The following is a 56,452-nucleotide window of genomic DNA, read 5'->3' on the forward strand; positions in this document are numbered from 1 at the left end:
AACGTCTACCCCGTGGCGGACTCCGACACCGGCTCCAACATGCTCTTCACGATGACCGGCGCGGTCGCCGAGCTCAAGACCGCCGCGCCGGAAACCGCCGCCGGCGCGCTGAAGGTCCTCGCGCGCGGAGCCGTCGCCTCGGCGCGCGGCAACTCCGGCGTGATCCTCTCCCAGGTCGTGCGCGGCCTGGCCGACCAGGCCGAGGGCGAGCTGGACGGGCCCTGGCTGGCCAAGGCGCTGGGGCACGCCGACGAGGTCGCCACCGGGGCCGTGAGCCGCCCGGTCGCCGGGACCATCCTGACCGTCCTGCACTCGGTCGCCCTCGCCGTCCGCGGGGAGACGAGCCCGCTCGGCGAAGTCGCGCGAACCGCCGCGAAGGAGGCCGCGCACGCGCTCGAGAAGACACCTCTGCAGCTGCCCGCGCTGGCCAAGGCCGGGGTCGTCGACGCCGGGGCCCGCGGGCTCGTAGCCGTGCTGGACGCCCTGGTCGAGGTGCTGACCGGCACCACCGTCGAGCACGACCACGCGCTCCAAGCGCCCCTCGAGGAAGAACAGCCCTACGCCTGGGAGGTCATGTACCTGCTCGACGGCGTCCCCGAAGACAGCCTGCCGACCCTGCGCAAGGAGCTGAGCGGCCTCGGCGACAGCGTCACGGTGGCCGGCGACGGCGCGGGCAGCCACGCCGTGCACGTCCACTGCGCCGACATCGGCGCCGCCATCGAGGCCGGGCTCACCCTCGGGCGCCCGCGCCGGATCCGCGTCGAGCCGCTGCTCACGCCGACGCCGATCGAGCCGGGCGGCGGGATCGACCGGACCGTCGTCGCCGTCGTGCACGGTCGCGGGCTGGCGGAGGTGCTGCGCGCCGAGAGCATCCCGGTCCTCGAGGTGCCCGAGGGCGCCGCGCCGAGCGTCGAGGACATGATCGGCCTGCTCAACGAGGCCGCCGGCCGGCACGTGACGGTGCTGCCCGGCGGCGTCGCGCTGACCACGGCGGCCGACACCGCGGCGGGCCACGCGATGGCCGCCGACCGGGACGTCGTGGTCATCCCGTGCACGTCCCCGGTGCAGGTGCTCGCGGCGCTGGCCGTGCACGACGCCGGGCGCCGCACCAACGACGACGTCGTCGCGATGGCCGAGGCGGCCGCCGCGACCAGGCGTGGCGAACTGCGGATCGCGCAGGAGGAGTCGCTAACCTGGGTGGGCCGGGCCCAGTCCGGGGACGTGGTCGGCCTGGTCGACGACGAGGTGGTGCTCATCGAGCCCGCCCCGGCGTCGGAGACCAACCTCGTCGCGGCGGCGATGAAGGTGCTGAACCGGATGCTGGCGCTGGGCGGGGAACTGGTGACGGTGCTGAGCGGGGCCGCGGCGCCGCCCGGGGTCGCCGAAGAGCTCGCGGAGCAGCTGCGGCTCGAGCACCCCGAGGTGGAGCTGGCCGGGTACGCGGGCGGGCAGGCGGACGCCGTGCTGCTGATGGGAGTCGAATAGCGATGGCCGGACTGCGCGACAAGCTGCCGTTGCTGCTGGGCGCCAAGACGGCGAAGGCGCTCGCCACGGCCCTGGACATCGAGACCGTCAGCGACCTGCTTCGCCACTACCCGCGCCGTTACGCCGAGCGCGGTGAGCTCACCGACATCGCCGGGCTCGAGCTCGGCGAGCACGCGACCGTGCTGGCGCGTGTCGAAAAGGTGAGCAAGCGCCGGATGAAGTCCCGCAACGGGACCATCCTGGACATGGTGATCACCGACGGGAAGCGCCGGCTCACGTGTGCGTTCTTCAACCAGGCCTGGCGCGAGAAGGACCTGGTGCCCGGCAAGTCCGGCCTGTTCGCCGGCAAGGTTTCGGCGTTCCGCGACACGCTGCAGCTGACCAACCCCGAGTACGAGCTGTTCGAGGCCGACCGCGAAGCCGAGGCCATGGACGACTTCCTGGCCGCCATCATCCCGGTGTACCCGGCGGCGCAGGGCATGCCGACGTGGTCGATCGCCAAGTGCGTGCGCCAGGTGCTCGACGTCCTCGAGGTCGACGAGGACCCGATGCCGGCGGAGCTGCGGCGGCTGCACCGCCTGGGGGACCTCGAAAACGCGCTGCGCGGCATCCACCGCCCCGAGAACTGGGCGCACCTGGAGGCGTCGAAGAAGCGGCTCAAGTGGGATGAAGCCATGGCCGTGCAGCTGATCTTCGCGCAGCGCCGCCATTCCGCGATCTCCCGGCCGGCGAAACCGAACTCGCACGTGGACGGCGGGATCATGGACGCCTTCGACAAGCGGCTGCCGTTCGACCTCACCGCGGGCCAGCGCGGCATCGGCGACGAGATCGCCGCCGACCTGTCCACGGAGCACCCGATGAACCGGCTGCTGCAGGGTGAGGTCGGGTCGGGCAAGACGATCGTCGCGCTGCGGGCGATGCTGCAGGTGGTCGACAACGGGCGGCAGGCCGCGATGCTGGCGCCGACCGAGGTGCTCGCCGCGCAGCACGCGCGTTCGCTGCGCGAAATGCTCGGCGACCTGGCGCAGGCCGGCGAACTGGGCGCGGCCGAGAAGGCCACGCGCGTCACGCTGCTCACCGGGTCGATGGGCGCCAAGGAACGCAAGAAAGCCTTGCTGGAGGCCATGAGCGGCGAAGCGGGCATCATCGTCGGCACGCACGCGCTGATCCAGGAGACCGTGCAGTTCGCCGACCTCGGCCTGGCCGTCGTCGACGAGCAGCACCGCTTCGGCGTCGAACAGCGCGACGCGCTGCGCACCCGGGGCAGCGAGGGCACCAGCCCGCACGTGCTGGTGATGACCGCGACGCCGATCCCGCGCACGGTCGCCATGACCGTCTACGGCGACCTGGAGATCTCCGCGCTGCGCGAGATGCCGGTCGGCCGCTCGCCGATCAGCACGACGGTCGTCCCGGTGGCGGAGAAACCGGCGTGGATGGAGCGCGTCTGGCAGCGCGTGACCGAAGAGGTGTCCAAGGGGCACCAGGCCTACATCGTGTGCCCGCGGATCGGCGACGAGCCGCCGTCGGACAAGAGCGACAAGCGGCCGCCGGTCGCCGTCCTCGAGATCGCGCCGCAACTGGTGGAGGGGCCGCTCAAGGGGTTGCGCATCGCCGCGCTGCACGGCCGGATGCCCGCGGACGACAAGGACGCCGTGATGCGGGCCTTCGCCGCGGGGGAGCTGGACGTGCTCGTGGCCACCACCGTGATCGAGGTCGGCGTCAACGTGCCGAACTCGACGGCGATGGTGATCATGGACGCCGACCGGTTCGGCATCAGCCAGCTGCACCAGCTGCGCGGCCGGGTCGGCCGGGGCAGCGTGCCGGGGCTGTGCCTGCTGGTCACGGAGGCCCTCGACGGCACGACGACCCGCGAGCGCCTGGCGGCGGTCGAGTCGACCACGGACGGCTTCGAGCTGTCCCGCCTCGACCTGGAGCTGCGCCGCGAAGGTGACATCCTCGGCGCCGCCCAGTCGGGCAAGCGGTCCGGGCTGAAGCTGCTTTCGCTGCTGCAGGACGAAGACGTGATCGCCGAGTCGCGCAAGCGCGCGCAGGAGATCGTGACGGAGGACCCGGAGCTGACGAAGTTCCCGGGGCTGGCGCGCATGGTCGCCGACGTGGTCGACGTCGAACGCGCGGAGTACCTGGAGAAGAGCTGACCGCCGTCCGCTCTGCCACCGTCGCCGACGCGCCCGCGATCGCCGAGGTCGACGTGGCGTCGTGGCGGGTGGCGTCGTGGTCCCGCCGCATCGGCGGGAACGTCGGCCGGGTGCTGGTCGCCGAGGACGACGGCACCGTCGCCGGATTCGCCAACGAGCGGGCGAAGGCCTTCAGGGCTGACCGCCATCCGTTCCGCCACGGTCGCCGACGCTCCCGCGATAGGCGAGGTCCACGTGGCGTCCTGGCGGGCGGCGTCGTGGTCCCGCCGCATCGGCGGGAACGTCGGCCGAGTGCTGGTCACCGAGGACGAAGGCGCCACCCAGGCCGAGACGGTCGACGAAGGCCGCGTCACGCTGGAGGAGCTGCGGTTCAGGCGTCCGCTGCCGTGAAGACCCCGGCTTTCGCGGCGGCCGCGGCCGCCGCGGCGGCGACACTCGCGTCCCTCGGCGACACGCCTTCGCGGGAGACGAACAGGCGGTAGAAGACCGGTCCGCACGCCACGCGCACCACCTCGACGGCGTCCGTGTCCGCCGGGACCTCGCCGCGTGCGACGGCTCGCTCGACGATCGCCGCCGAGCGGGCGTGGCGGTCGACGTAGAACTCCTGCAGGGCGTCGGCGGCCCGGGGCGAGAGGAACGCGGCCGAAATCGACGCGATCGGGAGCTCGCGCAGGCCCGGCTCGGTGAAGAAGTGCACCAGCTCCAGGTTGACCTCGCGCAGGTCGCCTTCGAGGGAGCCGGTGTCCGGCGCCGTCCACTCCTGCTCGGTGCCCATCAGCAGCGCCGCCGCGACGAGGCCTTCGGCGGATTCCCAGCGGCGGTACAGCGTCGTCTTGTGCACGCCGGAGCGTTCGGCCACGGCCTCGACGGTCAGCTCCGCGTACCCGCGCTCGCCGAGCAGCTCGAGCGTCGCGTCCAGGGCGGCGCGGCGGGTCCGCTCGGTGCGGCCACCCGGGCGCTGTGTGCCGACGGTCTCCAAGTGCCACTCCCGTTGCGTTAGTACCGCCCAGTATGCCCGCCCGAAAGGGCAGGAACCATTCACGGGACGGCCGTGCGGTACGTGTGCCCGTTCGGTCGCTTGCCGTAACGCCGTCCGGGAGCGTTTCCTGCCTGGTATGGCGGGGCGGAGGCGGGCGCTGATCGTCGCGAACGGCGAGTACGACAACGCGGGGCTGCAGCGGCTGGGCTCGCCCGCGGCGGACGCGGACGCCCTCGCCGGCGTGCTGTCCGACCGTGCGATCAGTGACTTCGACGTCCGGGTGGTGCGCAACGAAACCGCGCACGTGGTGCAGGCGGAGGTCGAGGACCTCTGCGCCGAGGGCCGCCCCGACGACGTCCTCCTGCTGCACTTTTCCTGCCACGGCTTGAAGGACGACTCGGGCCAGCTGTTCTTCGCCGCCCGCAACACCCGCCCGGACCGCCTCCGGTCGACGGCCGTGCCCGCGCACTTCGTCCAGCAGTGCCTGCGGCAGAGCCGTTCGCGCAGTGTCGTGCTGCTGCTGGACTGCTGTTACGGCGGGGCGTTCGGGCAGGGCGTGGCGGTGCGCGCGTCGGGGGACGCGAACGTCCTGGACAGCTTCCGCGGCGGCCGCGGCCGCGCGGTGATCACGGCGTCGAACTCGATCGAGTACGCCTTCGAGGGCGCCCGCCTGGCCGAAGGCGGCGTGGCCCAGCCGTCGGTGTTCACGTCGGCGCTGGTGGAGGGCCTGCGCACGGGCGAAGCCGACCGTGACGAGGACGGCTGGATCGCACTGGGCGAGCTGTACGAGTACCTGTTCGACCGCGTCCGCGAGCGCAACCCGAAGCAGACGCCGAGCCGCGACATCGAGATGCAGGGCGAGCTGTACCTGGCCCGCAGCCGGCGCCGCCGCATCAAGCCGTCCCCGATCCCGGCGGACCTGGCGGCCGCGATCGAGGCGGAGAACCCGTTCACGCGCCTGGGCGCGGTGGCGGAGCTGCGGCGCCGCTTGACCAGCTCGAACCTCGAGGTCGCGGTGGGGGCGTTCGAGGCGCTGAAGGTGATGTCGTCGACGGACGTCCAGCACGTCGCGGAGGCGGCGGAGGACGCCCGTGCGGACGCGGCGATCCGTGCGGACGTCGAGGCGCTGCGCTTCGAAGACGACGTGCCGGTGCGGCGGATCCGCCTGCTGGGCCCGCCCGTGGCGCGGGCGTGTCAGTTCGAGCCGTCCCACGACTGGATGGAGATCCGCGAGACCCCGGAGGGCGCCGAGGTCACGGTGACCCGGACGGCGGAGGCCCGGCAGGGCAAGGTGGTGGTGAGCGGCCCGACCGGCGAGTCGGTGATCGTGGTGGAAGCAGCGGCTGTGGCGGAGGAGCCGGCGGCTGTGCGAAGTCCCGAGGTCGACGAGCCGCTTGCGGTGCCCGAGGTCTGGCCGCCGTGGGGCCGGTTCGATGCGGCGCCCGCGATCGGCTCGCCGGCCGAGCCGGTGACCGGGTCCGGGGTCGCGGCGGGGGCTCCGCCGTCGGCCGAAGGCACCGAGGTCGACGAGCCGGCTGGGACGCCGGAAGGCCGGCCTGATGCGGCGCCCGCGAGCGGCTCGCGGGCCGAGCCGGTGACCGGGTCCGGGGTCGCGGCGGGGGCTCCGCCGTCGGCCGAAGGCACCGAGGTCGACGAGCCGGTGGGGACGCCGGAAGTCCGGCCTGATGCGGCGCCCGCGACCGAGCCGGAGAGCGTGGCCGTTGCCGAGTCACCAGCCGCGTGGAGCGACGGCGACCGGCCGGTCGAGATGCCGGATGCGGCGCCCGCGATCGTGCCGGCAGGGGAGCCGGTCGCCGAACTCGCCCTGCCGGATGCCGGAACCCCTGAGCGTGAGCCCCCGGTTCCTGGAGCGGCGCGCGCCCCGTCCGGCGCCGGTTTCGGGTTGCTCTGCCTGGCCGGCGGGGTGCTTGCCCTGGTGGCCATGGCCTTCGAGTTCCACTACTCGCTCGGCGGTAGCAGCCGGACTCTCGCGGGCGCCCAGCCCGGGTTCGAGTGGTACGTGTGGGTTCTCGGGGTCTCGGCGATCGTCGCCGGTGCGCTGCCGGTGCTGCGGGCCGGCGCGGGGTGGGTCGCGGGAGTCGGGGCCGCCGCGGTCGGGGGCCTGGGCACCGTCGTCGTGATCGAGAACGGCTATCTCACCGACGGCGGCCGGCACCTGGGCGCCGGCTTCGGGTTTCTCTTCGCCGGGCTGCTCGCCGTGGCCGCCGCCGGGGTGGGCGTGGTGTGGCTCGTCCGGGGCGAGCTGCACCACCGGCGTCCCGGCCGGACCGCGTGGACGGCGCTGGCCCTCGGCCTGTTCGGCGGGTCGCCGGTGATCGTGCATTTCGCGATCCTGGCCGGGGACGAGGGCTCGTCCGCCGCCGCGGTCTTGGGCTTCCTGACCTTCGCCGTCCCGGTCGGCGCCACCCTGTTCGTCCCACCGCGCTTCGGGGGCCAGGCGCTGGTGGGGTGGGCCCTCGGTGACGCGGCGGTGGCGGCCGCGGTCGTGCTGGCCGCGAGCGACGGCAACTACGCGAACATCGTCCCGCTGGGCCTGGAACTGCTGGTGATCGTCGTGGCGGGGGTACTCCTGATCCGCCGGAATCAGCCGAACGGGCGACACTCCTGAGTTGTCGCCGCTCCCGCCCGCGGGTACCACGCTGATCATGAGGTTACGCAGTGCTCTCGCAGCAGCGGTCGTGGTCGTGCTCGCCGGACAAGCGACGGCGAGCGCCGCCGGTGGGGTGCAGCAGGCAGCCCCCAGCTGGGGGCTGGACCGGATCGACCAGCGGGCCGGGCTCGACCACGCCTACCGCTACCCCGACGACGCTTCCGGCGTCACGGTCTACGTGATCGACAGCGGGGTCGACGCGAACCACCCCGACTTCCAGGGCCGGGTCGCGCCCGGGCGGGACTTCCTGAGCGGGGGCACCGACACCGCCGACACCAACGGCCACGGCACCCGGCTCGCCGGGATCGCCGCCGGCAAGGACTACGGCGTCGCGAAGGGCGCGCAGATCGTGCCCGTGCGGGTGCTCGACAAGGACGGCGGTGGCGCGACCGACCAGATCGTCGCCGGGATCGACTGGGTCGCGCAGAACGCCCGGCAGCCCGCGGTCGCCGTGCTCGGCATCGGCGGGGTGCCGAACGACCAGCTCGACGCGGCCGTGAAGCGGCTGGCCGTGGTGCTGCCGATCGCCGTCCCGGCCGGGAGCGAGACGGCGGACGCGAGCGGCTTCTCCCCGGGCCGGGTGCCCGAGGCGCTGACCGTCGGGGCGAGCGACAACCAGGACCACCCGGACAAGGCGTCGAACTTCGGCCAGGACGTCGACCTGTACGCGCCGGGCGTGGACGTTCCGGGCCCGATCGCCGGCGGCGCGACCGCGGGACCGGAGTCCGGCACGTCGATGGCCGCGGCGTTCGCGGCCGGAGCGGCGGCGGTCTACCTGGCCCAGCACCCCGGCTCGACGCCCGCGCAGGTGGACCAGGCCCTCGTCCAGGCGGCGACGCCGGACGCGCTCAAGGGGGTTCCGGAGGGGACGGCCAACCGCCTGCTCTACGTGCCGTCCGGATCCTGACCAGGTGCCCACCAGGGCCGACCGGTCAATCGTCTGGTCCGCATGACGTCCATCACCTGGTACTCAACTCCCGCCCAGCGGGAAAAACCGGGTAACGTGCGCTGACTACCGATCCATACGGGAAGGACCGGGCATGTTCCGCAAGGTGCTGGTGGCCAACCGCGGCGAGATCGCCATCCGCGCGTTCCGCGCCGGCTTCGAACTGGGCGCGGGCACGGTCGCCGTGTTCCCCCACGAAGACCGCAACTCGCTGCACCGGCTGAAGGCCGACGAGGCGTACGAGATCGGCGAACCCGGTCACCCCGTGCGCGCCTACCTCTCGGTCGACGAGATCGTCGCCGCGGCCAAGAAGGCCGGGGCCGACGCCGTCTACCCGGGTTACGGCTTCCTGTCGGAGAACCCCGACCTCGCGCGTGCGTGCGAGGAGGAGGGGATCACCTTCGTCGGGCCGAGCGCCGACATCCTCGAGCTCACCGGCAACAAGGCCCGCGCGGTCAAGGCCGCGCGCGAGGCCGGCGTACCGGTGCTCGGCTCGTCCGAGCCCTCCAGCGACATCGACGCGCTGGTCGCGGCGGCCGACGAGCTGGGCTTCCCGGTGTTCGTCAAGGCCGTCGCCGGTGGTGGCGGGCGCGGCATGCGCCGCGTCCTGGAGCCGGCCCAGCTGCGCGAGTCCATCGAGGCCGCCGCGCGCGAGGCCGAGTCCGCCTTCGGCGACCCGACGGTGTTCCTCGAGAAGGCCGTCGTCGAGCCGCGGCACATCGAGGTGCAGATCCTCGCCGACGGCGCGGGCAACATCATCCACCTCTACGAGCGCGACTGCTCCGTGCAGCGGCGCCACCAGAAGGTCGTCGAGCTGGCCCCGGCGCCGAACCTCGACCCCGAGCTGCGCGACCGGATCTGCGCGGACGCCGTGAAGTTCGCGAAGCAGATCGGCTACCGCAACGCCGGCACCGTCGAGTTCCTGCTCGACAAGCAGGGCAACCACGTCTTCATCGAGATGAACCCGCGCATCCAGGTCGAGCACACGGTCACCGAAGAGGTCACCGACGTCGACCTCGTGCAGTCGCAGCTGCGGATCGCCGCCGGCGAGACCCTCGATGACCTGGGCCTCTCCCAGGACAAGATCTACCTGCGCGGCGCCGCGCTGCAGTGCCGCATCACCACCGAAGACCCGGCCAACGGCTTCCGCCCGGACACCGGGATGATCTCCGCCTACCGCTCGCCGGGCGGCTCCGGCATCCGGCTCGACGGCGGCACCGCCTTCTCCGGCACCGAGATCAGCGCGCACTTCGACTCGCTGCTGGTGAAGCTCACCTGCCGCGGCCGCGACTTCAAGACCGCCGTCGGCCGCGCGCGCCGCGCCGTGGCCGAGTTCCGGATCCGCGGTGTGGCCACGAACATCCCGTTCCTGCAGGCCGTGCTCGACGACCCGGACTTCCGCGCCGGGCGCGTCACGACGTCGTTCATCGAGGAGCGCCCGCACCTGCTCACCGCGCGGCACTCCGCCGACCGCGGCACGCGGCTGCTGACCTATCTCGCCGACCAGACGGTCAACAAGCCGCACGGCGAGCGGCCGAAGACGCCGGACGCCACGCTCAAGCTGCCGAAGCTCGCGAAGGACGCCCAGCCGCCCGCCGGTTCGAAGCAGAAGCTCGTCGAGCTGGGCCCGGGCGGGTTCGCGGACTGGCTGCGGAAGTCGCCGCACGTCGGCGTCACCGACACGACGTTCCGCGACGCGCACCAGTCGCTGCTCGCCACCCGCGTCCGCACGAAGGACCTGCTGGCCGTGGCGCCGGTCGTCGCGAACACCGTGCCGCAGCTGCTGTCCCTGGAGTGCTGGGGCGGCGCGACCTACGACGTCGCGCTGCGGTTCCTCGCCGAGGACCCGTGGGAGCGGCTCGCCGCGCTGCGCGAGGCCGTGCCCAACATCTGCCTGCAGATGCTGCTGCGCGGGCGCAACACCGTCGGCTACACGCCGTACCCGACCGAGGTCACCAACGCCTTCGTCGAAGAGGCCACGAAGACCGGCATCGACATCTTCCGGATCTTCGACGCGCTCAACGACGTCGAGCAGATGCGCCCGGCCATCGAAGCCGTGCGCGAGACCGGCTCCGCCGTCGCCGAGGTGGCGCTCTGCTACACCTCGGACCTGTCGGACCCGGGGGAGAAGCTCTACACGCTCGACTACTACCTCAAGCTGGCCGAGCAGATCGTCGGTGCCGGGGCGCACGTCCTGGCGATCAAGGACATGGCCGGGCTGCTGCGCGCGCCCGCGGCGACCCGGCTGGTCACCGCGCTGCGCAAGGAGTTCGACCTGCCGGTCCACATCCACACCCACGACACCGCGGGCGGCCAGCTGGCCACCTACCTCGCGGCGATCAACGCGGGCGCGGACGCCGTCGACGGCGCGGTGTCGTCGATGGCGGGCACGACGTCGCAGCCGTCGCTGTCGTCGATCGTGGCGGCCACCGACCACTCCGACCGCACCACCGGGCTGAGCCTGGACGCGATCGGCGAGCTGGAGCCGTACTGGGAGAGCGTGCGCAAGATCTACGCGCCGTTCGAGGCCGGGCTGGCCTCGCCCACCGGGCGCGTCTACCACCACGAGATCCCGGGCGGGCAGCTGTCGAACCTGCGCACGCAGGCCATCGCGCTGGGGCTGGGCGACCGGTTCGAGGACATCGAGGCGATGTACGCCGCGGCCGACAAGATCCTCGGCCACCTCGTGAAGGTGACGCCGTCGTCGAAGGTCGTCGGCGACCTCGCGCTGCACCTGGTCGGCGCGGGCGTCTCCCCGGCGGACTTCGAGGCGGAGCCGAACAAGTTCGACATCCCCGACTCGGTGATCGGCTTCCTGCGCGGCGAGCTCGGCGACCCGCCGGGCGGCTGGCCGGAGCCGTTCCGCACCAAGGCCCTCGAGGGCCGCGCGGCGGCGAAGCCGGTAGCCGAACTGTCCGAAGAGGACCGTTCGGCGCTGGCTTCGGAGCCGCGGCGGGCGCTCAACCGGCTGCTGTTCCCCGGGCCCACCAAGGAGTTCGAGGCGCACCGCGAGGCCTACGGCGACACGTCGGTGCTGCCCACCAAGGACTTCTTCTACGGGCTGCGCCCGGGGGAGGAGTACCAGGTCGACCTCGAGCAGGGCGTGCGGCTGATCATCGAGCTGGAGGCGATCGGCGAGGCCGACGAACGCGGCCTGCGCACGGTGATGTCGACGCTCAACGGCCAGCTGCGCCCGATCCAGATCCGCGACCACTCGATCGCCTCGGACATCCCGGCGACCGAGAAGGCGGAGAAGGGCAACCCGAAGCAGGTCGCGGCGCCGTTCGCCGGCGTGGTGACGCTGCAGGTCAACGAGGGTGACACGGTCGAGTCCGGCGCCACGGTCGCGACGATCGAGGCGATGAAGATGGAGGCGTCGATCACGGCGTCCGCGGGCGGCAAGGTGTCGCGTCGCGCGATCAACGCCGTCCAGCAGGTCGAAGGCGGCGATCTCCTGCTCGTCCTGGAGTGATCCCGCTAACATCGCCGGATGCTGATCAACGCCGTACCGCAGAGGCAGGGCGCGGCAGGTCCCCGTGCGGGAGAGCTGCCGGACGGGTGTGTGGCGCTCGCGGAGCTGGCCGGGCACGTGCTCGGCCGGCCCGTGCACCACATTCCGCAGAGCCAGGAACTGTCCGAAGTGGACGGCGGGATCGCCAACCGCGCGGTGCTGACCGGCCCGAACCGCGCGGCCCAGCTGGCCGCACTGGAGGCACCGGGCGGCCCGGTACTGACGATCGGCGGTGACTGCGGCGTCGAGCTGGTCCCGATCGGCGTGGCCCGCTTCCGGTACGGGCCGGGCCTGGGGGTCGCGTGGTTCGACGCCCACGCGGACCTCAACACCGCGTCGACGTCCCCCTCGGGCGCGTTCCACGGGATGGTGCTGCGCTCGCTGTTCGGCGAGGGCGACCCGGAGTTCGCGGCGGCCCCGCCATTGGAGCCGGGGCGCGCGGTCCTGGTGGGCACGCGCGTGTTCGACCCGGCCGAGCGTGAGGTGATCGACCGAGGCCTGGCCGTCACGTCGCCCGATGCCTTGGCGGGCGCGGAAAAGCTGTACGTCCACGTGGACCTCGACGTCCTGGACCCGGCGGAGTTCGGCGGCCTCAATTACCCGGAACCGGACGGCTGGACGATCGCGCGGCTGGTGTCGTCCCTGGACGCGCTGGCGGCCTACGACGTCGTGGGCGCGGGCATCACGGAGTGCGTGGGCACCCCGCGCGAGGTGGAAGTCCTGGAACCGGTGCTGGCCGCGGTCGGGCGGCTGCTTCAGTCACCGTAGGCCTTGCGGACGGCGTCGAGGGCGATGTCGAGGTTCGCGCCGAGGTCGCGGGCCCGGGTGGCGTACTCGGTGGCCGCGGCCAGGAGCAGCACCGCGGGGTCCGGGCGGTCCGCGGGGATCGTGACGACCGTGCCGCGGGCGCGGGCCGTCAGCACCCAGCCCGCCGTCTCCAGCTCGCGGTAGGCCCGGGCGACCGTGCCCGAGGCCAGGCCGAGGTCGCGGGCCAGCTGGCGGATCGGCGGCAGGCGCGTCCCGTCCGGGAGCGCGCCCGCCGTGATCGCGAGGACGATCTGGTCGTGCACCTGCCGCCAGGGCGCCAGGCCGTTCTCGGTGTCGACGACGATCTTCACGCGAGAGCCGGGAGCCTCTTCAGCGGGGCGGTGACGGCCAGGAACGCGACGATGCCGGCCACGGCGACCAGGAACGACCCGAGGTTGCCCGCCGCCCAGCCGATCGCCGTGCAGGTGGCGATGCCCAGCCCGATCGCGACGCGCGCGCTGCGGCAGCGCAGGGCCAGGTCCGCGCGCGGCTCGCCGGTCGCCGGGCGCCGCACGGCCAGCAGGGTGATCGCCCAGCAGACGACCGTCGTGCCCGCGACCACCGCCAGCAGCTTCCACTGCGGGATCAGGGCCAGGTGCACGATCGCGGACACCGACGCCACGCCGCTGAGCACCAGGGCCCAGACGGGGACGACGTCCCGCAGCGTCCGCCGGGCGAGGACGGCTTCCCGCTGCGGCCCGCGCGCGGGCCGCTGGGCCAGCAGCTCGGCGATCAGGCCGCCGAGCAGCAGGGTGCCGAAGACCGTGGCGCCGTCGTTGTCGCCGCCGAACAGCAGCGGGAGCGCCAGGTAGAGCCACGGGTACCAGAACCGGCGCCGCTTGAGGTACCGGACGGCCAGCGCGACCTCGGCGGCGTCCGGGTCCGGCACGCCCCAGCGCACGAGCAGGCGGGCCCCGCGCTTGTCGTTCGGCCAGAGGAGCATCAGGATGACCAGGCCGAGCAGGCCCATGAAGATCCCGACCACGAGCACGTTGTCCCACGCCATGTCGTACCTCCCGCTTGTATCAACCACACGATACAAGCGGCCGCGGCCGGGTGCGCGCCGGGCCGGAGATTCGTCCGTTCGTACGTACATTCGTGCGCACCCGGCGGGGTACTTGTCAGCGTTTCGCATGCCGCCCTCGTGAACTTGTCACGAAGATGACAAGAAATCGGTTTCCCTCCGAAGGTGTGACACGTTCAGGGCTAGTTTTTCGATGTGTCCGGTGTCACCCCGCACCAGGCGCGGGGTGCTCGGCCGCGCGTCAGCGGGGCCTCTGGGGCGGAGCAAAGGAGCTGCGATGTCGGTGGAGCGCGGATTCGAACACCCTGCGCAGCCCGCCGCACTGCCCCGCAAGCTCGCCGACATCCTCCGTCCCGAGCTGGCCAGCCTCGCCGCCGAGATCGTCGACGAGATCCGCGCGACCATCCCGGCCTACGCCCGCCCGCTCGACGGGCCCTACGGCAAGTCGATCCGCGCCGGCGTCGAGTACGCGATCACGCTGTTCGTCGCGCAGATCGCCGACCCGACGGTGTCGAAGGAGCAGTCCCACGACGTCCACCACCGCCTCGGGCAGAACGAGATGCGCGAAGGCCGCAGCCTCGACACGCTCCAGTCGGCCTACCGGGTCGGCGCGCGGGTGTCGTGGCGGCGGATCATGCGCGTCGGACGGCGGAGCGGGCTCTCTTCGGCGGTGATGTCCCAGCTGGCCGACGCGATGCTGGCGTTCATGGACGAGCTGGCCTCCGTCGCCCTCGACGGCTACCTGGAGGCGAAGGCCCGGACGGCGGGAGCGCTCGACACCTGGCGCCGCAAGCTGCTGCACCTGATCCTCGAGACGCCCCCGGCCTCGCCCAAGGCGATCGCCGAGCTGGCCCAGCTGATCGGCTGGAGCGTGCCGACCGAAGCGACCCCGGTGGCCGTCTGCCCCGCCGACGGCGTCGCCCCGGCCCGCCGCCACGCGGGCCTGGACGCCGACGTCCTCGCCGAGCTCGACACCCCCGACCCGAAACTGGTGGTCCCCGGCCAGCTGGGCGGCGCCCGCCTGGCGACGCTGCAGGTGGCCCTCCCGGACTGCCGGCTCTCGATCGGCCCGTGCGTCCCGCTCGCCTCGGTCGCCGATTCCCTGCGCTGGGCCCGGAACGCGCTGCAGCTCGCCGAACGCGGCGTCCTGGTGCCCCGCCCGGTGCTGCGCGCCGAAGAGCACCTGGCGACGCTGCTGGTCAACTCCGACACGGGCCTGGTCGGCACGCTGCGGCACCGCCTGTTCGCCCCGCTGGCCGACATGACGGGCAAGCAGCAGGAGCGGCTGCTGGAGACGCTGCGCGCGTGGCTGGACAGCCAGGGCAACGTGGTCGAGATCGCGGAACGCCTGGGCGTCCACCCCCAGACGGTCCGCTACCGCATGCGCCAGCTGCAGGCGACCTTCGGCGAAAGCCTCCGCGACCCGGGCGCGCGCTTCGAAATGGAGTTGGCGTTGCGCGCAGGGGCAGCGCCGCTGCCGTTGCGGTACCCGGTGAGCGACCTGCTGCCGGTTCCACGGGCGGGGAGTGTTCGTCCACAGTGGACGTCGAGCTAGGGGTTCGTCCGCTGAAGCGGCGAACTCGGTTCAGCTGATCGTGATGCTGGGCTGGAACGACGGGTTCTGCGCCGGGCTGGTGACTTTCAGCGTGCAGTTCGACGCCCAGGGGACCCACGTTCCGGTGGACGCCTTGTGGAACTCGAGGCTTTCGGTGATGAGCGGGCCCATCGCGAACCCGACCGCGAACGCCGCGCCGGCCGTGAACACCTGCGGTGAGCCGGTCATCGCGACGGTCGTGAACGGCTGGGCGGGGAAGCTGCCCGCGATCGTGCCGGACGCCGGGGTCGCGCCCGACACGGTGAACGTCGCGGCGAGCGAGCCGCGCACCTGGTCGTAGCCGGCCGCGTTCAGCAGCGCGCGCACCGCGGCGGTGTAGGTCTGGGTGGCGGACGGCGTGACGGTGAACGGCTGCCCGGCGTGGGGCTCGGTCACGGCCAGGTGGGCCGTCACCGTCGTCGGTTGCGGCGACAGCCCGGGGAACGTGCAGCTGTAGGTCAGCGGGCTCGAACTCGTGGTGATCGTCGCCGCGTTCGCCGTGCCCGCCGCCAGTCCGGTGACGAGCAGTGCCGCCGCGACGGCCGTGCCGATCCTCATGCGTCCCCCTCAGTTCGTTTTCTTGACCGCCTTCTTCGCCGCCGCCGAGCCCTCCGGCGGCCCGTTGGAGCCGTCCGGGCACTGGGTGTCGTCGGGCTCGGTGCACACGATCAGGTTGTAGGTGTCGACGAAGGCCTGGTTGCCCGGGCCGGAGCTCATCCCGTTCAACAACGGGGCCAGATCCTGGCCACCGGCGGTGCAGCCGGTGAACTCCGGGAGCTCGAAACCCTTGTCCTCGTCCGTCCGGATGTGGCCGACCCCGAACGCTTCGTACGGGCCGTTCAGGCTGAGTTCCACCGCCTTCTTGGTCACGCAGTCCGGCCCGACGTCGAGCGGGACGCCGTTGACCTTCGCGTTGCTCAAGCGGGCCATCACCTGCAGCGTCGTGTCCAGGTACGTCTGGTCGTCCGCGTGGGTGGTGATGTTGCCGGCGATCTCGATGACCTTGCTGTCGCGGTAGTCGACCGGCAGGAACTCGACCGTCGCGGTCACCGGCACGAAACCGAAGCCGAGGAACGTCGTGGTCGCCGGGTTGAACGTGGTCGAGCCGGTGACCCGGGAGTCGCCGGTGACCAGGTTGAGGATGAACAGCCCGTTGAACAGGAACGCGGGGTCGCTGGTGACGGTCGCGCCGAGCTTCTTGACCGTCGACTTCGCCAGGATGGTGACCAGGCTCAGCGGCACGCCGAACTCGTCCTCGGTCGGCGGATCACCCGGGGCGGGACCGTCGGCGAGCGCCTCCTGCTGCTTGTCCTTCGTCCCCGGCGTCACCGGCGGGAGGACCAGCACCTTGCCCAGCGCCGTCTCCTGCTCGGGATCCACGGTGCAGGCGATCTTCGGGGCCGGCTCGGTGGTTATGACGCCGGGCGCCGGGACGGCCGCCAGCGAGAGCGTCGGCGCGGTGACGTCGAAGGTGACGGCGCCGACGGTGTTCAGCGCGATCTCCGGCACGGCGCCGGTGGCGGCCAGGGTGACGTCGCCGGTTTCCGGCAGCGGGGTGGCCGGCACGGTGAGGGGGACCGGGACCTTGTCCGCGCGGTCGCCCTGGTGCACGGCGAGGTCAACGTCCACGCCGCCCTGCAGCGACCCGGTGGTGGCGCCGGCCGGCAGGAGAGAGAGCGCGACGTCGCGGGGGAGCGTGAGCTTCGTGGTGAATTCGCGGATCGTCGCCGACGTCCCGGTCTTCGCCTGCGCCGGCAGCGTCGCCGACGTCTCGGCGGTGATCTTGCGCGCGCCGAGCGGATCGGCGAAGGGGCAGGTCACCGAGACCGACGCCTTGGCGTCCGTGTCCGGCGGGACCGCGGGCGCGGGGGCGGCCGAGCCGACCCCCGTCAATGCGCCGTTCACCGCGGACAGCAGGCCGACGGCCGCCAGCGCGGAAACGGTGAGGGTGCGGGGCCGGACTCGACGTGGCATCGGGTTCCTCGGGTGGTTCGGGAGCGGGCGGGAGGTCCCGGTGCGGGCCCGTCGAGGGGGCCCGCACCGGGACGTCCGGTCAGGAGACGGTGATGCTCGGGCTGAACGCGGTGTTCTGCGCCGGGCTCGTCACCTTGAGGGTGCAGCTCATCGCCCACGGCGTCCAGGCACCGGTGGACTTCTTGTGGAACTCCAGCGCCGCCGAGATCGAGCTCGTCAGCGACAGGGTCGAGCTGCCCGCGGCGGACGGCGCCGTCCAGTTCGGGATGCTCGACGTCGCGACCTGCCCGATGTTCACCGTGATCGCCCCGCCGGTCGGGTAGATCGTCTCCGGGATGTTCAGCCCGGTCGCCGCCGGCTGCGACAGCGTGCCCGAGGACGCCGAGACCGGCACGGACGCCGTTCCACGGAGGCCGTCGTAGCCGACCGCGGTGAGCAGCGCGTGGACGGTGGCCGTGATCGTGGCGGTGCCACCCACGTTGCTGGGGGTGACGGTGGTGCCGTGCGCGACGACGTCGGGGGCGTCGAGGTGCGCGACGACCGCGACCGGCTGCGGCGAGATGCCGGGGAAGGTGCAGTTGTACGTGACGGGCGTCGTGCCGCCGGCGGTGTAGGTGACCGTCGCGGCGGACGCGACACCGGCGGTCAGGACCGCGATGGCGCCGATCGCGGTCGCGGTGGTGGCGATACCGGCGGACAGCCTGCTGAGTCGGGACATACCTGTCATCTCCTTTGATTCAGTTCAGTCTCGGCTTTGGCTGATCGATTGCTCGCCGCCGTGCCCCCATCGCGTTCACCGACCCCATTGCCCCGGGTGGCGGGACGCGATTCACCGGCGTGCGAGGTGGAGGTCCATCTGCCGAAATCGAGGCTACTCGCCAGTTCAGTACGGAACAAGACTTCGTGCTTGCGCGGGTGAGGCACCGCGTGGGTGTATCGATTTCTTGTGCTCGCCGGCGCAGGAGCGACCGTGGATTTGGCGGATTTTGACAAAGAGCGGCCGCGACGGCGAACCGCTGTGCCGAACGGTCTACCATTTGTGATCTTGCCGAAGCAATCCCGGATAACGAAACCGGAGAAATGAGGCTACCGTGCCGGGTACTTCCCGTTGTGTACGGCTATCGCTCAGAGGGACCGCATTCGCGGCGTCGGCGGTTATGGCGGTGTCGCTGTGCGCGGTGCCCGCGCACGCGGACACGGCGGGCGGCGTGATCGCCTGGGGCAAGCCGGACTACGACGTCACCATCCCGCCGCCGGACGCGCTGGCCGGCGTCACCGCCGTGTCGGCGGGCAGCACGACCGCACTGGCCCTGAAGGGCGGCGCGGTCCTCGCGTGGGGCGCGAACAACTGGGGCGCCAACCAGATCCCCGCCGCGGCGACGTCCGGGGTGACCCAGATCGCGTCGGGCTGGGGCCACGAACTGGCCCTCAAGGGCGGCAAGGTCGTGGCCTGGGGGAACAACTGGTACGGCCAGACCACCCTGCCCGCCTCGGTGAGCAGCGGCGTCGTCGCGATCTCGACGTCCAACATGCACAGCCTGGCCCTCAAGCAGGGCGGGCAGGTGGTGAGCTGGGGGACGCGGACCGACGTGCCGGCCACCGCGCAGTCGGGCGTCACCGCGATTTCCGCCGGGGGTGACCACAACCTGGTCATCAAGAACGGCGGGGTCCTGGCCTGGGGGAGCAACACCTACGGCCAGGCGACGGTGCCCGCCGGGCTCACGTCCGGCGTCACGTCGGTGTCCGCCGGTTTCTACCACAGCCTGGCCCTCAAGGACGGCCGTGTTTACGCCTGGGGCCGCGACAACTTCCACCAGGCGGAGGTGCCGCCGGAGGCGCTGTCGGACGTGGTGGGCGTCGACGCCGGGTTCAACCACAACGTCGCCGTCAAGTCCGACGGCACGGTCGTGACCTGGGGTTCGAACCTCGTCGGTGAGACGTTCTTCCCGTGGTGCGGGCCGGTGTACGCGGTTTCCGCCGGCGACAACGACAGTTTCGCGCTGAAGGAAGACCCGAACGCGGCCTGCTGAGCCCGGCGGGGTGGCGGGCCGGACGGCCCGCCACCCGTGGTCGGCTCAGGTGGCGTCGCTGGCCAGGTCGAGCGAAATCGTGTTGCCCGGCCCGGAGATCAGGGCGCCGAGCGCGATGTCGGCGATGAAGCAGTTGTTGAACTCCGGGATCGTGTAGGTGCCGGTCACGGTGATCGCGGGCGCGGTGATGTCGATGTCCTGCGCGCCCAGCGTCAGGTCGAGCGGGGTCTTCGTCTTGCAGCTGCCCGGCACGGTCGGCAGCGGGATGACCGGCACGATCGGGCCGGCCCAGATGTCGTAGATCTCCATGTTGGCCTTGGCCTTGGTGACCAGGTTGCCGTCGGCGATCGTGCCGGTGGCCGGGCCGAGCGGCGTGACCTTCACCTTCGCCTTGATCCGGAAGATCCCCGACAGCAGGGAGATGTCGGCCTGCGCGGGCGGCAGCACTAGGTCGGCGCTGAGGCCGACGGACCCGGTCTGGTCGTCGATCAGCAGGTTGCCCTTGAGGGAGCCCGGGCCGAGCTTCATCGCGCTGCCGGTCTTCTTGACCGTGGTGGAGCCGGTGACCTTGTAGGACACCGGGATGGGAATGACGTCGGCCGACGCGGGTGTCACGGCGACCCCGGTCAGCACGACGGCCGCCGCCGACGTGAGCACAGCCAGTCTCTTCAGCTGCGTTGCCACGGACATAGTTGTTCTCCCTTGCGATTTTCCCGGCCGGTTCCGGACGCTTCCGGAACCGGTGAAGTGCGCTATTCGGTGGAACGGCGTCAGCGCGGTTCGAGTTCGGTGACGACCCAGCCGTCGCCGGTGTGTTCCGCGGTCACGGAAAGCTGAGCCGCGGCACTGTCGGTCGCATTGTTGTCAGCCCGGACGGCTGATTGATCGAGAAAGACGAGTAACCGCGCGTGACCATTTCGCAGATCCTGCACGGCGATCGCCGAAACGCGAGAGGTGAGCACCAGTTTCTGCTGCGGCGCTTTCTCGCGGACCTGGGCGAAGAGCTTGTCGTAGGAATCCTTCGCGGAGCCGCGCAGCACGGCCGCGGCGGCCTTCTCGGTGACGTCGGTCTTGTCGTAGGAATAGGAGAAGATCCGGTTCATGGCGAGGGTGACGGCCGAGGTGACGTCGGCGGTCGCCCCGACATCGGTGAGGGCGAGGTTGTCGGCAGCGGGGTTCGACGAGGCCGACCGCGCCTCGAGGGTGAACCAGACGCCGGCGCCGGCGAGCAGGACGGCGGCGGCGAGCAGGAGCGCCGGGAGCCGCAACCAGGCGGGACGCGGCTTCGAAGCGGCACTTTCACGTGAAAGTGCCGCTTCGGCGGAGTCCGCTTCGTCCGCATCAGCTGCCTCGGGGGAGCCATCGGCGTCGGTCTCGTCGGTCTCGGTCTTGACGGCGTCGGCCTCGGCCTCGGCTTCGGGCTCGGCGACGAGTTCGCGCTCGTCGGCTTCTTCCACCGTCGTGATCTCTTCCGTGCGGCTCATCACGCACCCACCGGCAGCTGGTCGAGGGCGCTGAGCTTCCAGCCCTCCGGAGTCCGCGTCAGCGCCGCCGCGAAGCGGTTGCGCTTCACCGCCGGGGCCGTTCCCTGCTTCGCCATCGTGATCTCCACCGAGGCCAGGAGCTTCGCCGTGCCCGCGTGCTCGTCCAGCTCGCTCAGCGCCGCGTCCAGGACGCGGCCGGTCGCCACCGTGGCGTTCGCCGCGAGGGTCTTCTTCGTCGTGTCGTCCGTGTGGGCGAGCTGGTCGTGCAGCGGGCCCGTCGACGCCGCGAGCCAGCGGCCCAGGCCGCCGTCGACGTCGTGGTAGTCCAGGCTGCTCAGCTCCGCCACCAGCGTCCGGCCGCTCGCCAGCGCGTCGTCGCGTGCGGCCCCGTACGTCAGGGCCGGCTCGTGCGAAGCCGAATACCACGCGTAGCCCGAGCCGCCCGCGAACACCGCGGCGGCCGCCGCCAGCACCACCGGCAGGTACTTCATCGCAGCCACAGCATCTCCTCGAGGCTCGTCGACGTCGCCTGCGTGCCCAGCCCGAGCGGGCCGGTCAGCCCGCCCGGCAGCGCCGCCGCCGGCACGGGCGGGTGCGGCGCGTTCTGCGTGCCGCGCACCGAGCTCTCGTTCCCGTACGGCAGCGTGCACGCCGCGTCGGTGTGGAACGGCAGCGGTGTGACGTCGGTGCTCGGCCGGTGCGGCGTGCCCTCGTACCCCTGCCGGCACGGCGGCGGGTCGTCGAAGTTCAGCACCAGCCCCATCCGCAGCTGGTCACCGGCGGGGTTCAGCGCCGAACCCACGGCCGCCACCGCCTTCGGCGTGTTGACCAGCAGCTGCTGCTCGGCGTCCGTGCGGGTGGCGAACACCCGGGACGTCGTCAGCAGGTTGGCCAGCAGGATCGGCAGTCCGGGGTCGTTTTCCTTCAGCAGCGAGGAAAGCTCCGTCGCCGCGGGCGGCGCGGTCGCGATCAGCCGCCGCAGGTCGCCGTCGGAGCTGGCCAGCTGGTGGGCGAACACCTTGGCGTTGCTGCTGAACGAGCGCCACTCGGCCGCGGAGTCGACCTGGGTGCGCAGCACCGTCGCGCCGTCGCCGATCAGCTTCGACGTCTGCGGCAGGTGGGTGCTCGCCTCCTGGGTGAACGTCGTCGCCGAGTCCATCAGCGTCTGCAGGTCCGGGCCCGCGCCGCGCAGGGCGTCGTCGAGCTCGTCCACCACCGTGCGCAGGTCCTGCGTCGGCACGGACGCGGTGAAGGAGTCCAGGTCCGTCAGCAGGTTGTTCACCGGCAGCGGCAGCGTCGTCGACTCGCGCTGGATGATCGAGCCACCGGCTAGGTAGGGCGCGTCCGACGTGCGCGGCTGCAGGTCGACGTACTGCTCGCCGACCGCGGACCGGTTCGCCACCACGGCCTGGGAGTTCTCCGGGATGGGCGGGGCGCCGTCGTCGATCAGCAGGTCGGCCTCGGTGCCGGTGGTGGTGAGCCGCAGCTCGCCGACCCGCCCGACGGCGACGCCGCGGTAGGTCACCTCGCCGTTGGTGAACAGGCCGCCGCCTTCGGCGAGCTCCAGCTTGACCGTGTAGCTGCCGGAGCCGAACAGCCGGCCGAGGCCCGCGTAGTTCGCACCCACAAAAGCCGTGGTGGCCAACGCGATGACGACGAACAGGACCACCTGGATCCGCACTCTGCGCGTCAGCATCAGCGGCCTCCGGAGACGCGGGCGTTGTCGCTGCCCAGCGGGAGCGGCGGGAGGCCGGGCGGGACACCCTCGCCGGGCGGGGGCAGCGGCACGCCGGGCGCGGGGATCATCGACGTGTAGACGTTGATGTAGTCACCCTTCACCGCGGGGAGCACCGAGTCCGGGAAGGGGAACGTCGGCAGCATCTGCAGCGACTTCGGCAGGTCGTCCCCGGCCTTCGCCAGCTGCCCCAGGATCGGCGCGAGCGCCCGCAGGTCGGCGACCAGGTCGTCGCGGCTGCGGTCGACGACGTCGGTGGCGACCGTCGAAAGCCGGTCGAGCGACTGCAGCATCGACACGAGCTGCGTGCGCTGGTCGGTCAGCGACTGCAGGCCCGGCGTCAGGTCGGTCAGCGCGCCGGACACCTGCTCGTGCCGGTTGGCCAGCGTCGCGGACAGGCGGTTGAGCCCGTCGAGCGCCTCGGTGATGTCCGAGCGGTGCGCGTCCAGGTCGGTCATCAGGGTGTTCACCCCGCCGAGGAACGAGCGGATCTGCTCCTCGTTGCCGTCCATCACCTTCGACAGCTCGCGGTTGATCGTCTGCAGCTGCCCGATCCCGCCGCCGTTGAGCAGCAGTGACAGCGCGCCGAAGATCTCCTCGAACTCGGGGTTGCGGTTGGTGCGGTCCAGGGTGATCGTGGCGCCGTTCGTGAGCCGCGGGCCGCTCTGCGCGGCCGGGGTGTCGTCCGGCGGCGCCAGCTCGACGAACTTCTCGCCGAGCAGGCTGGACTGGCGCAGCCGCGCGACCGCGTTGGCGGGCAGCGCGACGTCGCCGTTGACCTCCAGCACGGTCTCGGCCGTCCAGCCGTCGGTGCCGAGCCGGATCTCCCGGACCCGCCCGACCGGGACGTCACCGACCTTCACCGCGGCCTGCGGCACCAGGTCGAGGACGTCGGCGAACTGCACGGTGACGTCGTACGGGTGGTCGCCGACGTCGGCGCCACCGGGCAGCGGCAGGTCGTAGACGCCCTTGAACTCACCCGACGAGCAGCCGGTGAGCAGCAGGCAGCCGACGGCCGCGGCGGCGAGGGCGCGCTTCATCGCCCACCTCCGCTGGTGTAGACGTCCCCAGTCACCGGTAGCGGAAGGTCCTGGTAGTAGTCGAGGTTCGCCCGGCCCATCAGCCGTCCGGTGTCCGGATCGACGGCGTTGAGCACGTTCGTCACCGCGAGCGGGATGGCGTCGAGCGTCCCGGCCAGCGACGCGCGCTGGTCGACGAGGGTCTGCGTGGTCGTCACCAGGTTGTCCACGTTGGCCTTGAGCGCCTCGCGGTTGTCCCGGATGAACGCCTGGACGTCGCCGAGCGCGCGGCCGAGGCCTTCGAGGGCCTGGGCGAGCTCGCCGCTGTTGGCGGCCAGCGTGTCCGAGACCTGGGACAGCTGCTGGTTGACGCTGCTGACCTGCTGGTCGTTGGTGGACAGCATGGTCGTGAACTGCTGCAGCTCGTCGACGGTGCCGAACAGGTCACCCGAGTTGCCGGCCAGGGTCCGGGCCAGCTGCGCGAAGTTCTTGACGCTGTCGTTGAACGCCTGCCCGTTGCCCTGCAGGTTCTCCGCGCCGGTCTTGAGCAGGTCCGACAGCGCGCCCTGGGAGTTCGCGCCGTTCGGGCCGAGGGCCTTGGTCAGCGAGTCGAGGCTGGCGTAGAGCTGGTCGAGCTCCACCGGGGTCGCCGTGCGCTGCACCGGGATCGACGCGCCGTCCGGCAGCCGCGGCCCGCCGCGGGCCGGCTTGGCGAACTGGACGTAGCGGTCGGCGACGACGCTGGGCGCGATCACCAGGACCGTGGTGTCCTGGGCGACGCCGACCGAGCCGTCGACGCTCATGTCGACCTGCACCTGCTCGCCGCGCGGGGTGACGGTGTCGACCTGGCCGATCCGGACGCCCAGCACGCGGACGTCGGAGCCGGGGTAGACGCCGACCGCGCGGGAGAAGAACGCCGTGACGTGGTGCTGGCCGCTGCCGGAGAACACCCACCACAGCGCGGCCGTCACGACGAGCGCGAGCAGCAGGGCGGCGGCGATGAACCGGCTGGTCAGGACCCCGGCCCTGGTGGTGGTCAGCGCGCTCACTTGGTCCCTCCCGGGTTCTTCGGCGGGACGCACGGGTCGTGGTTCTCGGGCAGCAGGCCGCAGAGGTAGGCGTCGATCCAGTGGCCGTTGCCGGTCGTGTTGGTGACGACGCGGAAGTACGGCCCGGCCAGTGCCAAGCCCTTGGTCAGGTTGTCGTTCTGCCGCTTGAGCAGGTCCGTCACCTGCTGCAGCGCCTGCAGCGCCGGCTTGAGCTGCGCGGTGTTGTCCTGCACCAGCCCGCTGAGCTGGTCGGCCAGCCGCGCGGACCCGGTGAGCAGGTCGTGGATCGCGTCGCGGCGCCGGTTCAGCTCGGTGAGCAGCAGGTTGCCGTCGTCGATCAGCTTCTCGAAGTCGTCGTTCGAGTTCGCCAGGGTCGTGGTCAGCGTCCGGGCGTTGGCCAGCAGCTCCGAGATCTGGCTGTCGCGGCTCGACACCGTCTTCGACAGCTGGGACAGGCCGTCGAGCGCGCTGCGGACGTGCTCGGGGGAGTTGCGGAAGGTGTCCGACAGCGTGGTGAAGCTGTTGGCGAGCTGCTTGGTGTCGATCGAGCCGACGGTGTTCGCCAGGCCGTTGAAGGCGTCCGTGACGTCGTAGGGCGTGACGGTCCGGGTCCGCGGGATCGCCTGGTCCGGGTTCTGCACGGCGTCGCCGCTCGGGTCCAGCGCGAGGAACTTGCGGCCCAGCAACGTCTTGATCTTGATCTGGACGGACGTGCGGTCGCCGACCCAGGCGTCCTTGACCCGGAAGTGGACCAGGACGTGGTCGTCGGACAGGGCGACGTCGCGCACCTCGCCGACCTTGATGCCGGCGATCCGGACCTCGTCGTCCGCCTGCAGGCCCGCGGCCTCGGAGAACTCGGCCGCGTAGGTGGTGCCGCCGCCGACGATCGGCAGGTTGTCGTAGTTGAACGTGACGGTCAGCAGCGCGGCCAGCGCGACGCTGCCGAGCACCCCGAGCACGAGCGGGTTGCGCTCCTTGAAGGACTTCACGACTCACACCTCGGCGTCGGGACGTACACACCGCGTGGGGGCGTGGTTTCCAGGGTGGCGCGGCAGAGGAAGAAGTTCATCCACGTGCCGTAGGAGGCGACCCGGCCGATCTCGTTGAACTTGACCGGCAGGTTGGTCAGGAAACTGTCCACATCGGACTGGTTCTCGCCGAGGTTCGCCGCGACACCCTGCAGGCCCGCGATGCTGTCCTTCAGCGGCGGCCGGGCCTGCTCGAACAGCCCGGCGGTGGACTGCGTCAGGTCGCCGATGCCGCTGATGGCGTCGCCGATCGCGGCGCGGTCGCCGGCCAGCCCGGACACCAGCTGCCGCAGCGTGGACACCAGGTTCGCGAGCGCGTCACCCTTGCCGTTGACGGTTTTCAGGACCGTGTTGAGGTTCCCGATCACCTCGCCGATCACCTTGTCGCGCCCGGCGAGCGTGGTGGTCAGCGAGCCGGTGTGGGCGAGCAGGCTCTCGACGGTGCCGCCTTCACCCTGCAGCACCTGGACGATCTCGCCGGACAGCTCGTTGACGTCGTTGGGCGAGAGGGCCTGGAACAGCGGCTTGAACCCGTTGAACAGGTCGGTGAGGTCGAGGGCTGGTGTCGTGCGGTCCAGCGGGATCTCGCCGCCTTCGGGCAGCTGGTCCCGCGTCCCCGTGGTACCGCGCTCGAGCGCGATGTAGCGCTGCCCGACCATGTTGCGGTACTTGATGACCGCGTGGACGTCGGCGGGCAGCCGGCGGCCGCTGTCGAGGGAGAACCCGACCCGCGCCCGGTTGTGGTCGCTGATGTCGAGGGACTCGACCTGGCCGACGCGGACACCGGAGATGCGCACGTCGTCGCCGACGTTGAGCGACGTCGCGTCGAGGAACTTCGCCGAGTACGGCTTCGAGTCGCCGAGGCCGGAGTTGGTGATGGAGATGGCCAGCAACGTCGTGGCGAGCGCCGTGACGACGATGAAGATGAGGCTCTTGATCAGCGGGGAGGCGATGTTCCTCATTTGAGCTTCACCTCCGTGCCGCGGTAGAGCGGGCCGACGAGCACGCTGCTCCAGCCGGGGACCTGCGCGGTCGGCACGCCGATCGACGGCGCGACCAGCGTGGCCAGCAGCTGCTGTTCCTGCGGCGAGTTCGCGACACCGAGGTCACCCTCGCCGCCGGGCAGCAGCGGGTGGCCGGCGGCGCCCGGGGTGGCCGCGGCGGTACCGGTGGTCGGGGCGACGCCGGAGGGGTAACAGCGGGGCTCGCCGCCGTCGGTGAACCGCGGGTCGTCCTGGCCGGGCAGGTACTTGCCGCTGTTCGCGGTCACCGCGACGTCGGCGTGCAGGCCCGGTTCGTTCGTGCCCGCGCCGAGCACCTTGTCCATGGATCCCCTCAGAGCGTTCAGCGAAGCGAGGGTGCACGCGAAGCTGGGGGAGTACTTCGCGGCGATCTCCAGCGGCGCGCGGCTGTCGGCGGCCAGTGAGATCAGGTTGTCGTGGTTGTTCTGCAGGAACGTCGTGATCTCCTGCGACGACGACGTCACCTGCTGGTACACCCCGGCCAGGTCCGCCTGCTTCTCCTTGACCGTGTTGAGCGTGACGGCGGAGTCGGTCAGCGCGTCGAGCAGGTCGGGCGCGATGTCGCCGTACACCTGGGAAACCGTGGCCAGGTCCCGGATGTCCGAGGTGAGCTGCGGCAGGTTGGGGTTGAACTCCTTGAGGTAGTTCGCGGCCGTGTCGATCGTCTGGCCGAGCTGTTCGCCGCGGCCCTGCAACGCGGTCGAGACGGCGGTGAGCGTCGTCGCGAGCTTCTGCGGCTGGACGGCCTTGAGCAGCGGCAGCAGGTTGTCGAAGACCCGTTCCAGCTCGATCGCGTTGGCCGAGCGGTCCTGCGCGATGACGTCGCCGGCCGCCAGGTGCGGGGCCCGGTCGCCGTCCGGGATGGACAGCTGGACGTACCGCTCGCCGAACAACGTCTTCGGCACCAGCAGCGCGGAGACGTCCTTGGGCAGCATGCCGACCTTGCCCGGTTCGAGAGCAAGCGCTATCTCCGCGCCTTCCGGCGTCGCCTTGACGTCGCGGATCTCGCCGACCAGCACCCCGCGGGCCTTGACCTGGCCGCCGGGGGAGAGCTGGTTGCCGATGCGGCTCGCCTTCAGCGTCACCGGCACCGTGGTGACGAAGTCCTTGTCGTAGACCTTGATGGAGAGCGTCACGAGCACGCCCATCACGACCAGGAACAGCACCCCGGCGGTGCGGACCCCGGCCTTCCGGCGGGTTTCCCGTCTCATCCGGCCACCTGCACGGTGGTCGTCGCGCCCCAGATCGCCAGCGACAGGAAGAAGTCGAGCACGCTGATCGCGACGATCGCGGTGCGCACCGCGCGGCCCACGGCCACGCCGACGCCGGCCGGGCCGCCGCTCGCGCGGAAGCCGTAGTAACAGTGCGCCAGGACCACGACGACGCTGAACACCAGGACCTTCCCGAAGGACCACAGGACGTCGCCGGGTGGCAGGAACAGCAGGAAGTAGTGGTCGTAGGTGCCCGCGGACTGGCCGAAGAACCACACGGTGATCTGCCGCGACGCGAGGTAGCTCGAGAGCAGGCCGATCGCGTAGAGCGGGATGACGGCGAGGAAACCGGCGATCACCCGGGTCGTCACCAGGTACGGGACGCTCGGGATGCCCATGACCTCGAGCGCGTCGATCTCCTCGGAGATCCGCATCGCGCCCAGCTGCGCGGTGAACCCGCAGCCGACGGTGGCGCTCAGCGCGAGGCCGGAGACGAGCGGCGCGATCTCGCGGGTGTTGAAGTACGCCGAGACGAACCCGGCGAACGCCGACGTGCCGACCTGGTTGAGCGCGGAGTAGCCCTGCAGCCCGACGACCGTGCCGGTGGCGACCGTCATCCCGATCATCACGCCGATCGTGCCGCCGATGACGGCGAGCGCGCCGCTGCCGAAGCTGACCTCGGCCAGCAGCCGGACGACTTCGCGCAGGTAGCGGCGCAGCGCGCGCGGGATCCAGGCGATAGCGCGCAGGAAGAACAGGATCTGGTCGCCGAGGGTGTCGAGGAACCCGAACCACCGGTCGACGGCTTCGCGCACCCGCGCGCTCTTGGGGACTTCCGTGGTGGTCACGCTCAGCTCCCCTTGGGCGGCACGAGTTGCAGGTACACGGTGGTGAGCACCAGGTTCAGCACGAACAGCAGCAGGAACGTGATGACGACGGACTGGTTGACCGCGTCGCCGACGCCCTTCGGGCCGCCCTTGGGGTTGAGGCCGCGGTAGGAGGCGACGACCCCGGCGACGAAGCCGAAGATGAGCGCCTTGATCTCGCTGATCCACAGGTCGGGGAGCTGGGCGAGGGCGGAGAAGCTCGCCAGGTACGCGCCCGGGGTGCCGTGCTGCATGATGACGTTGAAGAAGTAGCCGCCGAGCACGCCGACGACGCTCACCATGCCGTTGAGGAAGATCGCGACGCCCATCGCGGCGAGCACCCGCGGCACGATCAGGCGCTGGACCGGCGAGACGCCGAGCACCTCCATCGCGTCGATCTCTTCGCGGATGGTGCGGGAGCCCAGGTCGGCGCACATCGCGCTGCCGCCGGCGCCGGCGATGAGCAGGGCCGTCACGATCGGGGCGGCCTGCTGGATGATCGCCAGCACGCTCGCCGCGCCGGTGAACGACTGTGCGCCGATCTGCGTGGTGAGGGACCCGATGTGCAGCGCGATGACCGCGCCGAACGGGATCGACACCAGGGCCGTCGGCAGGATCGAGACGCTCGCGATGAACCAGAACTGCTGGATCAGCTCCCGCGTCTGGAACGGGCGCCGGAAGGTCAGCCGGACGACGTCGAGGCCGAGCGCGTAGAGCCGCCCGGTCTGCCGCAGTGCGGCGGCCCCGGGGAACGACGTCGTCGTCGTCCGTTCGGCCATTCGAGTGCCTCCCCAGTGTTTCGCGGGCACGACGAATACACCCGAGGTGAGCAAATGAACTGGTCCGAACGGGCTATCTCATGTCGGCCATTCACGGTCTCGGGGGTCACCGTGCCGTTTCCTACTGGTCGGTACGCTAACCACGGCCCTGCTGGGAGACAAGAACTTGAGCATGATCACGCGGTCACGGCCTGGTAACCGCACATTTCTTGTCGATTACTGACAAACGGCCCTGATCTTGTTGTCAGTGGAGGAAAAGAAATTCCCGACCCGGGTGCGCAAGCCGTTCACGGCTGCACGGAGGTCCCCATTCCCGGTTCCCCGGTGTACCCGAACGGACGACACATGAACCCTGCCGGAGGACCCGCCCGGCAGGGTAAGGCGCACCCGTGTCGTCCGTCCAGGCACGCGAGTCGTCCGCCTGGGTACGCGAGTCGTCCGCCTGGGTACGCGAACCGACCGTTCCGGTACGTGTGTTCGCCGGTCGGGTCGGTTCGCGGCCGTGATCAAGGGGTCGACACGCGTGATCGGGAAGCCGACACGCGTGATCCTGGGGTCGACACGCCGCAGCAGGTCGCGCCACGCCGTGTCGACCCTCCCATCACGCGTGTCGACCCCTCAATCACGCGTGTCGACCCTCGGATCACGGGCGAGGTGCCGTGAGCGGGTCAGGACTTGAGGCCGGCGATCAGTTCGTAGGAGCGGATGCGGTCCGCGTGGCCGTGGACCATGGTCGTGATCATCAGCTCGTCGGCATTGGTGTCGTCGAGGAGCTGCTGGAGTCCCTTGTGGACCGTCTCCGGGGAGCCGATGATGCTCGAGCCGAAGCGGTCGGCCAGGAACGCGCGGTCCATCTCGGTGTACGGGTACTCCGCCGCCTCCTCGGGCGTCGGCATCGCGATCGGGCGGCCGCGGCGCAGGCTCAGGAACGTCAGGCCGGACGGCCCGGCCAGGAACTGGGCGCGTTCGTCGGTCTCGGCGGCCACGACGGACGTGCCGAGCATGACGTACGGCTCTTCCAGCACACCGGGCCGGAAGTTGTCGCGGTAGAGCTGCACCGCCGGGATCGTGTTCTCCGCGGCGAAGTGGTGCGCGAAGGAGAACGGCAGCCCGAGCCGCCCGGCGAGCTGTGCGCTGAAGCCGCTCGAACCGAGCAGCCAGATCGGCGGCTGGTTGCCCTCGGCGACCGCGGCGTTGACCCCGCGGGCCTCCGAGTGGGTGAAGTAGCCGATCAGCTCCTGCAGGTGCTCCGGGAAGTTCTCCGCCGACAGCCCGCCCGGCCCGCGCAGCGCGAGCGCCGTGCGCTGGTCGGTGCCCGGCGCGCGGCCGATGCCCAGGTCGATGCGGCCCGGGTGGAACGCCTCCAGGGTGCCGAACTGCTCGGCGACGACCAGCGGCGCGTGGTTGGGCAGCATGACACCGCCCGAGCCGACGCGGATGCGCTCGGTCGCGTCGGCGACGTGCCCGATCAGCACCGCCGTCGCCGAGCTGGCGATGCCGGGCATGTTGTGGTGCTCGGCCAGCCAGTAGCGGTTGAAGCCCAGCCGCTCGGTGGCGCGGGCGAGGTCGAGGGTGTTGCGCAGCGTCTCCCCGATGCTGATCCCCTCGGACACCGGGGAGAGGTCGAGCACGGACAGCGGCACGTCAGGCAGTGAGCTCACAACCGGGGTCAACGCCCCGGTGCGCCGATAACTTCCCGCAACGCCGCCGGATCGTCGCCGCTCCACGCCACGACGCCGTCCGGACGCACGAGCAGCGCGTCGGCCACCGCCTCCGGACCCGTGGCTGTGACGATCTTCACCCGCGATCCGGCGGCTTCCCGCAGGTCGGCGCGGTCCGCGAAGTCGAACAGGACGGTCCGGGCGTCGCGCATGACCTCCGCCACGCGCGTCTTCTCGCCGCCGACGGTCAGCGGCAGGTCAGAGACGTACGGCAGCTCGTCGGCGTCGCGCATCAGCCCGGCCAGGTGCCGGGTCGGCTCGTCGAACGCGGCCAGCTCGCCGAAGAGCGTCCGCAGCGCGTCGCCGTCCTCGCCGGTCAGGCGTTCGAGCAGGGCCTGGACGCGGGTTTGCGTCAACGTTTTGGCCGCGACCGGGCGGCGTTCTGAGTGGTAGCTGTCGAGCAGGGCGTCCCCGGCCTCGCCGCGGACGACGGCGGCGAGCTTCCAGCCGAGGTTGACCGCGTCCAGCAGTCCGACGTTGAGCGACGAGCCGCCGGCCGGGAAGAGGTGCGCGGCGTCGCCGGCCAGCAGCACGCGCCCGGCCCGGTAGCGCTCGGCGAGCCGGGCCGAGCTGACCGTCCGGGACAGCCAGAGCGGCTCGCCCAGCGGCAGGTCGGCGCCGAGCACCCGCCGGACGCTCTCGCGGAACTCGTCGAGGGTCGGCTCGCCGGGCGGCTCCGGCGTCACTTCCCGGACGCCGACGATCACGACACCCGGCGTCAGCGACGTCAGCAGCACGCGCCCGGCCGGCCGCCGGTTCCAGCCCTGCTTCAGCCCTTCCGGCGTCGCCGAGGTGAAGAGGTCGAACGGCTGGTCCGTCCGGAAGTGCCCGAACCGCAGCAGCTCGTCGTCGGTCGTGCCGGGGAAGCCGATGCCGGCCAGCTCGCGGACGCGGCTGTGCGCGCCGTCGCAGCCGACGACGTACCGCGCGTCCAGCCGGTACTCGCCGTCCGGGCCGCGGACGGTGTCGAGGTCCAGGAGTTCGTGCCCGCGCCGGATCTCGACGCCGAGCTCGACGGCGCGTTCCGCGAGCAGGGCCTCCATCCGGGGCTGTTGCAGCATCAACCCGCGCAGTGGCGGGGTGTCGAGCTTCGTGAAGTTCAGCCGCACCGGCCCGAACGGGAACCCGGGGAACGGCCCGGCGAACGCCGCTCCGGCCGCGAACCTCTCGAACAGCCCCCGGTGGTCCAGCTGCTCGACGATCCGGCCGCCGAGCCCGTTCGCGCGCGGCCGCTCGTCCGGGGTGGCCCGCCGGTCGAGGACCACGGGCGTGATCCCGCCGAGCCGCAGCTCCGCCGCCAGCATCAGGCCCACCGGGCCCGCTCCGATCACCGCAACATCCATGACGTCTCTCCTTTGTCAGTTTGAACTGACGTCGCTTGTCAGGCTAGACTGACATGCCATGGAGGCGGAAGAGCTTTCCGGGCGGATTTCGGAAACCGACCCGGCGGTCGCGCTGCGGGCCGTCGGCGCGCTGCACCGGCTCGCCGAGCAGGTCGAGGCGGCGGCGGTCGTGCACGCCCGGGACCGCGGCTGGTCGTGGGAGCAGATCGGCGACGCGCTCGGCGTGGCCCGGCAGTCCGTGCACGCGAAGTACGGGAAGTGAGGCGCGATGATCGCGAAGAGCCCGTTCGCGTCGGTGGTGACGGCGGCGCTGGAGGAGTCGCGCCGCCGCGGTGACCGGCGGCTGGGCACGGAACACCTGCTGATCGGCCTGCTGCACGACGACGCCTGCGCGCAGGCCCTCGGCCTCGACCTGACAGCGGCCCGCGCGGCCCTCGACCGCCTGGACCGGGAAGCCCTGGCGGCGCTGGGCATCGACGTCGAAGGCCTCCGGCCGGCCGCTGTCCCCCAGAAACGCGCGAAGCTGACGCTGGGAGCGCTGACGTCGAACGCCCGTGCGGTGGTCAACGAGGCGATCCGCGGCCTGCCGCGGCGCCGGGACCCGGCGGAGCTGCTGCGGGTGCTGCTGTCGGTGACCCCACCGGACCCGGCGGCGGACCTGTTCGCCGCGCTCGGTGTCGACCGCGAGGAAGTCCGGCGGCGATTGGTTGCGCGGGCTGGGTCTTGATTCTGTTCGCTCGGCGTGGGTCGCGAGGAAGTCCAGCGCCGATCGGCTGCGCGGACCGGGCCTTGATTTGCCGTCTGCGAGGTCGTCGCCCGAACGTCCGGGCGGTGGTCGACGAGGTGATCCGCGGGTGCCGCGGCGCCGGTTCCGGTGGCGGACCTGCTCCGCGCGCTCTGCCTCGTCCGCGAGGTCGCAGCCTGAATGCCGGAGCGGCGGTCAACCGGCGCCGGGACCCGGTGGCGGAGCTGCTCGGCGTAGACCGAGAAGAAAGTCCGTCGCCGATGGTGAAATCCGCCTTTTCCCTCTGAGCCGCGCGTTCTTGGCTACCGTGTGCCGCACCGGAACCGAAAAGGAGGACGGGTGCCGCGTCCGGAGCGACCGCTGGATCCCGGGGACGACCTGCTGACCGACTTCGCCGCTGATCTCCGGCGGTTGCGCGGGAGCGCCGGGAATCCCACCTACCGCGAGCTGGGGCGGCGCGCGCACTACTCGGCCGGCACGCTCTCCGAGGCCGCCGGCGGGCGGAAACTTCCCAGTCTGGCCGTCACTTTGGCCTACGTCCGCGCCTGTGGCGGCGAGCCCGTCGAATGGGAGGAGCGCTGGCACAAGGTCGCGGACGACCAAGTCGGTGCCGATTCACCGGCCGCGCCGGAATCCGGGGAATCACCGCCCTATGTCGGCCTGGCCGCATTCGGGGCCGCCGACGCCGGCCGATTCTTCGGCCGCGAACGACTGGTCGAAAAGCTCACCGGCCGCCTTTCGAGACAGCGTTTTCTCGCCGTCCTCGGTGCGTCCGGCTCGGGCAAGTCCTCGTTGCTGCGCGCCGGTCTCCTGCCCGCCGTCACGGGCCGCACCGTGCTGCTGACCCCGGGCGCCCGGCCGCTGCAGGAGTGCGCCGTCAGGTTCGCCGCCGCGCTCGGTGTCGCCCCCGGCGCGCTACTGGACGACTTCGCCGCGCACCCGCGCAACCTCGGTCTCGCCGCGCGGCAGCTCGTCCAAGAGGAAGACGAAGACGTCGTCCTGGTCGTGGACCAGTTCGAAGAGGTCTTCACGCTCTGCCAGGACGCCGGCGAGCGCGCCGCGTTCCTCGCCGCGCTGGTCACCGCGACCACCGAACCCGGCAGCCGGACCCGCGTGGTGCTCGGCATCCGCACCGACTTCTACACCCACTGCGCGCGCCACGCGGACCTCGCCGAAGCCATGCAGGACGCGCAGGTCCTGGTCGGCCCGATGACGACCGAAGAGCTCCGGCAGGCCATCTCGCGGCCCGCCGTCGACGCCGGTTACCGCGTCGAGAACGCGCTCGTGTCGCGGCTCGTCGCGGACGCCACCGGCCAGCCCGGCGTGCTCCCGCTGCTTTCGCACGCGCTGCTGGAGACGTGGCGACGCCGTCGCGGCACCACGCTCACCTTGGCTGGCTACGAGTCCAGCGGCGGCATCGAACGGGCCGTCGCGCAGACGTCCGAAGGCACGTTCGCCACGCTGTCCGCACGCCAGCAGGGCCTGGCGCGGCAGATCTTCCTGCGGATGACCGCGCTCGGCGAGGGCACCGAGGACACCAAGCGCCGGCTCAGCCGCGACGAGCTCGACACCGACGACGGCGACACCGCCGTCGTCCTCGGCGAGCTGGCGGCGGCGCGCCTGGTCACCCTCGGCGACACGGGCATCGACATCGCGCACGAGGCCCTCATCCGCGGCTGGCCGCGGCTGCGCGAGTGGCTCACCGAGGATCGCGAAGGCCTGCGCGTGCACCGCCAGCTCACCGAGGCGACCGACGCGTGGGAGTCGGTCGAGCGCGACCCCGGCTGGCTCTACCGCGGCACCCGGCTGGCCATCGCCCGCGAATGGGCCGCCCGCCAGGACTCCGCGCTGTCGCAGCGGGAACGGCGGTTCCTCGACGCCAGCCTGGCCGTCGAGCACGCCGAGCAGCAGCGGGAGCGCGGCCGGACCCGGCGGCTGCGGCAGCTGGTCGCGCTGCTGGCGGTGCTGCTGGTCGTCGCCGTCGCCGCGACGGCCTACGCGGTGCGCGCCGAGTCGACGGCCACCGACCAGCGCAACAGCGCGCTCGCCCAGAAGGTCGCCGGCCAAGCTCTGGCCGTGCGCGCCACCAACCCCGCCCTCGCCGCCCAGCTCGCGCTCGCCGCGTACCGCCTCGACCCGAGCGCCGACGCGCGCGGCGCCGTCCTCGGCGTGTTCGCGACGCCGTATTCGACGCGCCTCACCGGGCACACCGGCCGGATCAACACCGTCGCGCTCCGCCCGGACGGGCAGGTGCTGGCCACCGCCAGCTGGGACGGCACCGCCCGGCTGTGGGACATCCACGACCCGCACCACCCGGCGCCGCTCGGCACGCTGAGCGGGCACGACGGCAACGTCAACAACGTCGCGTTCGCCGCCGACGGCCGGACCGTCGCCACCGCGGGCTTCGACGGCACCGTCCGCGTCTGGGACGTCACCGATCCGAGCCGTCCCGGGCCCGGCGCCGTGCTCGAACGCCACGAGGGCAAGGCGTACGCCGTCGCGTTCAGCCCGGCCGGCCCGCTGCTGGCCACCGGCGACGTCGACGGCACGCTCCGGCTGTACGACACGGCGAGCCGGAAGCAGGTGGGGGAGCTGACCGGGCACACGTCGTACGTCAACAACCTGGCCTTCAGCCCCGACGGCAAGGTGCTCGCCTCGGCATCGGCCGACAAGACGGCGCGGCTCTGGGACGTCGGCGGCCGCCGCCCGCTCGGTGTCGCGGCCGGGCACACCGACGTCGTGCACTCGGTCGCCTTCAGCCCGGACGGCCACACGCTCGCCACGGCGAGCGCCGACCAGAGCGCGCGCCTGTGGGACGTCACGGACCCGGGCAAGCCGGCGCAGCTTTCGGCTTTGACGTCCCACAAGGCGATCGTGCGGTCCGTCGGGTTCACCGCCGACGGGCGCACCCTCGCGACCACCGGGTTCGACCGCACCGCGCGGCTGTGGGACGTCGCCGACCCGCGGCGGCCGCGCGAGCTGCCGCCGCTGCCGGGGCACACCGGCGCCGTCGTCTCGGCCGGGTTCAGCCGGGACGGCCGCACCCTCGCCACGGCCAGCGACGACCAGACCGCCCGGCTCTGGGACCTGCCGGGGCCCGGCATCCCCGCGCACACGGACAAGGCGTGCGACGCGGCCTTCGGGCCCGGCGGGCTCCTCGCCACCGGCGGTTACGACAAGACGGTGCGGCTGCTCGACTGGGGCACTTCGCGGCCGCTGGCCACGATCGGTGGTTTCGGCGACGCGGTCTGCGGCGTCGCGATCAGCCCCGACGGCAAGACGCTGGCCACGGGCAGCTGGGACCACACGATGACCCTGCGGGACATCGCCGACCCGAGCCGTCCCGGGCCACCGGTGGTGTTCGCGCGGCCGAGCGACGACATCGACGCGGTGGCGTTCAGCCCGGACGGCCGCTTGCTCGCGACCGCGGGCCAGGGCCACACCGCCCGGCTGTGGGACCTCGCCGACCGCGCCCACCCGGTGGAGATCGCCCGGCTCGAGGGGCACGCCGACGACGTCCACACCCTCGCCTTCAGTCCCGACGGCCGGACGCTGGCCACGGGCAGCTGGGACCACACGGCGCGGCTGTGGGACGTCTCGACGCCGCGCGCGCCGAAACCGCTGGCGACGCTCGAAGGGCACACGGACACGATCTTCTCGATCGCCTTCAGCCCGGACGGCAAGCGCGTCGCCACCGCGAGCGCCGACCGCACGGTCCGGCTGTGGGACGTCACGCTCGCCGGGAAGTCAGTGGTGCTGACCGGGCACACGGACATCGTGATGTCGGTGGCCTTCGCCGGCGACGGCCGCACGCTCGCCTCCGGCAGCTACGACCGCACGATCCGGCTGTGGGACGTCGACGCGGCGACCCCGCGCGCGGTCCTGCCGGAGGAACGCGACCGCGTCTACGCCGTGCGCTACGCCCCCGACGGCCACACGCTGGCCGGCACCGTCGCGGACGGAACGGTCCGGTTGCAGGAAACGGATCCCGACCGGGCCGCCGACCGGATCTGCGCGATCGCGGCCCCGCGCATCACGCCGGAGGAGTGGACCGCGAGCCTGCCGGGCCTGGACTACCGGCCGCCGTGCCCGTGACCGGGTTGTTCGGCGTTGTTGTTCGGTAGCGGCTCGCGGACACCGAACAACCCGGATCGACTAGACATGCCCTCGGACGGACAGTCCCACGACGTTCTGATGACCGGGGGTCTGAAGGGCTCCTTCAAGGGCACGGGAAGTTGCCTCCCGCCCCTCGAAGGAGCCCTTCAGCGTGCCCGGGTCAGCCCGCCGGGATCCAGTCCGGGTTGGACGCCAGCACCGTCAGCTGCTGCGTCGCCCGGGTCAGTGCCACGTACAGGACCCGCCGCCCGGTCGTCGACTCCGTGACCAGGTCCATCGGCTCGACCAGGACGACCGCGTCGTACTCCAGGCCCTTCGAATCCAGGCTGCCCACGACCTTCAGCCGCTCTTCCGCCGCACCCGAGAGCCAGCCCGCGACCTCCGGGACCCGGTCCATCGCCGTGATGACGCCGACCGTGCCCTCGACCGCGCCCAGCAGCTCCTTCACCGCCGCCTGGGTCGCCGACGACAGGCCGGCCGCGTCCACCGGGCGGACGTCCGGCTCGACGCCCGTCTTGCGGACCGCCACCGGCAGCTCGCCCGCCTCCGCGTGGCCCGCCACGACCTTGGCCGCCAGGTCGAAGATCTCCGCCGAGTTCCGGTAGTTGGTGCGCAGGGTGAACCGCCGCCGGGTCGTCTTGATCCCGAACGCCTGGTCGCGCGCCTGCGCCGCCTCCGCCGGGTCCGGCCAGGAGCTCTGCACCGGGTCGCCGACGACCGTCCAGCTCGCGTACTTCCCGCGCCGGCCGACCATCCGCCACTGCATCGGCGAAAGGTCCTGCGACTCGTCGACGACCACGTGCGAGTACTCGTCGTAGTGCTCGGGCCGGGTGGTGCCGCCTCCGCCGCGCTCGACCTCGCCCTCGACCACCTGACGGCGCTTGCGCTTCGGCGGCGGCCCGATCAGCACGCGCAGCTCGTCGAGCAGCGCGACGTCCGCGATCGACCAGCCCCGCGAGCGGTCCGCGAGGTCCGCGGCCAGCAGCGAGATCTCCGGTCGGTTGAGCACGCCCTTCGCCGACGCCGCCAGCCGCTTCTCCTCGCCCAGCCACTTCAGGATCTGCGCCGGGTAGAGCACCGGCCACCACACCACCAGGAACCGGTGGAACTCGATCCGCTCGCCGAGATCGGTGATCAGGTCCGCCCGCTCGAACGGCTTGCCGTCGGCCTTCGCGTACCCCTCGGCCTTCGTCGCCAGCGCGTCCAGCAGCAGCTCCGCCGCCCGGATCCGCGAGCGGTTCGGCGGCGCGCCCTGCGTGTGGGCCTTGCGGCGCACCTTCTCCAGCTCGCGCGCGTCCAGCTTGAGGACCTCGCCGCGGTAGACGATCCGCATCTCCTCCGGCGCGCCCGGCGGCGTGTCGCGCAGCGCGCGCAGCAGCACCTTCCGCATCCGCAGCGAACCCTTGATCGCGGCCAGCGGCGCCGCGTCCTGCCGCGTCGCATCGAGGCCGTCGAGGACCTCGCCCAGCGCGCGCAGCTCGACGTTCGTCTCACCCATCGAGGGGAGGACACGCGAGATGTAGCTGGTGAACACCCCGGACGGCCCGATCACGAGCACGCCCGCGCCGCCGAGCTGACGGCGGTGGCGGTAGAGCAGGTAGGCGGCGCGGTGCAGGGCGACGGCGGTCTTGCCGGTGCCCGGCCCGCCGGTGATCTCGGTGACGCCGCGCCACGGCGCCCGGATCACCTCGTCCTGCTCCTTCTGGATGGTCGCGACGATGTCGCGCATCTTCTCGCCGCGCGAGCGCCCGAGCGCGGCCATCAGCGCGCCCTCGCCGACGATCTGCATGTCCTCGGGCACGGCCTCGGCCATCAGCACGTCGTCGTCGACGTCCAGCACGTTCTGGCCGGAGCAGCGGATCACCCGCCGCCGCACGACGTCCATCGGCTCTTCGGCGGTGGCCTGGTAGAACGCCGCCGCGGCCGGGGCGCGCCAGTCGGTGACGAGGTTGTCGAACTCCGCGTCGCGGATGCCGAGGCGGCCGACGTAGACGCGCTCGTCGTCGTCGCGGTGGTCGAGGCGCCCGAAGACCAGGCCCTCGTACTCGGCGTCGAGCGACTGCAGCGTCTGGTTGGCGTGGTAGACCATCATGTCGCGCTCGAACAGCATCGACGCCTGCTCGAAGATCGCCTCGCGCTGCGCTCCCTGGCCGATCTCGTAGCCCTTGGTGCGCATCGCCTCGGCCTGGGCCCGCAGTTCGTCCAGACGGGTGTACACGCGATCGACGTGGGCTTGTTCGATGGCGATCTCGGCCCGTCTGACCCGAGGTTCCGACACGCATGGCTCCTTGACAGCTTCTGGATCGCCTCCGAGGGCGAAGAACGACTCTACGCGTTGCGCCCGGCGGGTTCACCCGTGTCCCGGCGATGAGTGCTTCGTGTCATCCCCGCACAATCAGGGGGTGACCAGGATCGTGGCCGGGACGGCGGGCGGGCGGCGGCTGAAGGTGCCGCCGAAGGGCACCCGCCCGACGTCGGAACGCGTGCGGGAGGCCCTGTTCAACGCACTGGAGACGGCCGGCGAGCTGGACGGCGCGCACGTCCTCGACCTCTACGCGGGCTCCGGCGCGCTCGGCCTCGAGGCCCTTTCCCGCGGCGCCGCCGACGCCCTGTTCGTCGAAGCCGACCGGCGCGCCGTCGACGTCCTGCGCGGCAACGTCGCGGCACTGGGCCTGGGTGGCACGGTCCGGGCCGGCCAGGTCGAGGTGGTCGTCGCCGCGCCCGCGCCGCGGCCGTACGGCCTCGTGCTCGCCGACCCGCCCTACGCCGTGGACTCGGCCGCGCTCGGCCAGGTGCTCGCGGCGCTCGCCGCCGGCGGCTGGCTGGGGGAGAGCGCGCTGGTCGTCGTCGAACGCGCCGCGCGTGACGGCGCCCCGGACTGGCCTGCCGGCTTCGAGCCCTCACGCGTGAAGAAGTACGGCGACACGGCGGTCCACTGGGCGGAATTCGCGGCTGTGGTGTGAACCACCCCGCGTGGAGCGCGCGGGCACGGTAGCGTCCGCGCCATGCGGCGTGCGGTCTGTCCCGGTTCCTACGATCCGGCCACCAACGGGCACCTCGACATCATCGAGCGGGCGGCCCAGCTGTTCGACGAGGTCGTCGTCGCGGTGGGGGTCAACAAGAGCAAGAAGGGCCTCTTCGAGCTCGAAGAGCGCCTGGAGATGCTGCGCGAGATCACCGCGAAGCAGCCGAACGTGCGCATCGACTCGTGGGAAGGCCTGCTGGTCGACTACTGCCGCGAAAACGGCATCGCGGCGATCGCCAAGGGCCTGCGCTCGGTCAGCGACTTCGACTACGAGCTGCAGATGGCGCAGATGAACCGCGAGCTCACCGGCGTCGAGACGCTGCTGATGGCGAACAACCCGGCGTACGGGTTCGTGTCGAGCTCGCTGGTCAAGGAGGTCGCGGCCCTCGGCGGCGACGTCGAGAACCTGGTCCCGCCGATCGTCTACGAGCGGCTCGCGTCGAAGTTCCCCAAGCTCGGGCGCTGACCGCGCTCCACAAGGGACCCCCGCGCGCCCGGTTCCCCTCCATCGGCCCCCTACGAACGTCGGGACTTGGCGCCCGCGTCGCGGGAGTTCATCTTTCCGTCTTCTGACGATCACTCGATCGGGTTACGGTCCGAAAATGACCAACTACCGATCTCGCCTGGTCGCGGTCCTTTTCGCGCTCCTGGCCACGCTGTCCATGGGGGTCACCGCCGCCGAGGCGGTCACCGGCGCACCGGCCGTCGCGGCGCAGAACCAGTGCGGCGACCTCTCCGGGTTCACCCACAAGGCGCTCTCGTCGCTGCCCGCCGAGGCCACGACGACCTACAACCTGATCCAGAAGGGCGGGCCGTTCCCCTACCCGCAGAACGACGGCGTCGTCTTCGACAACCGCGAAGGCATCCTGCCGTCCTGCGCGACGAGCTACTACCACGAGTACACGGTGCCGACCCCCGGCGCGAGCAACCGCGGCACGCGCCGCATCGTGACCGGCAGCGGCGGCGAGTACTTCTACACCGGCGACCACTACGCCACCTTCCAGGTCGTCGACGTCAACGGCGGCGGCACGCCGACGAAGCAGTGCGGCGACCTGTCCGGCCTGGCGAAGATCGGCTACTCGCAGCTCTCGGCCGCCGCGAAGACCGTCGTGGACAACGTCCGCGGCGGCGCGTCCACGGGCACCACCTACGAGAACCGCGAAGGCGTCCTCCCGGCCTGCGCTTCCGGCTACTACAAGCTCTTCAACGTCGGCACGAACGACCGCGTGATCTCCGGCAAGGCCGGCGAGCTGGCCTACACGCCCGACCACTACGTCACCTTCAAAGCGATCAACCTGAATTCCTGACCCGCGTGCAACGCGCCGTGCTCCCTCGTCCGTGAGGTACACCGGAACACGGACGAGGGAGGCACGGATGCGTGCTGGGGACGACGCGGACTTCCGGGAGTTCGCCCGGGCGCGGGCACTGGCGCTCCGGCGCACGGCGTACCTCCTGTGCGGTGACTGGCACCTGGCCGAGGACCTCGTCCAGAACACGCTCCTCAAGCTCCACCGGGTCTGGCCGAAGATCACCCGCCGCGGGCCCGTCGACAACTACGCCCGCCGGGTCCTGCTGCGCTGCTGGCTCGACGAGCAGCGCCGGCCGTGGCGCCGCCGCGAACGCCGGGACGGCGTGGTGCCGGACCAGCCCTCCTCCACCCTCGAGACCGGCATCTCGGATCCCCTCCTGCGTGCCCTCGCCGAGGTTCCCGCGAAGCAGCGCGCCGCCGTCGTGCTCCGCTACTGCGCCGACCTGCCGGTCGCCGAGGTCGCGGCCGTGCTGCGCTGCTCGGAAGGAACCGTCCGCAGCCAGGCCTCGCGCGGGCTCGAGACCCTGCGTGGAGTCCTCGAGCACGCCGCGGAGAGGAGCGCCTGATGACCGACATCGAGACCCGCCTGCGCGAGGTGGACCTCGTGGAGCCGCCGCTCGGGTTCGACCCGGACGAGGTGGCCGACCGCGCGGCGAAGCGGACCCGGCGGCGGACCGCGGGCATCACCGGGACGCTGGCCGTGGGCGCGGTGGTCGCGGCCGTGGCGGTGTTCGTCCCGGCGACGCCGGCCCCGGTGCCCCCCGCGGCGCCACCCTCGCCGCCGTCGCCCGCCGAGCAGGCGCGGGTCCGCCAGGGGCTGACCGACGCCGTCACGCGGCTGTTCCCCGGTCTGCGGAGCCTGAGCGTGGGTGCGTCGGCCGCCGACTCCGTCGGCCCGGACCGGATGAGCGCGACGGCCACCTTCGTCGACGCCGCCGGGCGCCCGGGCACCTTCCAGCTCACCGTCCGCGGCGGCCGGGCGGCGCCGGACGTCGCCCCGCTCGGCCGGGTCTGCGCGCGGAGGTCCTGCGACGAGCTGCCGGACGGCGCGCTCCTGGCGATCACCGAGTTCGAGGAGGCGGGCGGGCTGCGTGGTTTCAACGGCGTCCTGGACCGGCCGGACGGCTCGGTGGTGACGATCACCGACGCCGGCGACAGCGCTCCCGGCGTCACCGACTCGGTCCAGCTGACCCGCGAGCAGCTCACGAAGGTGATCACCGATCCGGCGTTCACCCTGCCGTAGGACACGGACACGCCCGGTGCCGTGCGCCTTCACCGCTTCGGCGCCGGATGAGGGCAGACTGGTCCCAGCGACAGGGGATTGGAGTTGCCGTGTACCGGGTTTTCGAGGCGCTCGACGAGCTCGTCACCATCGTCGAGGAGGCGCGCGGCGTCCCGATGACGTCCAGCTGCGTGGTGCCCCGCGGCGACGTCCTCGAACTTCTGGACGACGTCCGCGACGCGTTCCCCGCGGAGGTCGACGACGCCCAGGACGTGCTGGACAAGCGCGACGACCTGATCCACGCCGCCCGCAAGGAGGCGGGGGAGACGGTCGCGGGGGCGAACTCCGACGCCGAGCGGGCGATCGCCGAGGCCACCGACGAGGCCGAGCGCATCCTGGCCGACGCGCGGGCCCGCGCCGAGCAGATGCTCGCCGACGCCCACGACCAGGCCGACCGCACGGTCGCGGCGGGCCAGGCCGAGTACCAGAACCTCACCGACCGCTCCCGCGGCGAGTCGGAGCGGATGATCCAGGCCGGCCGCGACGCCTACGACCGCGCGATCGAAGACGGCCGCCTCGAGCAGTCCCGGCTGGTCGCGCAGACGGAGGTCGTCCAGGCGGCGCACGCCGAATCGGCCCGCATCGTCGACGAGGCCCACGCGGAAGCGGACCGCCAGCGCGGCGACTGCGACGCCTACGTGGACGGCAAGCTGGCCGAGTTCTCGGAGCTGCTGGCGACGACGCTGCGCACGGTCGACTCGGGCCGCAACCACCTGCGTTCCCCGGCGAACCTGCCGAACAGCGGCGGCCGCCCGACCCTCTACGACTACCAGGTGTGACGAGCCTCTCAGAGGCCGTGTGACGTGCGTGGGTGCCAGCTCGAAAGGGGTGGCACCCCGTGCGTACTCTGGACGGGATGTCCGAGAACAAGACCCCCCAGCTCGACGACCGCAGCCCGTGGGTGATCGACACCCGTGAGCTCGGCCGTCACGCCGGCCTCAGCCGCCCTCTTCAGCGCACTGTGCCGGTGGAGACGCCGCTTGGCGTCCCCGACGTCATCACCATCGCCGCCGGTTCCGAACTCAAGCTCGACCTGCTCCTCGAATCCGTCGTCGAGGGCGTGTGGGTCAGCGGCACGGCCACGGCGACCACGAAGGGCAACTGCGCGCGCTGCCTCGACCCGCTGACCGAGGAGGTCGAGGTCGAGGTCCAGGAGCTGTTCGCCTACCCGGGCTCGGCCACCGAGGAAACCACGGACGAGGACGAGATCCCGCGGCTGGTCGACGACCGGATCGACCTCGAGCCGACCGTCCGCGACGCCGTCGTGCTCGCCCTGCCGCTGGCGCCGCTGTGCACCGAAGACTGCGCCGGGCTCTGCATCGACTGCGGCGTCAAGTGGGCCGATCTCGAGCCCGGACACGGGCATGAGAAGATAGACCCTCGGTGGGCCGCACTGGTCGAGCGCTTCGACGAGAATGCGGGCGAAAAGCCTGCGCAGGACCCCGCTGAGCAAGAGCAAGCCTGACGAGCGTCCAGCTCGCCGGTGAGGAAAGTTCGCTCGCACCGCGAGCAGACCGTCTTAAGGAGATCTACTCGTGGCCGTCCCGAAGCGGAAGATGTCGCGATCCAACACGCGCGCCCGCCGCAGCCAGTGGAAGGCGGCTCCGGTTCAGCTGGTGCCCTGCTCCAACCGCGCCTGCAAGCAGCCGAAGCTCCAGCACATCGCGTGCCCGACGTGCGGCCAGCACAACGGCCGCCAGGTCGTCGAGCCCGCCTGATCGGGTAGCCGACATGGGGGGCAAGACGCCCGGGGGACCACCAGCCGATCCGGCGCCGTTGCTCGAAGCGCTCGGGGTCGTACTCGACTCCGAGTTGCTCGAGCTGTCGCTGACCCACCGTTCGTACGCGTACGAAAACGGTGGTCTGCCGCCGAACGAGCGGCTGGAGTTCCTCGGTGACGCCGTGCTCGGCCTGGTCGTCACCGATCACCTCTACACCACGCACCCGGACCTGCCCGAAGGTCAGCTCGCGAAGCTCCGCGCCAGTGTCGTCAACATGCACGCGCTGGCGAGGGTGGCCCGCGGGCTCGGCGAGGGCGGGCTCGGGGCGCACCTGTTGCTGGGCAAGGGCGAAGAGCTCACCGGCGGCCGGGACAAGGCGAGCATCCTCGCCGACGGCCTGGAAGCGGTCATCGGTGCCGTCTACCTCGCGCACGGCATCGAGATCGCCCGCAAGCTCGTGCACCACCTCTTCGACGGTCTTCTCGCCGAGGCGCCGCTGCGCGGTGCCGGGCTCGACTGGAAGACGAGCCTGCAGGAGCTGACGGCGTCGGCCGGTCTCGGCGTGCCCGAGTACCGCGTCGAGGACACCGGTCCGGACCACCGCAAGGAGTTCACGGCCACGGTCCTCATCGGCGGCCGCCCGCTCGGCACCGGTTCGGGTTCGACGAAGAAGGAAGCCGAGCAGAAGGCCGCCGAGACGGCCTGGCGCTCGCTGTCGGCCGAAATCGAAGCCGAGAAGGAAGCCGAGAAGTCTGAGGAAGAGGACGCCTGACGTTCGCGTCCTCCTGATCCGCCTGTAGCCCAGAGGCGTTCGTGGCCGTCCGCCACGAATCCTCCGGGAGACAGGCGGATTTTCCTTTTCGCGCCGCCTCTCCGGGAAGTGTCGTACCCCCGGGGCACAATGGCCGTATGCCCGAACTTCCCGAGGTCGAAGTCGTCCGCGTGGGCCTGCAGGCGCACGTCGCCGGCCGGACCGTGCGCGAGGCCGAGGTCCTGCACCCGCGAGCGATCCGGCGGCACGTGCTGGGGGCCGGCGACTTCACCCAGCGGCTCACCGGTGCCCGCGTCGAAGCCGCGCGGCGGCGGGGCAAGTACCTGTGGCTGGAGCTGTCCGACAAGGAAGCCGTCGTCGCCCACCTCGGGATGAGCGGGCAGATGCTCGTCCAGCCCGAAGACGCGCCGGACGAGAAGCACCTGCGCGTCCGGCTGCGCTTCGACGACGACGGGCCGGAGCTGCGTTTCGTCGACCAACGGACGTTCGGCGGCCTGGTCCTGGACGACCTGACCGACATCGGCGAGCGCGTGCTGCTGCCCGGCTCGATCGCGCACATCGCGCGTGACCCGATGGACCCGGCGTTCGACCTCGACACGGCCGTTCGCGCGTTGCGGTCCCGCCGCACCGAGATCAAGCGCGCCCTGCTCGACCAGACGCTGGTCTCGGGCATCGGCAACATCTACGCAGACGAAGCGCTGTGGCGCGCGAAGCTGCACTGGGCGAGGCCGACCGAGAAGCTCACCCTCGCGAAGGGCCGGGAGCTGCTGTCCGCGGCGTCGGACGTGATGAACGCGGCCCTGGGCCAGGGCGGCACGTCGTTCGACGCGCTGTATGTCAACGTCAACGGGCAGTCGGGGTACTTCGACCGTTCGCTCGACGCGTACGGCCAGGAGGGCCTGCCGTGCCACCGCTGCGGCTCGCCGATCCGGCGCGAGCCGTTCATGAACCGGTCGTCGTTCTCGTGCCCGCGGTGCCAGCCACGGCCGAGAGCGAACTCGCGTTGATAACAGGTGTTCGCCTTTCAGCTAGGATGAATACGCCTGGTAGCTGAGGGAGTGCAACGTGGTCAAGGAGCCCGGCAAGTCGACGCTGGCCGACAAGATCGACCAGCTGTTCCACGTGGTCCGCAGGGCCGATCGGGAGCCGTACAGCAACGAGGAGGTCGCGACGGCCTGCCGTGAGGCAACCGGCGAGAGCTTCTCGACGACCTACCTGTGGCAACTCCGCACAGGGCGGCGCACGAACCCGACCAAGCGGCACTTGGAGGCTTTGGCCCAGTTCTTCGGAGTCCCGCCGGCCTATTTCTTCGACGACGAGCAGAGCCGCAAGATCGCCGAAGAGCTGGCCCTGCTGGGAGCCCTGCGCGACGCGGGCGTCCGCGACCTGGCGCTGCGAGCGGTGACGCTGTCGGCCGACGGCCTGGACACGATCAGCGACATGATCGACGCCATCGCCCGCCGGGAAGCCGGCCGAGGGGGCCCGAAGAAGGACAGCTGACCCCGGCGGCTGGATCGCGCTTGTCGTGAGGTTGCCGGTTAGCGTGCTGTCACGAGGTCTTGACCCAGTTGGCTTGCCCGGGTGGCTCGCCGGCGGTGGTGACGAAGTCGGCCGCTCCGGCGGCCGGTTCGCGCGCCGCGGGTTCCTGTTTGTTGCGTGGTCGCTGACACTGTCAGGCGGCCCGGTGATCCTGTCGCGGTAGTGATGAGGTCGGCCGCCCCGGCGGGCGGTTCGCGTGCCGCGGGGTCCTGTTTGTCGCGTGGTTGCCGATATTGACCAGTCGGCCCGGTGATCTTGCTGCGGTAGTGATGAGGTCGGCCGCCGCGGTGGCCGGGACACGCTGCGGTGAACTCGTCGACTCATGTGCTGCTGCGAGGTCGTCGACCCAGTCGGCTCGCCGGTTGCCGACTCCAGTCGGCCCGGCTGCGTGGTCCGGCCGTGGCGGTCGTGAGAAAAGGCGGCTGGCCCAGCGGGAACCCGGGCGCCGAGGACTCTGCGCCGGTAATTACCGGCGGGGTGGTCCCGTGGCGGCCGTCGTCGCGGTAGGTTCGCGGGGTCGGCATGGCGGTGCGGACGAAAACCGAGTTCGGCACCGGGCCCCGAGGCGGGCTTGCGCGGTCGCTGCCGGGAACGAACCGGCCGCTGTGGCGTGGAGAAGGAGGGCTGACGTGGCGGAGCGACGATCTCTGCGGCGGCTCTCCGCGCGGGGACCGGGCCGTGCCTTGTGGCAGCGGGCCCGTGAGGTCGCCGGCACCGTCAGCCTGCCGGAGCCGTTCGATCCCGAGGCGTTCGTCGCGGCCCTCGCCGCCCAGCGCGGCCGTCCGATCGAGCTGATGCCGGTCAGCGCGCCCGACGGCGCGCCGTGCGGGCTGCTCATGAGCACCGAACGCGCGGACTACATCCTCTACCCGACCAACACGACCGCCCTGCACCGGCGGCACATCCTGCTGCACGAGGTCGGGCACCTGGTGTGCGGGCACACGGGGCCCGACGGCGGCCCCGACGGCGTGGCCATCGACGCCGCCGCCGGACGCCAGCTGATGCCCAACCTCTCGCCCGAGCTGGTCCGCCGGGTCCTGGGCCGCACCACCTACACCGAGGTCGAGGAACGCGAGGCCGAGCTGGTGGCCACCCTGCTCGCGCAGCGGATCGTCCGGCCCGAGGAGCCGGCGCCCGACGTCCCCGAAGACCTGCGGCGCTTCGACTCGCTGTTCGGCGGCCGGTCCCGCCGCCGCGCGCCGTGATCGAGACCCTCACCTACCACTTGTGCCTGCTGGGGTGCGCCGGGTTCGGGTACAAGCTGATCGAATCGCGCCACAGCCAGCCGGTGCGCACCATGTGGTTCCTCGCCGGGTTCGGCATCTGCATCGCCGTCGGCATCGTCGTGCTGACCCCGGCGGTGGAAGTCCTGGCCGGCCCGGGCCCGGTGTTCGCGTGGGCCGCGCCGCTGGTGGGGGAAGAGCTGAAGCTGGGCGCGATCGCCTTCGCGGTCGCCTTCAGCCAGGCGATGTGGCGAGGCGACGGCGCCCGGCTCGTCCCGCACGCGGTGTTCACCGGCGCGACGATGGTGCTGCTCGCGGCGTCCTACGCGCTGTCCTCGCCGGAGCGGGTCGGCGACGACACGGTGTTCCCGGACGGCGGGCTGCCGTTCGCACTCGCCGACAAGATCCTGTTCCTGGTCTACGGCCTGGTCAGCCTCGGCCTGCTCAGCTCGGTGTTCGCCCGCGGCGCGCGGCACGCTGAGCCCGGCCCGCTGCGCGCCGGGCTGTGGCTGCTGGTGATCGGCGTGAGCGCGGCGTTCGTGTGGACGCTGTGGGGGGTCGACGACGTCCGCAGGCTGGCGCAGACGTCCCGGATCGAGGCCCGCGAAGACCTGGTGTCGTCGGTGCTCGCGGCGGTGACCGTCGGGTTGATCGCGGCGGGGGCGACGCTCAGCGCGTGGTCGCCGGCGGTCTCGTCGGTGCTCGGCCGCGTGCGCGCCTACCGGGCGTACCGCCGCATCGAGCCGCTGTGGGCGGCGTTGCGCGCGGCGGTGCCGGGCATCGCGCTCGACCCGGGCCGCGGGCTGGCGGCCGGACCCGAGTTCGCGCTGTACCGCCGGGTGATCGAGATCCGCGACGGTCACCTGGCCCTGCGCGCCCACTTCGACCCCGGCCTCCCGGCCCGCGCGGCGGCGGAGGCCCGACGCGCGGGAGTCCCCGAAGCCGAAGTAGCGGCGACGGTGGAGGCGATCACCCTGGCGGCGGCGATCAAAGCGGAACGCGCGGGCCGCCGCTTCACCCCAGCCGAAGACACACCGGAACCCCTGGCGGACGCCGACGCCGACGTCTCGGCCGAGGCGGCCTGGCTGGTCCGGGTCAGCCGCGCCTGGCGCCGCGGCACACTGCTGAACCAGGCGCTCGACTAGCGCTGGTCGGAAGTCGTGAGGGGCACCCTCATGGCTCTGTTGTCCCTGAGGGTGCCCCTCACGGCTGCCGGGCGCGGTGCAGCGCGTTGGACCGGGCGCTCGACTGGCCCGGAACCGAAGCCGTGCGGGCACGCTGCCGAACCGGGCACTCGGCTCGCTCGGGTCCGAAGCCGCGCGGGTTCGTTGCTGGGCAGGCGATTCGGCGAGCCCGAAATCGAAGCCGCGCAAGGCAGGCGGCTGAACCAGGCGCTCGACGAGCCCGGCCAGAGTCGTGAGGGGCACCTTCACGACTTCCGGCGCTCTGACGTGCCCTTCACGGTTAGCGAGCCCCGTTCGCTGTGGCTGCAGCGTGTGCCGGGCTCGGCGTCGCGCTGAACCCAGGCGCTCGACCAGCGCTCGTGACGTACCCTTCAAGGGGTAGCGAGCACCGTTCGCTGTGACTCGCAGCATGTGCAGCGGGCTCGGCGTCGAGCTGAACCAAGGTGCTCGACGCGCTCGGATCCGAAGTCGTGAGGGGCACCTTCACGACTCCGGCGTCCGTAACCTGACCCTCACGGGTAGCGAGCCCCGTTCACCGTGACCCGCAGGGTGTACAGCGAACTCGACGCCGTGATGAACAGCTCGTTCCTCCTTGCGCCGCCGAAGGTGAAGTTCGAGCAGATCTCCGGCATCCGGAGCTTGCCGATGCGGGTGCCGTCCGGGGCGAAGCAGTGCAGGCCGTCGTGGGCTGCTGCCCAGACGTTGCCCTCGTTGTCGACGCGGACTCCGTCGAAACCGCCGGCGTCGGACGTTGCGAAGATCTCGCCGCCGGTGAGGGTTCCGCCCTCACGGACGTTGAACACCCTGAGGTGGCTGGGATCCTGGCGCGTGTCGGCGATGTACAACACTGACTCGTCGGCCGAGAAGGCGAGGCCGTTCGGGCGGGAGAAGTCGTCGGCGACGATGCGGACCTCGCCGTCCAGTGGGTCGACGCGGTAGACGTGGCACGCGCCGATCTCGCTTTCCGCGCGGTACCCCTCGTAGTCGCTGTCGATGCCGTAACTCGGGTCGGTGAACCAGATTGACCCGTCCGAGTGTTCGACGACATCGTTGGGGCTGTTGAGCTTCTTTCCTTGGTACAACGAAGCGAGCACGGTGATCGACCCGTCGTGCTCGGTGCGTGTCACCCGTCGGGGTCCTTGTTCGCAGCTGATCAGGCGGCCTCGCCGGTCGACCGTGTGCCCGTTCGCGTAGTCCGACGGCTGCCGGAACACCCCGACCTGGCCGGTGGTCTCGTCCCAGCGCAGGGTCCGGTTGTTCGGGATGTCGCTGAACACCAGGTAGCGCCCGGCCGGGAAGTACGCGGGCCCTTCGGTCCAGCGGCAGCCGGTGTGCAGGCGCTGCATCCACTCGTCGCCGTTGACGCGGGCGAAGCGCTCGTCGAGCACCTCGAAGTCCGCCTTGACCAGATCCACCGAACACCTCCCGGATCAAAATATCATCCTGCGTCGATCATGCTACACCGAACCTGATACGGTCAAGCAGTGGATGACGTGGATCGGATGTTGCTGGCGGAACTCCAGCGGGACGCGGGGCAGGTGTACACCGCGCTCGGCCGGGCGGTCGGGCTCTCGGCCGGCGCGGCCCACGAGCGCGTGCGCAAGCTGCGCGAGCAGGGCGTGATCCGGCGGACCACCGTGGAGGTCGACCCGGTCGCCGTCGGGCGCGGGGTCGCGGCGTTCGTGCTCGTCGAGGCCAACGCCTGGATGGGGGACAGCCCGGTGAAGGCCGCGCTCGAAGCGCTGCCCGAGGTCATCGAAGCGCACGTCGTCGCGGGTCCGGCGTCGCTGCTGGTGAAGGTGCGCACGGCGTCGACGGAGGAGCTGCAGGCGGCGCTGCGGCGGCTGTTCACGATCGACGGCGTCACCGGGACGCAGACGATCGTCGTGCTCGAGTCCTTCTTCGAACGGCCCGTCGACCCCGGGTGATCCCGCGACGACCCGCCGGACGGCCCTCCGCCGTGCGCACTACTGCGCAATGCGTGGTACCTTCCTAAGCGTACGACTGGAGGGTGCAGTGGAGATCAGTCAGCTGCTCAAAGGGGTGCTCGATCTGGCCGTGCTCGCGGTGCTCCGCGAGGAAGACGGCTACGGGTACGACGTCCTGCGAAGACTCAGGGCATCGGGCCTGGAAGAGGTCGGGGACGCGTCGGTGTACGGGACGTTGCGCAGGCTCTACAAAGCCGGCCTGCTCACCTCGTACGTGGTGCCCAGTGAAGAGGGACCGCACCGCAAGTACTACAGCCTGAACGAGCCGGGCCGGCTCCGCCTGGCGGAGTCGGGCAAGACCTGGCACAGCTTCGCTTCGACGATGAACGTGCTTTTGGGAGAGGCAGCATGAGCGACAAGCCGACCGCCGTGCGGGTGTATCTGGCGCGGGTCCGGACCGCGCTCGCCGACCTGCCCGCGAGCGAGATCGAAGAGATCCTCGAGGACGTCCGCCCGCACTTGGCGGAGCTTGAGGGCGAACTGGGGGAGGGCGCCCGGGTCGAGGCCCTCATCGAACGGCTCGGCACACCCGAGAGCTACGCGGCCGAGCTGCGGGCTTCGGGTGGCTACCCGCCGGCGGGGGAGGGGGCGACCGCGGTGCCGGCCGCGGCGCCGTCGTCGCCGAGCCTGCTGAAGCCGCGGATCGCGTTGTGGGGCCTGGTGATCAGCGCGGTGGGGATCGCGCTGTCCGCCTTCGTCGGCGCCGTCAGCGTCGACCCCGACGGGCTGCTCGGCGTCCTGGTGGTCGCGCCGGTGTTCGTGATCAGCTTGGTACTGCTGCTCCGCGGCGGCGTCGAGCGGGTGCTGGCGCTGCCGGAGATGACGCGGCTGCGCGGCACGCTGAACAAGCTCCGCGAGCAGGAGGACGGCGGAAAGTTCCTCGGCTACCTCGGTTCGCTGAAGCCGGCGTGGTGGGTGCTGTGCGCGCTGGCCCTGCTCACCTTCGGGGTGCTGCTCATGCTGCGGCGCCGGGAAGCCGTGCTGCTGCTGCCGTTCCTGCTCGTCGCGGGCGTCGCGGCGGTGTGGGCCGGGCCGCGGGTGGGCGCCGACCGGCGGCTGCTGTGGGTGGCCGTGCCGGTATCGGCGTTCGTCATCGGCGGGGCGCTCGGCGGGTTCGGTGCCGCGGTCGACCTCGTCTCGAACCGCAGCTCCTACCAGAGCGCGTCGTCGTACTACCCGTCGTCGTCCGATCAGTACGGCACCGACCAGCTGACCTACGGCGGCCAGTCGATCGACAACGTCTACGCCTTCGACGCCGAGGGCAAGCCGCTGACCGAGGTCTACCTCTACGACGAAGAGGGCAGGCCGATCACGCTGACCCGCTACGGCTGCGAGCGCTCGTCCGGCACCAAGGAGAAGATCGGGTCGGACAACCGGTTCCCGCGGCCGCGGATCCAGCAGGGCGTCACCGACGACCAGGGCAACTTCGACGGTTACAACGGTTACCGCTCCGCCTGCCGCGAAGACCCGAACGTGCCGTTCAGCGCGGCGATCCCGAAGGTGACGGCACCGCCTTCACCCAGTGCTCCTTCGTCGACGCCGTCACCCACGGGGACACCGACGGTGTCACCGACAACGACGCCGACGAAGTAGGGGGGAACGGACGCCAGGAGCGGAGGTCGGGGCTGCTCCTGGCGTTCACCCGATCCGAACGTGCCGGAAACGTCCAGCGAACGCGCCCGTGGTGAGCTGGGTACGTGCCGGCATTGACGGGGATCGGGGCGGACACGTTCGCTCCGCGCACACGGGTGGTCCACGGGTACGAGCGCGCCTACCGGATGGCCGGGCGCGGTCCCGCCGTGCTGTTCCTGCACGGCATCGGCGACGACTCGTCGACCTGGCTGGACCTGCTGGCTTCGCTGTCCGGCGACTACACGGTGATCGCGCCGGACCTGCTCGGCCACGGCGCGTCGGCCAAGCCGCGCGCCGACTACTCCGTCGCCGCCTACGCGTGCGGCATGCGGGACCTGCTGACCACAGTGGACGTCGACCGGGTGACGGTGGTCGGGCATTCACTCGGCGGTGGCGTCGCGATGCAGTTCGCGTACCAGTTCCCGGAACGCTGCGAGCGCCTGGTGCTGGTCGGTTCCGGTGGGGTCGGGGCGAGTGTGCACCCGCTGCTGCGCCTGGCGGCCGCCCCGGGTGCGGGACTGGTGATGCCGCTGCTGGGCACCCGCCCGGCGCTGGCCGCGATGCGCGGGATCGCCGAGCTGCTGCGGGTTTCCGAGGGCCTCGGGCTCGGCCCGGACCTCGACTACGTGCTGACGCGCTACGTCCGGCTCCTCGAGCCGGGCAGCCGGACGGCGTTCCTGCGGACGCTCCGCTCGGTCGTCGACTGGCGCGGCCAGGTGGTCAACATGCTCGACCGCTGTTACCTGACCGAGGGAATCCCGACGCTGCTGGCGTGGGGCACCGACGACGTCGTCGTGCCGAGCGGCCACGCCCTGCGCGCCCACCGCGCGATGCCGGGCAGCAAGCTGGTGCTCTTCGAGGGCGCCGGCCACTTCCCGCACCGCTCGGACCCGAAGCGGTTCCTGGAGATCCTGCGCGAGTTCCTGACGAGCACCCCGCCGGCCCGCTACGACCGCGCGCGCTGGGGCGAACTGCTGCGCTCGGGGCGTGACGCGGACCTGCCGGGCCCGCCGGCGGACATCCCGACGGTGTCGTCCGGCACCTGAGCAGGCCCCGTTTTCCACGCTACCGGTGACCACCGACGGTTCCGGGTCGCCGAGGCCGGGTTCCGGTGGTTCGACGACGCCGGCGGCCGGAATCCGCCGTTGGCGGCGCAGCCCCTGGACACGACGAAGGCCGCCTCCCGGGGGAGACGGCCTTCGAAGGGGACGGGTCAGCGGCCGAACGCGCTTCGCGCGGCCAGGTCCGCCAGCAGTGCGCGGCCCTTCTCTGCGTTGCGGGGCTGCGACAGGACGTCGTAGCGGCGGGCGACCAGCTGGCTCTGCGAGATGAACCCGCGCTTGTTGCGGTTCGCCGCGTAGCCCAGAGCGCCGAACAGCATGTTGAACCCGAGACCGGCGACGAGGCCGATCGCGATCGGCACCACTCCGTTCCCGGGGTTGAGCATGCTCAGCAGCAGCCCCAGGATCAGGCCGAACATGGCGCCGGACATCGCGGCGCTGCCGAGGACCTTGCCCCACGACATCTTGCCCGCGATCCTCTCCACGAGCATCGGCTCGACGCCCACGATGGTGACGTCGGTGACCGGGAAGTCCGTGCCCGCGAGGTGGTCGACCGCGCGCTGTGCCTGCTCGTAGGACTCGTACGAACCGATCGGCCAGCCGGTGGGCAGAGTCGGCAACTGGGGCCGGGCCTGCTGCTGTCCGATCGTGGTCTGCGTGAATGCTGTGGTCATCGATCTCACCTCTCCTGCCCCGTACAACGTGGGAGTACCCCGGATTCCTCCCGGTCGAGCACTATTCACAGACTCTTCTCAGCCGGGCATCCCGGACATTCCACCACGCCGTTCGAGTGTCATCACAATGGATCAAAAAAGTACCTTTTCGAGGGTTGACCCGTCCCTCGCCACCAGGGTAGGAAGGACCGGCAAAGGATTCGCATCAAACCTTTGGGGTGGCTGATGGCACGCAGGCGAGGCATGCTCACCCTCGACGAACTCCGCGAGCGCGTGGACGCGGGCACGATCGACACCGTGCTCGTCGCGATCACGGACATGCAGGGGCGGCTCCAGGGCAAGCGCTGCGCGGCGGAGTACTTCCTCGACGAGGTCGTCGGGCACGCCACCGAGGCCTGCAACTACCTGCTCGCGGTGGACGTCGACATGAACACCGTCGACGGCTACGAGCTCTCGTCGTGGGAGAGCGGGTACGGCGACTTCGTGCTGCGTCCCGACTTCGAAACCCTCCGGCTGGTGCCGTGGCAGGAGGGCACCGCGCTGGTGCTGGCCGACGTCGAGCGCGTGCAGGGCGGGCCGGTGTCGGTGTCGCCGCGCCAGATCCTGCGCCGCCAGCTCGAGCGGCTCGCCGAGCGCGGGCTCGGCGCCTTCGTCGGGACCGAGCTCGAGTTCATCGTCTTCGACGACACCTACGAAGCCGCCTGGGACAAGCGCTACCACGGCCTCAAGCCGGCCAACCAGTACAACGTCGACTACTCGATGCTCGGCACCGCGCGCCTCGAGCCGCTGCTGCGCCGCATCCGCAACGACATGGCGGGCGCCGGGCTCTACCCCGAGTCGGCCAAGGGTGAGTGCAACCCCGGCCAGCAGGAGATCGCCTTCCGCTTCACCGGCGCGCTCGCCACCTGCGACAACCACAGCGTCTACAAGAACGGTGCCAAGGAGATCGCCGCGCAGGAGGGCAAGAGCCTCACCTTCATGGCGAAGTACAACGAGCGCGAGGGCAACTCCTGCCACATCCACATCAGCCTGCGCTCCACCGAAGGCGGCGCGGTGCTGGCCGGGGACCGCGAGTACGGCTTCTCGAAGCTGATGGAGCACTTCCTCGCCGGGCAGCTGGCCGCACTGCACGAGCTGACCTACTTCCTCGCGCCCAACATCAACTCCTACAAGCGGTTCGTGCCCGGCAGCTTCGCGCCGACGGCCATCGCCTGGGGCACCGACAACCGCACCTGCGCGCTGCGCGTCGTCGGGCACGGCGAGTCGCTGCGCGTCGAGAACCGGGTGCCGGGCGGCGACGTCAACCCGTACCTGGCCGTCGCCGCGCTGATCGCGGCCGGCTTACACGGCATCGAGAACGAGCTGGAGCTCGAAGAACCGTTCGTCGGCAACGCCTACAACTCCGGGCGGGACACGGTCCCGACCACGCTGCCTGAGGCCGCCGCGGCGCTGGCCGGCAGTGAGGTGGCGCGCGCGGCCTTCGGCGAGGACGTCGTCGAGCACTACCTGAACGCGGCGAAGATCGAGGTGGACGCCTACAACGCCGCCGTCACCGACTGGGAGCGGGTTCGTGGCTTCGAACGACTCTAAACCGGTCATCGGGCTCACCACCTACCTCGAGCCCGCGAAGTTCCTCGTGTGGGAGACGGAAGTCGCGCTGCTGCACCGCGTCTACGTCGAGTGCGTCGTCGCCGCGGGCGGCGTCCCGGTGCTGCTGCCGCCGGTGAGCGACGCGTACGACCGCTTG

Annotated in this window: 53 protein-coding genes (2 of these 53 cut by a window edge); 31 read left to right on the forward strand and 22 right to left on the reverse strand. The window is 71.6% G+C overall.

The window, feature by feature from the left end:
• From ACIOD2_RS24380 to ACIOD2_RS24390, 3 genes are all read left to right on the forward strand, one after another.
• A protein-coding gene (locus ACIOD2_RS24380) for a DAK2 domain-containing protein (protein ID WP_400542073.1) crosses the window boundary here: on the forward strand, positions 1-1,485 show its 3' portion. 90 nt of this gene lie to the left of the window's left edge; only the last 1,485 of its 1,575 coding nucleotides appear in the window; its start codon lies off the left edge, out of view; its stop codon occupies positions 1,483-1,485.
• Positions 1,486-1,487: 2 nt separating this feature from the next.
• Entirely contained in the window at positions 1,488-3,641 is a 2,154-nt protein-coding gene (gene recG, locus ACIOD2_RS24385) for an ATP-dependent DNA helicase RecG (RefSeq protein WP_400542076.1), read from the forward strand.
• A gap of 234 nt (positions 3,642-3,875) precedes the next feature.
• Positions 3,876-4,031: a hypothetical protein gene (locus ACIOD2_RS24390; RefSeq protein ID WP_400542079.1), complete on the forward strand. Its 156-nt coding sequence runs from the start codon at positions 3,876-3,878 to the stop codon at positions 4,029-4,031.
• Here the strand turns inward: ACIOD2_RS24390 and ACIOD2_RS24395 are convergent.
• On the reverse strand, positions 4,012-4,620 hold the full coding sequence (locus ACIOD2_RS24395; protein WP_400542082.1) for a TetR/AcrR family transcriptional regulator: 609 nt from the start codon (positions 4,618-4,620) through the stop codon (positions 4,012-4,014). The genes ACIOD2_RS24390 and ACIOD2_RS24395 overlap by 20 nt on opposite strands.
• A 136-nt stretch (positions 4,621-4,756) precedes the next feature.
• Between ACIOD2_RS24395 and ACIOD2_RS24400 the strand changes: the two genes are divergently transcribed.
• From ACIOD2_RS24400 to ACIOD2_RS24415, 4 genes are all read left to right on the forward strand, one after another.
• Positions 4,757-7,249 (forward strand): caspase family protein, encoded by a 2,493-nt coding sequence (locus ACIOD2_RS24400; protein ID WP_400542085.1) that lies wholly within the window; start codon positions 4,757-4,759, stop codon positions 7,247-7,249.
• Positions 7,250-7,286: 37 nt separating this feature from the next.
• A complete protein-coding gene (locus tag ACIOD2_RS24405; protein ID WP_400542088.1) occupies positions 7,287-8,198 on the forward strand; it encodes a S8 family peptidase in 912 nt (303 codons plus the stop codon).
• 133 nt (positions 8,199-8,331) lie between these two features.
• Positions 8,332-11,709, forward strand: coding sequence for a pyruvate carboxylase (locus ACIOD2_RS24410; RefSeq protein ID WP_400542091.1), 3,378 nt, complete (start codon positions 8,332-8,334; stop codon positions 11,707-11,709).
• A gap of 18 nt (positions 11,710-11,727) precedes the next feature.
• The gene (locus tag ACIOD2_RS24415) at positions 11,728-12,516 is read left to right on the forward strand and encodes an arginase family protein (protein WP_400542094.1); all 789 of its coding nucleotides are present in this window, start codon (positions 11,728-11,730) and stop codon (positions 12,514-12,516) included.
• Here ACIOD2_RS24415 and ACIOD2_RS24420 read toward each other — a convergent pair.
• Entirely contained in the window at positions 12,504-12,866 is a 363-nt protein-coding gene (locus tag ACIOD2_RS24420) for a GntR family transcriptional regulator (RefSeq protein ID WP_400542097.1), read from the reverse strand. The two genes, ACIOD2_RS24415 and ACIOD2_RS24420, sit on opposite strands and share 13 nt — an antisense overlap.
• A complete protein-coding gene (locus ACIOD2_RS24425; protein WP_400542100.1) occupies positions 12,863-13,561 on the reverse strand; it encodes a hypothetical protein in 699 nt (232 codons plus the stop codon). Before ACIOD2_RS24425 ends, ACIOD2_RS24420 begins: the two co-directional genes overlap by 4 nt.
• Before the next feature lie 295 nt (positions 13,562-13,856).
• Here ACIOD2_RS24425 and ACIOD2_RS24430 point away from each other — a divergent pair, with 295 nt between their 5' ends.
• Entirely contained in the window at positions 13,857-15,134 is a 1,278-nt protein-coding gene (locus ACIOD2_RS24430; RefSeq protein ID WP_400542103.1) for a PucR family transcriptional regulator, read from the forward strand.
• A gap of 30 nt (positions 15,135-15,164) precedes the next feature.
• Here the strand turns inward: ACIOD2_RS24430 and ACIOD2_RS24435 are convergent, their stop codons facing one another.
• From ACIOD2_RS24435 to ACIOD2_RS24445, 3 genes are all read right to left on the reverse strand, one after another.
• Positions 15,165-15,731, reverse strand: coding sequence for a hypothetical protein (locus ACIOD2_RS24435; RefSeq protein ID WP_400542106.1), 567 nt, complete (start codon positions 15,729-15,731; stop codon positions 15,165-15,167).
• 9 nt (positions 15,732-15,740) lie between these two features.
• On the reverse strand, positions 15,741-17,147 hold the full coding sequence (locus ACIOD2_RS24440) for a DUF6801 domain-containing protein (protein WP_400542109.1): 1,407 nt from the start codon (positions 17,145-17,147) through the stop codon (positions 15,741-15,743).
• 79 nt (positions 17,148-17,226) lie between these two features.
• Positions 17,227-17,865, reverse strand: a complete 639-nt coding sequence (locus ACIOD2_RS24445; protein ID WP_400542112.1) for a DUF6801 domain-containing protein — start codon at positions 17,863-17,865, stop codon at positions 17,227-17,229.
• A gap of 439 nt (positions 17,866-18,304) precedes the next feature.
• Here ACIOD2_RS24445 and ACIOD2_RS24450 point away from each other — a divergent pair, with 439 nt between their 5' ends.
• Positions 18,305-19,177, forward strand: coding sequence for an RCC1 domain-containing protein (locus tag ACIOD2_RS24450; RefSeq protein WP_400542115.1), 873 nt, complete (start codon positions 18,305-18,307; stop codon positions 19,175-19,177).
• Between the two features lie 45 nt (positions 19,178-19,222).
• On the opposite strand, the gene ACIOD2_RS24455 is transcribed toward ACIOD2_RS24450, so the two are convergent.
• From ACIOD2_RS24455 to ACIOD2_RS24515, 13 genes are all read right to left on the reverse strand, one after another.
• On the reverse strand, positions 19,223-19,867 hold the full coding sequence (locus tag ACIOD2_RS24455) for a hypothetical protein (RefSeq protein WP_400542118.1): 645 nt from the start codon (positions 19,865-19,867) through the stop codon (positions 19,223-19,225).
• An 80-nt stretch (positions 19,868-19,947) separates the two neighbouring features.
• On the reverse strand, positions 19,948-20,661 hold the full coding sequence (locus ACIOD2_RS24460) for a hypothetical protein (RefSeq protein ID WP_400542121.1): 714 nt from the start codon (positions 20,659-20,661) through the stop codon (positions 19,948-19,950).
• Positions 20,661-21,152 (reverse strand): hypothetical protein, encoded by a 492-nt coding sequence (locus ACIOD2_RS24465; protein ID WP_400543224.1) that lies wholly within the window; start codon positions 21,150-21,152, stop codon positions 20,661-20,663. Before ACIOD2_RS24465 ends, ACIOD2_RS24460 begins: the two co-directional genes overlap by 1 nt.
• Positions 21,149-22,357 carry an MlaD family protein gene (locus ACIOD2_RS24470; RefSeq protein ID WP_400542124.1) on the reverse strand — a complete coding sequence of 403 codons (1,209 nt, stop codon included), beginning with the start codon at positions 22,355-22,357 and terminating at the stop codon, positions 21,149-21,151. Before ACIOD2_RS24470 ends, ACIOD2_RS24465 begins: the two co-directional genes overlap by 4 nt.
• Complete coding sequence (locus tag ACIOD2_RS24475) at positions 22,357-23,436, reverse strand: MCE family protein (RefSeq protein ID WP_400542127.1); 1,080 nt, start codon at positions 23,434-23,436, stop codon at positions 22,357-22,359. The genes ACIOD2_RS24470 and ACIOD2_RS24475 overlap by 1 nt, the downstream gene beginning before the upstream one ends.
• A complete protein-coding gene (locus ACIOD2_RS24480) occupies positions 23,433-24,464 on the reverse strand; it encodes an MCE family protein (RefSeq protein WP_400542130.1) in 1,032 nt (343 codons plus the stop codon). The genes ACIOD2_RS24475 and ACIOD2_RS24480 overlap by 4 nt, the downstream gene beginning before the upstream one ends.
• Positions 24,461-25,453: an MCE family protein gene (locus ACIOD2_RS24485; protein ID WP_400542133.1), complete on the reverse strand. Its 993-nt coding sequence runs from the start codon at positions 25,451-25,453 to the stop codon at positions 24,461-24,463. The genes ACIOD2_RS24480 and ACIOD2_RS24485 overlap by 4 nt, the downstream gene beginning before the upstream one ends.
• Positions 25,450-26,454 carry an MCE family protein gene (locus ACIOD2_RS24490; RefSeq protein ID WP_400542136.1) on the reverse strand — a complete coding sequence of 335 codons (1,005 nt, stop codon included), beginning with the start codon at positions 26,452-26,454 and terminating at the stop codon, positions 25,450-25,452. The genes ACIOD2_RS24485 and ACIOD2_RS24490 overlap by 4 nt, the downstream gene beginning before the upstream one ends.
• Positions 26,451-27,725, reverse strand: coding sequence for an MCE family protein (locus tag ACIOD2_RS24495; protein WP_400542139.1), 1,275 nt, complete (start codon positions 27,723-27,725; stop codon positions 26,451-26,453). Before ACIOD2_RS24495 ends, ACIOD2_RS24490 begins: the two co-directional genes overlap by 4 nt.
• The gene (locus tag ACIOD2_RS24500) at positions 27,722-28,573 is read right to left on the reverse strand and encodes an MlaE family ABC transporter permease (RefSeq protein WP_400542142.1); all 852 of its coding nucleotides are present in this window, start codon (positions 28,571-28,573) and stop codon (positions 27,722-27,724) included. Before ACIOD2_RS24500 ends, ACIOD2_RS24495 begins: the two co-directional genes overlap by 4 nt.
• A gap of 2 nt (positions 28,574-28,575) precedes the next feature.
• Positions 28,576-29,370: an MlaE family ABC transporter permease gene (locus ACIOD2_RS24505; RefSeq protein ID WP_400542145.1), complete on the reverse strand. Its 795-nt coding sequence runs from the start codon at positions 29,368-29,370 to the stop codon at positions 28,576-28,578.
• Between the two features lie 668 nt (positions 29,371-30,038).
• Positions 30,039-31,031, reverse strand: a complete 993-nt coding sequence (locus ACIOD2_RS24510) for an LLM class flavin-dependent oxidoreductase (protein WP_400542148.1) — start codon at positions 31,029-31,031, stop codon at positions 30,039-30,041.
• A gap of 8 nt (positions 31,032-31,039) precedes the next feature.
• Complete coding sequence (locus ACIOD2_RS24515; protein ID WP_400542151.1) at positions 31,040-32,434, reverse strand: FAD-dependent monooxygenase; 1,395 nt, start codon at positions 32,432-32,434, stop codon at positions 31,040-31,042.
• A gap of 58 nt (positions 32,435-32,492) precedes the next feature.
• Here ACIOD2_RS24515 and ACIOD2_RS24520 point away from each other — a divergent pair, with 58 nt between their 5' ends.
• From ACIOD2_RS24520 to ACIOD2_RS24530, 3 genes are all read left to right on the forward strand, one after another.
• Entirely contained in the window at positions 32,493-32,696 is a 204-nt protein-coding gene (locus tag ACIOD2_RS24520) for a hypothetical protein (RefSeq protein ID WP_400542154.1), read from the forward strand.
• A gap of 6 nt (positions 32,697-32,702) precedes the next feature.
• On the forward strand, positions 32,703-33,161 hold the full coding sequence (locus ACIOD2_RS24525) for a Clp protease N-terminal domain-containing protein (protein WP_400542157.1): 459 nt from the start codon (positions 32,703-32,705) through the stop codon (positions 33,159-33,161).
• A gap of 378 nt (positions 33,162-33,539) precedes the next feature.
• The gene (locus ACIOD2_RS24530; RefSeq protein ID WP_400543227.1) at positions 33,540-37,274 is read left to right on the forward strand and encodes a hypothetical protein; all 3,735 of its coding nucleotides are present in this window, start codon (positions 33,540-33,542) and stop codon (positions 37,272-37,274) included.
• Between the two features lie 181 nt (positions 37,275-37,455).
• Here the strand turns inward: ACIOD2_RS24530 and ACIOD2_RS24535 are convergent, their stop codons facing one another.
• On the reverse strand, positions 37,456-39,573 hold the full coding sequence (locus tag ACIOD2_RS24535) for a HelD family protein (protein WP_400542160.1): 2,118 nt from the start codon (positions 39,571-39,573) through the stop codon (positions 37,456-37,458).
• Between the two features lie 124 nt (positions 39,574-39,697).
• Between ACIOD2_RS24535 and rsmD the strand changes: the two genes are divergently transcribed.
• The 13 genes from rsmD (at position 39,698) to ACIOD2_RS24600 (ending at position 49,311) form a co-directional block, all read left to right on the forward strand.
• A complete protein-coding gene (gene rsmD, locus ACIOD2_RS24540) occupies positions 39,698-40,258 on the forward strand; it encodes a 16S rRNA (guanine(966)-N(2))-methyltransferase RsmD (protein ID WP_400542163.1) in 561 nt (186 codons plus the stop codon).
• A 42-nt stretch (positions 40,259-40,300) separates the two neighbouring features.
• Positions 40,301-40,786, forward strand: coding sequence for a pantetheine-phosphate adenylyltransferase (gene coaD, locus ACIOD2_RS24545; protein ID WP_400542166.1), 486 nt, complete (start codon positions 40,301-40,303; stop codon positions 40,784-40,786).
• A gap of 136 nt (positions 40,787-40,922) precedes the next feature.
• The gene (locus ACIOD2_RS24550; RefSeq protein ID WP_400542169.1) at positions 40,923-41,627 is read left to right on the forward strand and encodes a ribonuclease domain-containing protein; all 705 of its coding nucleotides are present in this window, start codon (positions 40,923-40,925) and stop codon (positions 41,625-41,627) included.
• Positions 41,628-41,694: 67 nt separating this feature from the next.
• A complete protein-coding gene (locus ACIOD2_RS24555; protein ID WP_400542172.1) occupies positions 41,695-42,195 on the forward strand; it encodes a SigE family RNA polymerase sigma factor in 501 nt (166 codons plus the stop codon).
• Positions 42,195-42,872, forward strand: a complete 678-nt coding sequence (locus ACIOD2_RS24560) for a hypothetical protein (RefSeq protein WP_400542175.1) — start codon at positions 42,195-42,197, stop codon at positions 42,870-42,872. The genes ACIOD2_RS24555 and ACIOD2_RS24560 overlap by 1 nt, the downstream gene beginning before the upstream one ends.
• An 89-nt stretch (positions 42,873-42,961) precedes the next feature.
• Positions 42,962-43,690 carry a DivIVA domain-containing protein gene (locus ACIOD2_RS24565; RefSeq protein ID WP_400542178.1) on the forward strand — a complete coding sequence of 243 codons (729 nt, stop codon included), beginning with the start codon at positions 42,962-42,964 and terminating at the stop codon, positions 43,688-43,690.
• Between the two features lie 77 nt (positions 43,691-43,767).
• Positions 43,768-44,376, forward strand: coding sequence for a YceD family protein (locus ACIOD2_RS24570; protein ID WP_400542181.1), 609 nt, complete (start codon positions 43,768-43,770; stop codon positions 44,374-44,376).
• Positions 44,377-44,446: 70 nt separating this feature from the next.
• Positions 44,447-44,629: a 50S ribosomal protein L32 gene (gene rpmF / locus ACIOD2_RS24575; protein WP_297548837.1), complete on the forward strand. Its 183-nt coding sequence runs from the start codon at positions 44,447-44,449 to the stop codon at positions 44,627-44,629.
• A gap of 13 nt (positions 44,630-44,642) precedes the next feature.
• Positions 44,643-45,404, forward strand: a complete 762-nt coding sequence (gene rnc / locus ACIOD2_RS24580) for a ribonuclease III (RefSeq protein ID WP_400542185.1) — start codon at positions 44,643-44,645, stop codon at positions 45,402-45,404.
• 137 nt (positions 45,405-45,541) lie between these two features.
• Positions 45,542-46,411 carry a bifunctional DNA-formamidopyrimidine glycosylase/DNA-(apurinic or apyrimidinic site) lyase gene (gene mutM, locus ACIOD2_RS24585; protein ID WP_400542188.1) on the forward strand — a complete coding sequence of 290 codons (870 nt, stop codon included), beginning with the start codon at positions 45,542-45,544 and terminating at the stop codon, positions 46,409-46,411.
• Positions 46,412-46,469: 58 nt separating this feature from the next.
• Positions 46,470-46,904 (forward strand): helix-turn-helix domain-containing protein, encoded by a 435-nt coding sequence (locus tag ACIOD2_RS24590; RefSeq protein WP_400542191.1) that lies wholly within the window; start codon positions 46,470-46,472, stop codon positions 46,902-46,904.
• Between the two features lie 722 nt (positions 46,905-47,626).
• Positions 47,627-48,148 (forward strand): hypothetical protein, encoded by a 522-nt coding sequence (locus ACIOD2_RS24595; protein ID WP_392763675.1) that lies wholly within the window; start codon positions 47,627-47,629, stop codon positions 48,146-48,148.
• Positions 48,145-49,311 carry an MAB_1171c family putative transporter gene (locus ACIOD2_RS24600; protein WP_400542194.1) on the forward strand — a complete coding sequence of 389 codons (1,167 nt, stop codon included), beginning with the start codon at positions 48,145-48,147 and terminating at the stop codon, positions 49,309-49,311. The genes ACIOD2_RS24595 and ACIOD2_RS24600 overlap by 4 nt, the downstream gene beginning before the upstream one ends.
• A 551-nt stretch (positions 49,312-49,862) precedes the next feature.
• Here ACIOD2_RS24600 and ACIOD2_RS24605 read toward each other — a convergent pair.
• Positions 49,863-50,765: an SMP-30/gluconolactonase/LRE family protein gene (locus ACIOD2_RS24605; RefSeq protein ID WP_400542197.1), complete on the reverse strand. Its 903-nt coding sequence runs from the start codon at positions 50,763-50,765 to the stop codon at positions 49,863-49,865.
• 69 nt (positions 50,766-50,834) lie between these two features.
• Between ACIOD2_RS24605 and ACIOD2_RS24610 the strand changes: the two genes are divergently transcribed.
• The 4 genes from ACIOD2_RS24610 (at position 50,835) to ACIOD2_RS24625 (ending at position 54,016) form a co-directional block, all read left to right on the forward strand.
• Positions 50,835-51,278, forward strand: a complete 444-nt coding sequence (locus ACIOD2_RS24610) for an Lrp/AsnC family transcriptional regulator (RefSeq protein WP_400542200.1) — start codon at positions 50,835-50,837, stop codon at positions 51,276-51,278.
• Between the two features lie 88 nt (positions 51,279-51,366).
• Positions 51,367-51,690 (forward strand): PadR family transcriptional regulator, encoded by a 324-nt coding sequence (locus ACIOD2_RS24615; protein ID WP_323331770.1) that lies wholly within the window; start codon positions 51,367-51,369, stop codon positions 51,688-51,690.
• Positions 51,687-52,931 carry a DUF1700 domain-containing protein gene (locus tag ACIOD2_RS24620; RefSeq protein ID WP_400542203.1) on the forward strand — a complete coding sequence of 415 codons (1,245 nt, stop codon included), beginning with the start codon at positions 51,687-51,689 and terminating at the stop codon, positions 52,929-52,931. The genes ACIOD2_RS24615 and ACIOD2_RS24620 overlap by 4 nt, the downstream gene beginning before the upstream one ends.
• Before the next feature lie 185 nt (positions 52,932-53,116).
• Entirely contained in the window at positions 53,117-54,016 is a 900-nt protein-coding gene (locus ACIOD2_RS24625; RefSeq protein WP_400543232.1) for an alpha/beta fold hydrolase, read from the forward strand.
• Positions 54,017-54,183: 167 nt separating this feature from the next.
• On the opposite strand, the gene ACIOD2_RS24630 is transcribed toward ACIOD2_RS24625, so the two are convergent.
• Positions 54,184-54,705 (reverse strand): general stress protein, encoded by a 522-nt coding sequence (locus tag ACIOD2_RS24630; protein WP_323331768.1) that lies wholly within the window; start codon positions 54,703-54,705, stop codon positions 54,184-54,186.
• Positions 54,706-54,930: 225 nt separating this feature from the next.
• Here ACIOD2_RS24630 and ACIOD2_RS24635 point away from each other — a divergent pair, with 225 nt between their 5' ends.
• Positions 54,931-56,295 carry a glutamine synthetase family protein gene (locus tag ACIOD2_RS24635; RefSeq protein WP_400542206.1) on the forward strand — a complete coding sequence of 455 codons (1,365 nt, stop codon included), beginning with the start codon at positions 54,931-54,933 and terminating at the stop codon, positions 56,293-56,295.
• Positions 56,276-56,452, forward strand: partial view of a gamma-glutamyl-gamma-aminobutyrate hydrolase family protein gene (locus ACIOD2_RS24640; RefSeq protein ID WP_400542209.1) — the 5' end (the start) only. It continues 537 nt past the right edge of the window; the window shows 177 of its 714 coding nt (coding positions 1-177); the start codon lies at positions 56,276-56,278; its stop codon lies beyond the right edge, outside the window. Before ACIOD2_RS24635 ends, ACIOD2_RS24640 begins: the two co-directional genes overlap by 20 nt.

Origin of the sequence: Amycolatopsis sp. NPDC088138 (genome assembly GCF_044741685.1) — a bacterium.
Classification (GTDB): Bacteria; Actinomycetota; Actinomycetes; order Mycobacteriales; family Pseudonocardiaceae; genus Amycolatopsis.

Bases quoted from the DNA above. Each gene is read 5' to 3' on its own strand.
- ACIOD2_RS24405 (WP_400542088.1), top strand. From the start codon at position 7,287: ATGAGGTTACGCAGTGCTCTCGCAGCAGCGGTCGTGGTCGTGCTCGCC.
- ACIOD2_RS24490 (WP_400542136.1), bottom strand. From the start codon at position 26,454: ATGAGGAACATCGCCTCCCCGCTGATCAAGAGCCTCATCTTCATCGTC.
- ACIOD2_RS24550 (WP_400542169.1), top strand. From the start codon at position 40,923: ATGACCAACTACCGATCTCGCCTGGTCGCGGTCCTTTTCGCGCTCCTG.
- coaD (WP_400542166.1), top strand. From the start codon at position 40,301: ATGCGGCGTGCGGTCTGTCCCGGTTCCTACGATCCGGCCACCAACGGG.
- recG (WP_400542076.1), top strand. From the start codon at position 1,488: ATGGCCGGACTGCGCGACAAGCTGCCGTTGCTGCTGGGCGCCAAGACG.
- ACIOD2_RS24445 (WP_400542112.1), bottom strand. From the start codon at position 17,865: ATGTCCCGACTCAGCAGGCTGTCCGCCGGTATCGCCACCACCGCGACC.
- ACIOD2_RS24415 (WP_400542094.1), top strand. From the start codon at position 11,728: ATGCTGATCAACGCCGTACCGCAGAGGCAGGGCGCGGCAGGTCCCCGT.
- ACIOD2_RS24630 (WP_323331768.1), bottom strand. From the start codon at position 54,705: ATGACCACAGCATTCACGCAGACCACGATCGGACAGCAGCAGGCCCGG.
- ACIOD2_RS24425 (WP_400542100.1), bottom strand. From the start codon at position 13,561: ATGGCGTGGGACAACGTGCTCGTGGTCGGGATCTTCATGGGCCTGCTC.
- ACIOD2_RS24435 (WP_400542106.1), bottom strand. From the start codon at position 15,731: ATGAGGATCGGCACGGCCGTCGCGGCGGCACTGCTCGTCACCGGACTG.
- ACIOD2_RS24410 (WP_400542091.1), top strand. From the start codon at position 8,332: ATGTTCCGCAAGGTGCTGGTGGCCAACCGCGGCGAGATCGCCATCCGC.
- ACIOD2_RS24475 (WP_400542127.1), bottom strand. From the start codon at position 23,436: ATGAAGCGCGCCCTCGCCGCCGCGGCCGTCGGCTGCCTGCTGCTCACC.
- rnc (WP_400542185.1), top strand. From the start codon at position 44,643: ATGGGGGGCAAGACGCCCGGGGGACCACCAGCCGATCCGGCGCCGTTG.
- ACIOD2_RS24440 (WP_400542109.1), bottom strand. From the start codon at position 17,147: ATGCCACGTCGAGTCCGGCCCCGCACCCTCACCGTTTCCGCGCTGGCG.
- ACIOD2_RS24430 (WP_400542103.1), top strand. From the start codon at position 13,857: ATGTCGGTGGAGCGCGGATTCGAACACCCTGCGCAGCCCGCCGCACTG.
- ACIOD2_RS24620 (WP_400542203.1), top strand. From the start codon at position 51,687: ATGAGCGACAAGCCGACCGCCGTGCGGGTGTATCTGGCGCGGGTCCGG.
- ACIOD2_RS24625 (WP_400543232.1), top strand. From the start codon at position 53,117: ATGGCCGGGCGCGGTCCCGCCGTGCTGTTCCTGCACGGCATCGGCGAC.
- ACIOD2_RS24495 (WP_400542139.1), bottom strand. From the start codon at position 27,725: ATGAGACGGGAAACCCGCCGGAAGGCCGGGGTCCGCACCGCCGGGGTG.
- ACIOD2_RS24515 (WP_400542151.1), bottom strand. From the start codon at position 32,434: ATGGATGTTGCGGTGATCGGAGCGGGCCCGGTGGGCCTGATGCTGGCG.
- ACIOD2_RS24460 (WP_400542121.1), bottom strand. From the start codon at position 20,661: ATGAGCCGCACGGAAGAGATCACGACGGTGGAAGAAGCCGACGAGCGC.
- ACIOD2_RS24505 (WP_400542145.1), bottom strand. From the start codon at position 29,370: ATGGCCGAACGGACGACGACGACGTCGTTCCCCGGGGCCGCCGCACTG.
- ACIOD2_RS24450 (WP_400542115.1), top strand. From the start codon at position 18,305: ATGGCGGTGTCGCTGTGCGCGGTGCCCGCGCACGCGGACACGGCGGGC.
- mutM (WP_400542188.1), top strand. From the start codon at position 45,542: ATGCCCGAACTTCCCGAGGTCGAAGTCGTCCGCGTGGGCCTGCAGGCG.
- ACIOD2_RS24465 (WP_400543224.1), bottom strand. From the start codon at position 21,152: ATGAAGTACCTGCCGGTGGTGCTGGCGGCGGCCGCCGCGGTGTTCGCG.
- ACIOD2_RS24455 (WP_400542118.1), bottom strand. From the start codon at position 19,867: ATGTCCGTGGCAACGCAGCTGAAGAGACTGGCTGTGCTCACGTCGGCG.
- ACIOD2_RS24520 (WP_400542154.1), top strand. From the start codon at position 32,493: ATGGAGGCGGAAGAGCTTTCCGGGCGGATTTCGGAAACCGACCCGGCG.
- ACIOD2_RS24635 (WP_400542206.1), top strand. From the start codon at position 54,931: ATGGCACGCAGGCGAGGCATGCTCACCCTCGACGAACTCCGCGAGCGC.
- ACIOD2_RS24400 (WP_400542085.1), top strand. From the start codon at position 4,757: ATGGCGGGGCGGAGGCGGGCGCTGATCGTCGCGAACGGCGAGTACGAC.
- ACIOD2_RS24570 (WP_400542181.1), top strand. From the start codon at position 43,768: ATGTCCGAGAACAAGACCCCCCAGCTCGACGACCGCAGCCCGTGGGTG.
- ACIOD2_RS24470 (WP_400542124.1), bottom strand. From the start codon at position 22,357: ATGCTGACGCGCAGAGTGCGGATCCAGGTGGTCCTGTTCGTCGTCATC.
- ACIOD2_RS24555 (WP_400542172.1), top strand. From the start codon at position 41,695: ATGCGTGCTGGGGACGACGCGGACTTCCGGGAGTTCGCCCGGGCGCGG.
- ACIOD2_RS24525 (WP_400542157.1), top strand. From the start codon at position 32,703: ATGATCGCGAAGAGCCCGTTCGCGTCGGTGGTGACGGCGGCGCTGGAG.
- ACIOD2_RS24560 (WP_400542175.1), top strand. From the start codon at position 42,195: ATGACCGACATCGAGACCCGCCTGCGCGAGGTGGACCTCGTGGAGCCG.